The following is a 57,671-nucleotide window of genomic DNA, read 5'->3' on the forward strand; positions in this document are numbered from 1 at the left end:
CCGGTGGGTGGGGGCGGTGCGGCGGCCGGACGGGACGAGGAGCGTGGTGGCCACGGCTGCGGTGGAGATCGCGGCGAGCAGGAGGAAGGCGGAGGTGTAGCCGGATTCGCGGGGGAGGCCGGTGGGCTGCGGGGCGGCGGTGACGATGCTGCCCACGATGGCCGTCCCGATCGCGCCGCCGATGGTGCGGACGTTGGCGTTCATGCCGCTGGCGGCGCCGGTCTGGCCGGCGGGGACGCTGGTGACGATCAGGTTGCTCATCGACGACAGGGCCAGGCCGAGGCCCGCGCCGAACAGCGCGGCGGCCGTGGCGATCTGCCATTGCGCGGAGTGGGTGAGGGCGAGCGCGGCGAAGGCCGCCAGGCTGAGCGCCGAGCCGGCGGCCAGCTGGAGTCTGGAGCTGACGACCGGCTCGATGGGACCGCTGACCACCCCGGCCACGAACATGGTGACGAGCATCGGCAGCAGAAGCAGACCCGCCTCGGTGACGGTGGAACCGAATCCGTAGCCCGCGCCGGCCGGGGTCTGGACGAACTGCGGCAGAAAGGCGAACAGCGCGAACTGGCCCGCGCCGAACAGCAGCGCTACCAGGTTGGTCGTCCAGACCGCGGTCAGCCGCATCATGCGCATGTCGATCAGCGGATGCGCCGACCGTAGCTCCGCGATGATCCATGCGGCCAGGATCGCCGCGGCGGCGATGAGCAGGCCGAGGACGGCGGGTGAGGTCCAGCCCCATTCGGGGCCCTTGCTGACGGCCAGCAGCAGGCCGACCAGCCATGCCGACAGCAGGAGCGCAGCCGACCAGCTGAAATGAGCGGCCCGCGACGTCGTCGAGGAGGACGGAAGGAGCAGGTACGCGGCCGGCGCGGCCAGCCCGGCGATGATCATCGGGATCCAGAACAGCCAGGCGTAGCCCAGGGTCTCGACGATCGGGCCGGCGAGCACGATGCCGACACCGCCGCCGGCGGCGATGACGGCGGAGATGCCGCCGACGCCGACGGCGACGCGCTCGGCCGGGAACCGGTCGCGGATGATCCCGTAGGACAGAGGGAAGACCGCGCCGGCCGCGCCCTGCACGGCGCGGGCGGCGAGCAGGACGCCGATGTTGGGCGCGAGCGCGGCCAGCAGGCACCCGGCGGCCAGCGCGACCAGGACGGCGACGAGGGCGCGCCGCTTGCCGAAGGCGTCGCCGACCCGGCCCAGGATCGGTGTGAAGACCGCGGCCGACAGCAGGTTGGCGGTCATCACCCAGGTGACCGTGCTCTGTGACGTGTTCAGCTCTGCCTGGATCGTCGGCAGGACCGGAGTGACCAGGGACTGCAGCATCGCGAAGGCGCCGCTGCCCGCGGCCAGGACCAGGAAGGTCGCGCGGGGGCTCGTCGTTCTCATGGCCGTCCTCGAGTTCGGGCGCGGTCGAGGGGACGGTGCCGGACCGTCCCCCCGACCGGCGGCTCACGTGGTCGTCGAACCTTCGCCGGGGACGCCGCTGCCCTGGTAGGAGCCGAGGTCCTGGACGAGATCGAGCAGTTCGGGGTGATCGGCGAAGCGGTCGCTGTGCACCTTGGCGATCTTGTCGGCGATCTCGGGGTCGGGATCGTCGGTCAGGTCCTGGGAGATCATGTTGGCGACCAGCGGCAGGCCGAACGCGTCGATCTCGCGGTGCAGCGGCGCGTACATGTAGGCGCGGTAGGCGTCGACGTCCTTGAGCGCGTACATGGCGCCGTAGTGGAAGTCGCCGCCGACGTCGCGGCCGACCAGGAAGAACTCGATGACGTCCAGCTCGCGTCCCATCCTGCGCAGCAGCTCGAGCGCGTGCTCGACCTTGTCGGCGGGGGCGTCGGGCTTCATGGCGATCCGGATCTGGTGATAGATCATGGCGGTTCTCCTCAGTGGATACCTTGATGCGACTCCTAGTTGCGTTAAGAACTATAGGCGACTCTCCGGCTAAACGCAACACCTTGACGCTTTTGCGCGGTTCTTAACGCGCCGCCGGGTTGCGTCAAGGGTCGGCGGGGCTCTAACCTGCCTGGATGCCCGGAGATCCGCTCAACGACGTCCAGCATCTGCATGCCGACGCGGCCAAGACCCGGCCGGGCGGCCGGACGGCGCGCGTGCGCGAGGCGGTCATCGACGCGACCATCGCCGAACTCGGCGAGGTCGGCTACGCCGCGCTGCGCATCGACGCGGTGGCCGAACGCGCCGGCGTCAACAAGAGCACCATCTACCGCCGCTGGGGCACCAAGACCGGCCTGGTGTCAACCGCCCTCATCGAGCGCCGCGGCGACCTCGTGCCACCGGCCGATACCGGCAGCCTGCGCGGAGACCTCATCGAACTGCTCAAGGGGATCAGGGTCGGGCTCCACACCCCCTGGATCGCGGCGCTGGTCCGCGAGACCGGGCTGCGCACCACCGACAACGCCGACCTGTACGAACTCCTCGACAAGTTCTGGCCGGCGCGCTTCCGGACGTCCGGAGCGATCTTCGAGCGCGCCATCGAGCGCGGCGAACTGCCCGCCGGCAGCGACCCCGGCTTCCTGCTGGAGATGCTCTCCGGGCCGCTCTACTTCCACCTGCTCATGCTCGGTCGGCCGCTGGACGACGAATTCCTCGAAAGAACGGCCGACTTCATCCTCACCGGCGCCCAAGCCCGTAGCTCGCCCAACAGTCCGTAATGAATCCTTGGGGCCTCATGGGTAGTAGGCCCGCGTCACTCCGCCGTCGGCGGGAACGAAACAGCGGAACACGAACCGGCCGCTCCGCTCGCCGAGAGGATGCTGCGATGGGGATCGTTTCGCCCGGCTTCCACGGCCGGCGGCGGGACTCCGCCGTCGAACTGCCGCCGGGGCAATACCTGACGGACGACTTCCCGGTCCTGTCCGCGGGCCCGACTCCGCGGATCCCCGCGGACGAATGGGAGTTCACCGTCACCACGGAATCCGGACGGGAGCACCGCTGGACGTGGCGTGAATTCCTGGACCTGCCGTCCGAGACGCCGCAGGCGGACATCCACTGCGTCACCAAGTGGTCCAAGCTGGGCACGGAATGGGAGGGCGTGTCGCTGGACGTCCTGCTCGCCGATGTCGAAACCGAAGCCGACTACGTGCTCGCACACTCCTACGGCGGCTACACCACCAACCTGCCTCTTGAGGACGTCCTGGACGGGCAGGCGTGGATCGTCCACCGCTATGACGGCGAGGAGCTGGCACCCGAACACGGCGGCCCGGCGCGGCTGCTGGTGCCGCACCTGTACTTCTGGAAGTCGGCGAAATGGGTACGCGGAATCAAGCTGCTCACTGAGGACGAGCCGGGTTTCTGGGAGAGCGCCGGCTACCACGACTACGGGGATCCATGGCGCGAACAGCGGTACCAGGGCGACTAGCCTGGCGCGTGGCGCGATTGGCCGAAGCGCGGCAGGAGACCGAAACGGCCCGCACAATGCTCTTCGACGTGCCGGATTGGCCCGGGCATCTGGCCGGTCAGCACGTCGACGTTCGGCTCACGGCCGATGACGGCTACACCGCGCAGCGGAGCTATTCGCTTTCCGCTCCCGACCGGGTGGAACTGGCCGTCCAGCGGATAGCGGACGGCGAGGTGTCCCCCTATCTGACCGACGTCATCGGCGTCGGCGATCCGGTGGAACTGCGCGGCCCGGTCGGCGGCTGGTTCGTCTGGCGGCCGGGGACGGGACGCGCCGTCCTGCTCGTCGCGGGCGGTTCCGGAATCGCGCCGCTGATGGCCATGATCCGCGCCCGCCGCCTGTCCGGGGACGGGACGCCGTTCACGCTGCTCTATTCCGTCCGCACGCCGTCCGAGGTGTATTTCGCCGATGAACTGCGGCGTCCCGACCCCGGCCTGGACGTGACCCACATCTACACCCGCGGCGCCCCGGACGGCTGGCCGCGCCCGCCCGGACGGCTGACCGCGGCCGACCTCGACCCGGCGGACGCCGACCGCGACTGCTTCGTCTGCGGCCCGACCGGATTCGTGGAGGCGGCCGCCGACCTGCTGCTCGCCCACGGCCACGACCCGCGGCGGATCAAGACCGAACGCTTCGGCTGAGCGGAGGCTGATCGACATGACCCTGCGCCATCGACATGACCCCGATGGCCATGTGGACGGCAACGCGCTCGCCGGCCCGCTGAGCGAGCTGTTCGCCGTGGACGTCACCGCGGCCGAGGGCCGCTGCGTCAACTGCGGGCTCACCGGCGCGATCGCCACGCTGATGGTCTACGACCGCGCGCCGGGGATGGTCGCCCGGTGTCCTGGATGCGACAACGTCGTCCTGCGGCTGATCCGCACTCCGGACGCGGCCTGGCTCGACCTCACCGGCATGACGTGGCTGCACGTCCGGCTCCCTCTTGCGGGGGAGACGTTTGCCTCTGCGGCGGGAGGTGACGATGCCGGACGGTGAACAGGATGGTCACCATGATCGCTGCCGCGTCCGCCACCGTCCGGCCTGAATCCACTGCCCCCGCTGTCGCTCCGGTGCCTCGGTGGGCGCGGCGGGCGGCGCACCTGGCCGCCTTGGTCGCGTTGCCGTCGAGCCTGTGGCGGATCGGTCTGGCGTTGGACGCCCTTGCTGCTGTGGTGGGCCACGCCGCACGACGACATGACCGACCTCGGGCACACGCTGGTGGGATCGCTGTACCTGCCGCTGGTGGCGTGGGCCCCACTCCTGGCCGCGGTCACTCTGTCCTACCAGCGCCGCCGACCAAGCCCATCACGCTGAGCGATCAGTGGCGGGGGTGACCAGGCCGGTCTCGTAGGCGAACGTCACCACCTGGGCGCGGCTGGAGAGTTCGAGCTTGGCCATGGCGCGGTTCAGGTGCGTCTTCACCGTGGCCTCGCTGAGGTGCATGCGGCGGGCGATGTCGGCGTTCGAGCCCCCCTTGCCCACCCGTTCGATGACCTGCCTCTCGCGAGGGGTGAGCACATCGAGTTCGGGTGGCGGAGGCTGGGCGGCGGTCCGGTCGCCGGTGGAGGAGCCGACGAGGTGGCGGGTGAAGGCCGGTTCGTAGACGTGGTCCCCGGCCGCGATGCAGTGGAGCGCGGACAGCAGCCGTCGCGGGCCGGCGTCCTTGAGAAGGACGCCGGAGGCCCGCCCCCGCAGCATGGCGGCGATGCGCGCGTCGTCCTCGGTGGCGGCCAGGAAGACGACGCGCGGCGCGTACGGCGCCGAAAGGAGGTGGTCCACGGCGGACGGGCCGTCCAGGCCGGGCAGGTGCAGGTCCATGAGGAGCAGGTCGGGCTTGGTTCGCGCCGCCTGCGCCACCGCCGCGTCGCAGTCGGCCGCTTCCGCCGCGACCCGCAGGTCCGGGGCCGACCGGATGGCGGCGACGAGCCATGCTCGGACCGAGGGGTGGGCGTCGGCGACGAGGATCCGTGCCTCGCCGGCCGCGAGCGGGTCGGGCGGCGCGGACGGACGGTGGCGCGCGGTGCAGAGACGCGTTCGTCCGCGTGTGCTGGTCAGGCCGCTCCGGTGCCCCCGAGGAACGGCTGGTGTCATCGGTTTGCCCCTTTCTGTCCCGGCTCGTCCGGACGAGCCCGTATGAACTGAAGTGTGAGGGGCCGGGAGCGTCGTGTCATGACCGACATTCGGGGGTCATGATCAGCAAAAATCAGGCATACTACGTGTTTTCGGAGAGCGACGGACTGGACACGGGGCGATGGCCTTCCCGCGGCTCAGGGTGCACCGGTCTCGGGCGGGCCCGGCGGAGCTGGCCGTGCATCTGCCGGTCGGCCGGTTCGTCGTCGCGCTGCGGTGCGGCGGCGTCGCGGTCGCCGGGCTCGCGGCCGCGCTGAACGACGACCCCGGGGTGTCCCGCGGCTGGCAGGCCGCGGTCTTCGGTGTCCTGGCCGCGTGGGCGGCGTTCTTCTCCCTGGTGGCGCTGCGGCGCGAGCTGACGTTTCCGCTGGTGGCCGGGGACGCCCTGGTCGTGGGAGCCGCGCTGGCCCTGCAGGACCGGCTGATCTCGCGCGAGGCGGTGCTGGACGAGACCACCTGGGGCGTCATGCTGGCCGGGACGGCGCTGTTCGTGGTGCAGACCACGATGCGTCCCGCGGCCGGGGTGCCGCTCGTGGTCCTGATCATCGCCGCCTACGTGGCCGGAGCGCCGGCGGTGACCAGCTTCGTCCGGGCGCTGATCGCCGAGGCGCTGGTGATCGGCGCGGTCATGGCGCTGCTGCGGCGCGGCGGGCGGCGGGCCGACGAGGCCATCCGGGAACGGGACCGGGACCGGCTGCGCGCCATGGTCGAGGCCGCGCGCCGGGCGGACGAGCGGCACCAGCGGGTCCAGCTGCACGACTCGGTCTTGGCCGTCCTCACCATGGTCGGCTCGGGCGCCGTGCGGACCGACACTCCCGGGCTGCGGCGGGCCGCCGCGCGGGCGCTGGACGTGCTGACGGACTCCGCCGGACCTCCTCCCGCCTCCGGACGGGACGTCGACCTGATGGCCGCGCTGGCGGAGCTGGCCGCGACGATGGCGCCGGACCTGGAGGTCGACCTCGACCTGGACGGCGAGCCCCCCGTCGAGCTTCCCGAGCCGGTCGGCCTCGCCATCGTGGGGGCTGCGAGGGAGGCGCTGCGCAACGTCCGGCGGCATGCGAACGTCACCCGCGCGGCGGTGCGCGTGCACCACCGCGACGGGACGGTCTCGGTGGAGATCACCGATCGGGGCGCCGGGTTCGACATGGCGCGGGTGCCCGGAACCCGGCTGGGGATCCGCCGGTCGATCGTGGAACGCATGGGACTCGTCGGCGGCGCCGCCGAAGTCACCTCGCGGCCGTCGGCGGGGACGAAGGTCGCATTGCGGTGGCCCGATGGTTGAGTCGCCGGCCGCGTTCGGGGCGGCCCCCTTCGCGGCCCAGTTCAACCGCGCCTACCACGTGGCCGTGGTCGTCACGGTCGCGGGCTGGCAGGTCATCGCGGCGGGCACCGCGCTGGTCGCCCACTTCGACCGATTCCGCTCGCCGGGCGCGGCGGTCGCCGTGTGGGCGCTGCAGCTGCTGCTCATCGCGGCGGGCGGCGTCCTCCTGTTGCGCGGCAGGCGGGACGCCCGGACGGCTTGGCCGCTGGTCGCCGCGGACCTGGCGACCGGGGCGGCGATGGCGGCGAACTGCCCGGCCGGGCTGCAGCTGAACATCAACTGGGCGTGGACCACGGTCGGGCTGATCGCCGTGCTGCTGCTCCTCCGGCGTCCGATCCTCGAGCTGGCGGCGGTGCTCGCGCTCAGCGCGCTCATCGTCCTCACCGCCCTGGTGCTCACCGGCGACGGGGACCGGCACAACGCCGCGGGGTTCGTGGCGCTGCTGTTCGGGACGGCCAGCGCCCCGTTCGCCATCATGGGCGGGGCGTGGCTCTGCCGGCGGAGCGGCGGCATGATGGCCGAGGCGGCGGCCGAGCAGTGGGAGATCGCGACCCGCGAGACGGTCATCGCGGAGACCGCGGCGCTGCGCGCCGAGCGGTACCGGGAGGTGCGGGAGCACGTCGAGACGATCCTGCGGGGGCTGGCCGACGGCACCGCCGATCCGGCCGATCCGGCGCTGTGGCACCGCTGCGCCATCGCCGAGGCCACGCTGCGGCGGCTGCTGAGCGAGCGCGAGGACGTCCCGTACCCGCTGATGAGCGCCCTGCAGCCCGGCATCGACGCGGCGGTGCGCCGGGGCGTCGTCGTCGACCTCGCGCCGGTGGGCGGGCTGCCGCGGCTGACCGAGGAGGCCGGGGCCGCGCTGGCGGAGATCCCGCTCGCGGCGCTGGCCTCGGCGCGCCGGTACGCCCGTGTCACCGTGGTGTCCGTCGGACGGGGAAGCGTCAGCGTGTCCGTGCTCGCTGACGGCGACCCGGCCCTCCCCGCGAACAAAGCGGACGGCGTCGTCGTCAGCACCGATCGGGACGGGGACATGCTCTGGTTGGAGGTGCGATGGGACGGACCGTGACGATCGCCGTCATCGACGACCAGGACGTCGTGCTGTCGGGCGTCCGCGGATGGATCGCGGAGGACCCGCGCGGGATCGAGATCGTGCACACCGCGTCCGGTCCCGACGGGCTGGAGGACGGCCCGGGGACGGACGCCGACGTGCTGGTCGTCGACCTGCGCATAGCGGGCGAGCTCATCTTCGACCGCATCGCCGAGCTGTCGGCGGCGGGGCACCGCATCGTGGTGTTCTCCCAGCACGCGGAGCCCGACCTCGTGCGCCGCGCCGAGCAGGCCGGTGCGCGCGCCTTCATCACCAAGGAGTCGAACGAGGGGCGGCGGCATCTCATCGAGGCCGTCCTCGCCGTGCACGCGGGCGAGACCTACACCACGCCCTCGCAGGCCGGCGTGATGCTCGCCGAGGCCGAAGAGCAGCGTCCGAAGTTCTCCGAACAGGAACTGCGCACGATGCGCCTGTGGCTCGGCGGGCTGACCCGCGCGGCGGTCGCCCGGCAGATGGGGATCAGCGAGTACACCGTCAAGCAGTATCTGGAGCGCGCGAGGGAGAAGTACTCCCGGGCCGGCCGGGAGGCTCCGACCAGGGTGGACCTCTACCGGGAGGCCCGGCGGGACGGCATCGTGCTTGAATGATCGGGTTGCCGCGGCCGTTTCGATCACCTCTCCCACTGCCGCAGAAGTTTCACGCGATCTCAACTCGCTGCGGTATGTGCCTGAACTCCTCGGCCCCTACAGTCCTCAGTGTGGAACGTCCACACCACGGGGGAAACATGAAGCCGGTCCGCACGGCGCGGGCTCCCGCGATAGCCGGGTAAAGACGGACCGGTAAGTGTGGCCGGTGGTGTCAACGGGGTGACGCCACCGGCACGGGTGCACGGGGGAACGGTGTATTTATTGATGCGTGAGCAAGAACAGCTGAAGAATTTCGTAAAGCAATCCCGCCACGAGATCCTGTGCATGGCCCCTGCCTGGCCGGGCGTATTGCGCAGCCTTTATCAAAGCCTCGGCGGTTGCCCGCGTCCTCGGGTCCGTGTCATCGTTCCGGGCTCGAGCCGGAGCTGGATACTCCGTCCGGTCATGGACAGGGTGGAAAGAGGCGAGGTCCGCTCGGACGACGGGCCTTTCTCGTTCCTCCTGCTGACGGACCGCACGAACGCGCTGGTCTGGAACGAGGACAAGGGCGCCCTGGACGTCCGCGCCACCAACCGCGCCGAGTTCGACGGCATGCTCGAGACCTTCGAGGAGCGATGGGACCGGGCGCGGCCCGCCGATCCGGAGGAGCTGTATCTGATCAACGATCTCCAGTCCGACATCTTCCGCAAGCTGGCCATGGGCATGACGACCGAGGCCACGGCGCGGGCCCTGAACATTTCCCCCCGCACCGTTCAGCGCCACGTCAGCAACGTCATGCAGGAGTTGGGCGCGCGCAGCCGCCTGGAACTCGGCATGCGCCTGGCAGCCGCCGATCTAGTCTGACGAAACTTCGCTCCGGACCTTTAGAATTCGCTCCCCATCCGGCCGTCGAGCATTTCGGTGAAACGTGCCCGGTCGTTCTGGTGCGGGAATGGCTCGTCGGGGACGGGGACGTCCAGGAACCGGCACAGCGGCTCCCAACCCTCCGCGACATCGAAGACCAGCAGGCGGCCGGCGGGGATCTCCCGCCGGACGGCCGCGTTATGGCGGGTGAAGACGGCCTTGGCGTAGTCGGCGTCCTCGAACCGGCCGCCGAACAGGCCGTTCCAGACGACCGCCTTCGCCATACGCCGCAGCTGCGCCAGGACGGGGTCGGAGCCGTCGTCCTCCGCCATGGCGACGCGGTAGATGCTGTCCCGGGCGCTCTCGTACCAGCGGTCCGGGTCGCGCTCGGTGAGGATCATCTTCGCGTCCGGATAATGCCGGGTGAGCTCGCGCCAGAACCGCGCGCCCGGCCAGTCCACCGTGCTCCGGTAGCCGCGGTAGATCTCGTCCCACACGGGCCGGCCGTTGGCGGCGTCCTCCCAGCCGTCCAGCTCCGACGGCCGTTCGAGCATGCCGAGCATGTGGTGGCAGGGGCCGAAGTCCAGCCGTTCCAGCGCGGTCTTGAGGGAAAGCGTTCCGGTGCGCCCGAATCCGGCGCCAATGATCTGGATCATGGTTTCCTTTCGGTGTTCGAGGACCGCCATGACAATGCTGCACCCCCATGTAAAATGCACACCGGCTGCCTGGTGAAGGGTCGGCGGGATGGGCGGGAAACGCGAGGTCGACTCGGCGGCGGAGAAATACGTCCTCGGCGGTCTCTGGCGATTCGCCGCCGTCCGACTGCTCCTGGGCATCCTCCTGCTGATGGTCGGCGACTTCGCCTTCAGCGCCACGGTGGACGAGATGAAGGCCACCTGGCGGGCCGAGAGAGGTGACGGCGCCCGGGGTGTGTTCACCGCGGAATCGTTGTCGTGCTCGCGAGAAGTATGTTTCTGGTACGGCATGTTCCGGCCCGGCGGCGACCCGCATGAGAAAGCCGTCACGGTCGAACTGCGGGGCGTGGACGAGGACTCCCTGTCCACTGGGGATTCGGTTCCCGCCCTGGACGTCGGTTCACCGGACTTCGTCCACATGGCCGGCGGATCACCGGACTGGGGCGGGCCGGTCGTCGCGGGTTTCGTCGTCGTCTTCACCGGGGGCATGGGGACGGGTGCGATCGGCTGGGTGCTCTGGCGGGTGCATCGTACGCGGCCTTCTCGCGCATCGCGCAGGCGGGAACTGAAAGGGTACGGCAGTTCGGCGGTGCGGGATTTCCTCAACCGGGACAGGTGGGGCTGGTCGGCCTGGCCTGGCCGGTCCACGGTCCGGGGAAAGATGGCGAGGTCCTGGGGGAGGACCGCGGCCGCGGTGTTCATCTTGATCCCGCTGGGTGCGGTGACGGCCTCTCAATGCGCCGTCTGGTTCGCGGGCCGGGACGAGGCCTCGTCGGTCGAGTCGGTCGTCGGTTCGTGGCCGCTGGTCCTCATGGCCGTCATGGCCACCGTCGCGATCCAGGTGCTCCGGCTGGTTCTGGTGCGACCGCGAATGTGGGTGGCCGATGACGAGATCGTCATCTGGGACGGGCTGCTGCTGTGGAAAGCGCTTCGGATTCCGCGTACCGGCATCGCGGCGGTGCGACAGGGCAGTGGGCCAGGTCGACGTCAAAACGAGGAGGCGGCTTATCTGACGCCGTTCGGGGACGAGGTGAACCTCGTCCTGCGGATGCGGGACGCCGTTCCTCTCCCCGCGCGGCGCCTGCGGTGGGGGAATTGGTTCTGGGTCATGCTGTCGTCGAGCGGCGACGAGTCGCGGCCGACGATTCCGCAGCGAGGACGTCCGGTCCGCGAGCTGTGGCTCCGGGTCAAGGCGCCGCGCAGGGTGGCCATCGACCTCGACCGCTGGCTGGCGGACGAGGAGACGTCCCCGCCGCCGCGGTTCGCACCGGACGATCACGCCTATCACGGCCGGGTTCGCACGCACCACGGTGTCGGCAGCACGCGCCTCAAGATCAAAGGACGGCTCGCCCAGCCGGTGCTCGCCGAGTTCGTCAACGACGGCTCCGGCACGCTGACTGCCTCCCTGCGGCGTGCCGAGTTCGGCCGTGGCATCCCGGTGGTGTCGTGCGGTCCCGGTGCTCCGCCCGCCGCCATCGTCTTGGACGACCGCTGGGTCACGGACGAGGCCCTCACCAACCGGTTCCTGCACGTCGAAGCCGAAGGGCCCTGGACCGTCACGATCGGCGGTCCGGAGCGGGCACGCCCGTTCACCCGCTCGGCCACGGGTCACGGGCCCGAAGTGCTCACATACGAGGGGCCACCTGGCATCGCCGTGCTGACGTCTCCGGACGGGGAGTCTCACGAGGTCCATCTGCGCGGACCCGACCTGGCCGGGCTCTACGGCCGCAAGCCGGTGGCGTCCGCGGGTGGGCTCGGGCGAGGGCCGGCGGGCGGGTCCTCGGTGCCGAGCTTGAGCACGTTCGCCGTGCCGTCAGGGTCGGTGCTCCAGATCAGGGCCGACAGAACCGAGTGGCGGATCGACGTGACGCCACTGGATCAAGCCGATGTGGATTCCCTGCGGCGTTCCGGGCCCGAGGACGAGATGACCGTGCCGCCCACCGGCCATGTCAGGCCGTTCGAGGGATCCATCGCGGGCGATCGCGCCGCGGTCGTCCGCTACCTGGGGCCGCCGGGGCGCGTCCTGTTCCGAGGCGAGGGCGGCTTCGGCCTTGTGCGCCTCGACGCCACGCTCGTCCCCTTGCGGACGCTCGCGCCCCCGGCCGGAGAGCAGGCGGTGGAGCTCCGGTCCCACTCGCTCGTCCAGGTCACCGGAGGCCCCGGCACCTGGTCCATGCAAGAAGCCCACACCGCGACCGTGTCTCGTCCTTCTAAGGGAGACGAGTTGCAACACGCACCAAGCAGGACCTGATCATCGCCGCCGCCGAGTCGCGGGTGGGGCCGCCGACCGTCCCCGACCTGGGCGATTTCCGGGCCGAGTTGCGGATGGTGCTCGAATCCCGCGCCCGCGCCTACCGGCGCCGGGGGTCGACCGGCTGCTGGCGGGTGTGATCGGGTCGGCGGCGGAGGCGGGGGCCGCGCGCGGCTCGACTCCGGTGCGGTCCTGATCCTCGCCCACGAATCGCGGTCGCGGAGGTGGAGGCCGCGGCCCGGGAGGCGGGCGGCGGCGCCACCGGCAAGATCCTCAAGCGCGAGATCGCCGCGCCCGCGCGGGACGCGGAGGAGGCGAAGGCGTGACGGTGTGAGCGGCCCCGAGGCCGGGACCGCCTGACCGGCCGTGCCGCGTCCCTCAGCCTCGGACGCGGTGGACGGTGAAGTTCGGCACCCCCGCGCCCGCGATGCCGTGCGTCAGCGCGGACGGGGTCAGCACGGCGAACCCGCCGCCGACGTCCATCGGCCTGCCAGGGAGATCGTCGACGATCTGGCGTCCCTCCCCGTCGAGCAGCAGGAACCGCTCGGGCCGTCCTTCCGCGGCCGGGCGGATCGCGGTGAACAGGTTCCCGGCCGCCCCGTAGCGAGTGAGCGCCCCGGTCTCCAGCAGATCGCGGATGGTCGTCGCGCCGCCCTGAGTCTGGACGATCACGGCCCGCCCGCTCGGATCGCTCCCCGAACCGCCACGCGACCCCGCCCGGCAGACGATCAGCACATCCCCGTCTCCGTCGCCGTCGCATTGGACGAGCGGCGCGTACGTCCCGGCCAGTGCGCGGCCCGTCGCCCGGTCGAGGACGACGCCGCCCTCCGCCGTCCCGACGACGATCGTCCTGCCGCCCCCGTCGTGCAGCAGTTCCGGGTCCCGGTACCGCGTGCCGAGCCGCCATCGCTCCTTGCCGTCCGACGTCCCGTACGCGATGAGGTCGCGGGGTTCCCGCCTCCCGTTCTCGCCATCGGCGAACCGGGCGGCGAGGACGAGCCCGCCGCCGGCGCCGACCGGGCTGACTCCGCGCTTGCGCCACAGCTCGTGGCGCGTCCCGGTCGCGAACACGACCGTCTCGTCGCGCCCGTCTTCGGGGCCGTCGTAGCTCGTCACCTCGACCGCGAAGGCCGAGCGGTCGGCCGCCTTCAGCGTCAGGAACGCGTTCCCGGACGTGACCCGCTTCGTCCAGCGGGTTCGGCCGTCCTTCAGGGAGAGCGCGGCGACGCCCTCCGCGTCCCCGTCCTCGTACCGGACGAGCACCAGCCCTTCCCCGTCCACGATGTGCGGGACGGAGACGAACCCCGCCTTGGCCCCGCCGCCGAGCGACGCGCCCTCCCGGACGGACCACCGCACCTTCCCGGTCGCGGCGTCGGCCACGACGAGCCTGTCGAGATCATCGTCCGCGCGGTCCCGGCCCGTGTAGACGACCGCGTCCCCGGCGAGGTCGATGCTGATCAACGACTCCAGCCCGGTGTCCTTGGCGGGCGGGGGCACGGGGGCCTCGCCGGCCCCGGCCGTCCAGAGCGGCGCCGCGTCGATCCGCGGCGGCCGTGCCGTCGCGGGGCCGGGCCGGGACGGTTCGGACGGCGGCTTCGCGCCCACGGCCGCCGCGTGCACGGCGAGACCGTCCGGCCTGGACGAGATCGACCCCGCCCGCGTCACCCGGAACGCCGCGACGTGCTCCGAGAGCGCGGTCGCCTCGCCGGGCGGCGGCGTCCCGAGCCGGTTCGCCGCCCGGTCCACGATGGCGTACCGGGCGGGCCGCCCCTCGACGGCGGATCCCATGACGAGGATCCGGTCCTGCCGGACGATCCCGACCCGCGCCATCGTCTCTTCGCCGAACGGCCGTTTCGCCGAGACGACCGGCTCCCCGTGACGGCCGGGCCGGATCGTGACGAGCCGTCCGTCGGAGCCCGAGCAGGCGATCAGCGTCCGTCCGTCGTCGGCGCAGCCGTAAAAGGTGAGGGGCTCGGACGTCCCGTCGCCGTCCGCCTTCGGCGAGTGCTTCGTCGGACGGCCGGTGGCGATGTCGATGAGCATCGTCCGGTCACGGCTGTATGTGCGTCCGGGAGGCGTCTCGTTCACCTTGATGACGGCCGTCCCGTTCGCGGCGGCCATCAGATGGGAACTCTCAACCGTGTCGCCCAGGTCCCATCGCTTCTTGCCGCTGGTCACGTCCAGGGCGAAGACGTCGGTGTCCTTGCGCCGTTCTCCCCAGATGTGCGTCGGAGGGGCCTCGGCGCCGTGCGTCTCCCCGAGCACCACGTCACCGGCGATCCGGAAGGCCCAGCCGTCCGCGTTGCGCCACAGCTCGCGGCCGGTCGCCGGGTCGAGCGCGACGGTCTCCGGGTCGAGGCCCTGCCGCGACTCCAGACTCGTCAGGATGACCCGCGTGTCCGCGCCGAGCAGCCGCATGCGCTGCTCGCGGTCGTCGCCGCTCTTGTCCCCGCCGCGCGGCCGGATGAGCGGACGCTTCCACCGGACGGCGCCGTCCTTGCCGGAAAGCGCGGCGACCCCCAGCTCGCTCTCGCGCCGCTCACCGCCTACGCCGTACTGGACGAGAACGGTCCAATCGTCCCCGTCCCCGTAGATGAGGGGCTTGCCGTCGGCGCCCCGCAGATGCTCCGCCTGGTACCCGGAATCGTGATGGGCGACCGCGCCGCCACCGCCCCGGAGCGGATGGCCGCTGTCGAGGACCCAGCGGGGCGTCCCCGTCCTGGCGTCGACGGCGGCGAGCCGGGCGCCGTCGAGGCCGACGTCTCCGGCGACGACTGCGGTGTCACCGCGCAGCTCGATCCCGGCGACCCTCGACATGCCGAGCTTGCGCTCGTCCCACAACGGCTTCCCGCCGAACGAGACCGGGGCCGGCCGCTTCTCCCCGTGCGGCAGGTCGGCGACGTCCTGGCCGCCGCACGCCCGCACCCCGCCGAGAACCAGAAGCAGCAGGACGGCCAGCAGGCCGCCGCCCCACCACAGCGCGCGTGTTCGAGTCATCGTCGGCCGCATGGCCCGCCTCTCGTCCGTCCTGCCCGGCGGACGACGGTTCGTCCTGCCACCGAGTGCGGGGGATGCGTGCAGACGCCGAGGCCGCCACCCGGAGCGGCCGACCTCGCGAACCGCACGATAGTGGGTCGGACGCGACCGCCGATTGTGAGCCCGGTCACACTCTCTGCAGACATCCGCACACCCGGTGCCGTGCGAAACCATGACGACCAGCACCACGGGAGTCGCCCACATGGCACCGTTCTGCCGCCTTCCGTCCGGACGGCCGGACTCGGCCATCACCCATCCCCTCCCTGCCGGCGAACGAAGCACATTTCCGGCAACCATGTCGTCAGGGCAGGGAGAGGGTTCGATGGACGGGGACATCAGGCTCAGGCAGCGGCTGGCGGCGGGAGACGACGCGGCGCTGCAGGACACCTACGACCGCTGTTCGTCGATGGTGTACCGGCTGGCCTTACGGGTGACACGGAGCCGTGAGGCCGCCGAGGAGATAACGCAGGACGTGTTCGTCCACCTGTGGGAGCACCCTTACGCGTTCGACCCCGGCCGCGGGAGCCTGCGGACGTGGCTGGCGCTGCTCGCCCACCGGCGCGCGGTCGACTGGGTCCGCAGGGAGGAGCGCCGGCGGCGACTGCTGGACGCGGTCGGGAACCCCGAACCGGCCGCGCCCATCATCGACGTGATCATCGCCGACGAGACGGGGGCGCGGGTGCGGCACGCGGTGGCGGCCCTCCCGCTGCGCCTGCGCGAGGCGATCGAGCTCGCCTACTACCACGGACGGACCTACCGGCAGGCCGCCGCCGAGCTGGGGTTACCGGAGGGCACCGTCAAATCGCGGATCCGCACCGGGCTGCGCAGCATCGCCGACACCCTGGCCGAGGAAGGGAGCACCCCATGACCGAGCCTCCGCTGGACCTGCGCGGGCGCACGCTCCGAGCCGCACTGTCCCGCCGTCCGCCCGCGCGCCGGTCGCCCGGCTTCGCCCGGCCCTACGCCGCGACGGTCGCCATGCTCGACGCCCTGCTGGCCGATCTGCGCGAGGCGGAGTGGGCGGCGGTCGCGGCCGGCGACTGGGACGTGCGCGACCTGGTCGTGCACCTGTCCGCGTCCGACGGGCTGCTCGGCGAGGCGATCGAGGGGCGGGTGTCGTCCGCCGCCGACGTCTTGGACCGTACCCGCGAGGCGATCAGCCGCTGCCCTCCTCCGCGGGACGCGCGCCGGGCGTGGCGGCAGCGGGCCGACGCGCTGTGCGACGGCGTGGGCGAGGCGGACGCCGACCGCCGGGTCGAGGTGGGCGGCCAGCGGCTGCGGCTCACCGATCACTTCACGGGACGCGCCTTCGAGACCTGGATCCACGCCGACGACATCGCCCGGGGGACGGGCCGCACCCTGCTGCCGCCGCCCGCCGAGCACGTGCATCCGATCGCCGACCTGGGCGTCCGGAGCCTGCCCAAGGCGCTCGCGCTGACCGGCCGCGACCATCCCGACCGCATGCTGCGGCTGATCCTGGACGGTCCGGGCGGCGGGCGGTGGACGATCCCGCTGGGGAGGGCGGCCTCCGGTGGGGACCCGTGCGCGCAGCTTCGGATGGACGTCGTCGAGTTCTGCTTTCTGGCCGGAGGACGCCGCGACCCCGCGAGCGTCCAGGCGGAGACCAGCGGCGATCCGGCCGTCGCGCACGACGTGCTGGCGGCCGCCTCAGCCTTCTCCGGCCCGTAGCCCTTTCCACGGCGCTGCTCCCTCGGCCCGGGCGGGACGGTGCCGGTGCCGCCGCGTATCGACGTTGCCGGAGAGGGTCGTGAGGATGCCGGGCAGGTCGGCGGCCGTCTCGGCGGGAAGCCCCGCCACGGTCTCCTCCGCCAGCGCGCACCACAGCTCCTTGACCTGCTCGGTCAGTGCCCGGCCGCGGTCGGTGAGCTCGACGACGCTGGCGCGCTTGTCGGACGGCGCCGGCGCGCGCCGCACATGACCCGTGGCTTCGAGCTTGCGGGTCATGAGCGTGACGCTCGGCGGCTCGCAGCCGAGCGCCTCGCTGAGCTGGGCCTGGATCATCGGGCCCGACCGGTCGAGTTCGAGCAGGAGCGCCTCCTGCCCGGGATGCAGGCCGAGCGGGGCCAGCAGCGCCGCGGCCCTGGCCCGGTGCCGCAGGCTCAGGATGCGGATGGCCTGGTTGAGGGCGTCGGCGTACGCGAAGTCCACGGCGTCTCCTCATCCTCTCCTTGACGCGATAGTTATCCGCATAACATTATGCGGATAACTAATTCTATCGGATGTCGAGGAGCCCGCATGACCGTGAAGGTCACAGCGACCCGCCGAGCCCGGCCTGACGCCGGGCGCGCCTGGATGATCATGGCGCTGGCCTGCGCCGCCCAGTTCATGGTGATCCTGGACGCGTCCATCGTGAACGTCGCCCTGCCCGCGATCGGCGGGGATCTCGGGTTCACCGCCACCGGCCTCGCCTGGGTGGTGAACGGCTACCTGCTCACGTTCGGCGGCTTCATGCTGCTGGGCGGCCGGGCCGCCGACCTGTTCGGACCCCGCCGGATGCTGGTCGCCGGTCTCTTCCTGTTCGCCACCGCAAGCCTGGCCGCCGGTCTGGCCGCCGTCCCGGAGGTCCTGGTGGCGGCGCGCGTCGTGCAGGGCGTCGGCGCCGCGATGCTGGCCCCGGCGACGCTGGTGGTGATCAACACCTGCTTCACCGAGGAGCACGCGCGTGCCAGGGCGTTCGGGGCCTGGTCCGCCGCGGGCGGCGTGGGCGGGATGGCGGGCGCGGTCGCGGGCGGCGCCATCACGACCGGCCTGTCCTGGCGGTGGGTCTTCCTGATCAACGTGCCGATCGGCGCGGTCCTGATCGTCCTGGCCCTGGCGGCGCTCGCGTCCGCGCGGACCGGACGCCGCGAACCGCTCGACCTCACCGGCGCGGTCACCGGGACGGCGGGCCTGGCCGCGCTGATCTACGGGGTCATGCGGACCGCCGACCACGGCTGGACGTCCGCGCCGGTCGCCGGGCCGGCCGTCGCGGGCCTGCTCCTGCTCGCCGCCTTCATCGCCGTGGAGGCGCGCTTCGCCGCCCGCCCGATGATGCCCCTGCGGCTGTTCAGGATCCGGGGCGCGGCCGTCGGCAGCGGCATGCTGTTCCTGTTCGGAGGGATCGTCATCGCGATGTGGTACTTCACGTCGCTCTTCCTGCAGAACGTGCTCGGATACAGCGCGCTCGAAGCCGGGCTTGGGCAAACACCTGCGGCGGTGGTGTTCGTGGTGGTCGCGCGATGGGCGTCCGCTGTGCTGCCGCGAACCGGTGTGCGCTCACTGGTGCTGGTCGGCTCCGGCTTCTTCCTGGCCGGTTTCGGGTGGCTCGCCCGGGCGGACGAGGGCAGCGGCTACGTCACCGGCGTGCTCGGGCCCACGCTGCTCGTCGCGGTCGGCATCGGGTCGACCTTCCCCACCCTCATGGCCGCGGCGACCGCCGGCGTGCCCGAGGGCGACGCGGGGATCATCGGCGGCCTGGCCCAGACCACTAGCCAGGTGGGTGCGTCGGTGGGCCTGGCGGTGCTCGCGACGGCCGCCGGAGCGAAGGCTGCGGCGGACACCGACGCTTCCGGCTACAGCCTGGTCTTCCTCATCGCGGCCGGACTCGGCATCGCCATCGCAGCGACCGCCTTGCTGCTGCCCCGGCGCGCATGAGGTCTCACGTCGCCTCGGCCTCGGCCTCGGGCCGGATGACGGATGCGGACCAACGGTCCCAGTCCATCTGCGGGCGCACCCGCCGGGCGTGCGCGAGCGCCTCGTCGACCGCCTTGCAGACGTCGGCGTCCCGCACCGTCGTGCCCGCAAGCTCGCCGACCTTGCCCAGCAGGGCCGGAAGGAGCACCGGCCGGTGCTCCAGGGGCGCGGCGCCCGTGCAGGAGAGCAGCGTCGCCGGGTGGTCCAGGCTGCGGCGCAGCGCGGCCGTGTGCTCCTCGTTGCCGCCGTCCCGGCAGGTCAGGACGATCAGGAAGGCGCGCAAGCCGCGTCCGTCCGGGTGGCGGAGGGCGCCGAGGTCGATGCCGCCGACGAGCGTCCGGGACACGCCGCGCCCATTCGCGACGCTGCAATGGTCGTCGAGGACGACCACATGCGCGGAGCGCAGGTCGTCCAGCCTGCGCTGCAGGCTGTCGTCCACGCACAGCCGGACGTAGAGGCCGGGGTAGTCGCCGGCGACCGCCTCAAGCCGCCTGGCGATCCCGTTGGACCGCCGCCGGGTGATCAGCACGGCCCCGAGCTTGGGCTGCGGTTCGAGCTCGAACCTGGCCGCGGAGGGGAGGGGAGCCGCCGCCCGCAGCGCCTCCCGTGTGGCGCTCTCGGTGAACGCGACCATGCGGTGGACGGTCGACCCGTCCGGCCGGATCTCGCATTCGATGAGGAGCTCGGCGTCCGCCATGCGGTCCGGCGGGGGCGGCTCGGCGGGGGACAGCAGGTGATCGGCGGCGGCGGTGACGGCCCCGAGGACGAGCGTGCACGCGGCGACCACCGCCCACGCGATCCCGCTCGCGTTGTTCTCGGTCGCGACGTTGACCGCGACCCCGGCGGCCGACGTGGCGGTCGCGACCGTGAGGCCGCTGACGAGGGGACGGGTGCGATGCCTCATCGGCGGCGCCCCTGCGCCTGCGCTTGCGAGAGGCCGTCGTGGGCCCGGGCGAGAACCGCGTCCGCGTCGCCCGCGCCGTCGCCGTCCGTCAGGACTTGCTGGAAATGCTCCTGGGCCGCTGCCGCATCCCCCTCGGCGAGCTGCAGGAATCCCAGATTGGTGCGGGCCTGCAAGGTCGCGGGATGCGCGGTGCCGAATGCCTTGGTCCGCCGGTCGACGACGTCCCGCAGCAGCTTCGCGCCTTCCCGGCGGTCTCCGGTGTCGTGCAGGACGGCGGCGAGGCTGGCCTGGATCGTCAAGGTCTGCGGGTGGTGCCGTCCGAGCACGCGCCTGGCGTCCTTGAGCGTGCCCTGGAGCAGTTCCACCGCCTCGGCGGTGTGCCCGAGGTCGCGACGGACGGCGGCCAGATTGGCCCGCGCCCGCAACGCCGCCGGGGACCGGTCGCCGCCCTCGTCCACCGCGTCGCGCAGCGCGATGGAGGCATGCCTCTCGGCCTCGTCCAGGCGACCCGCGTCGTGCAGGGCCACGGACAGGTTGCTCCGCACCGGGACGGTCCGCGCACCGGAATCGGTAAGCGCCTCGGACGCCGCCAGGGCCTCTTCCAACTGCTCGACGGCGTCCGGAAAGCCCGCCTCATGCCGGACGGCGGCCAGGCTGGCCTCGAGCCTGCGCTTAACGACCAGGTCGGTGGTCTCCTCCTCCCGGCTCCCGGCCCGCAGAGATTCGCTGAGCAGCCGCTCGGCTTCCGAGTGCCGCCCGAGTCCTTGCAGCGCCACCGCCAGGTTCCCGTAAACCTCGGCTGGGACTGCCCATCCGGTCCGGATCGAGTTCGTCAGGACGGTCTCCGCCTTGGCGTACCGGCCCCGCGCGATGAGATCACGTGCCCGTCCGACGTCGTCGCCCGGTGGCGCGAGCGCTCGCCGCAACCGCAGCCACCGCACCGCTCGGCGCACCACGACGAAAGCCGCAACGGACACCGCCGCCGCCCCGACCACGAGCCCGGCGACCACTCCCGCGACCTCGACATGCGCCGCCTCCGGCTGGACGACCAGGAGCAGCACCGAGGCGGCGACCAGCAGCGCGGCAGGCACCGTGAGCCCTCGCGGCCAGGGCACAATCCGACCCATCCTTGCGTGAGCGGTGCCTGGAAACGGCGGGGCGGCGCCGTCCGACATTGCGGGCCGCGCATCCAGGTCCGCTGGTGCGGCGTGCAGCTTCCTGTCGAGCGAGGGCCCTATGAGCAGAATCCTCATCAGGTCGGCGGTCGAGGGACGGCGGGACGGATCTTTGGCCAGGCAGGAAGCCAGCACGTCGCGCAGCCGACCAGGGGCGAGGCCCGCCAGGTCCGGCTCGTCATGCAGGGTGCTCTGGAGGACGGCCTCCGTCGTCCCCGTCCCGCCGAACAGGCGGCGTCCGGTGGCGGCGAACACCATCGTCACCGCCCAGGCGAAGACGTCCGCGGCCGGACTCTGCACGCCCCCTCGGAACAGTTCGGGGGCCATGTAGCCGAGGGTGCCGAAGAGGGTGCCGGGCTCCTCGTCCGCCGGAGAGATGCCGTAGTCGACCACGCGGGGGCCGTCCCGCCCCAGGATCACGTTCCCGGGCTTGAGGTTGCGGTGGATTACCCCGGCCCGGTGCAGCGCCGTGAGCGCGGTGGCCGTCCCGGCGGCGAGCCGTTCGAGCTGACCGCCCGACAGCGGCCCGCGGCGCTCGACGTAGTCCTGGAGGGAGAGGCCGTCGACGAACTCGTTGACGAGGTACGTCCGTCCCTCGAACACGCCGGTGTCGAGCACCCGCGCGAGGCCGGAGCCTTGCACGTTCCGGGCGTCGGGGTGGAGCCGCCAGTCGGTGTCGCGTCGCGACAGCCGCAAGGCGACGTCGCGGTCATCGCGGTCGCGCGCCTTGTAGACGACTCCCGTTCCGCCCTGGCCCAGACGGCCGACGAGCGTGTAAGGGCCGATCTCGGTCGCGTCCTCCGCCGCCAGCGGAGCGACGGTGGCACGCGGTGTGGGGAAGGGCGGACTCAAGGTAGAAGAGCTGATCGCTTCGTACAGCATCGACAGCGCGTCACCGGCGCTCGGCCGCTGAGCGGGATCGCGTTCGAGTAGTTCCTCCAGGACGCGCGCCAGCGGCCCGGCATTGCGAGGCGGAGGCACAGGCTCCGTCATCACGGCGGCAAGCGTGCCCATCACGCTCTGCCGCTCAAAGGGCGAACGTCCCTCGACCGCCATGTAAAGCGTTGCGCCCAGCGACCACAGGTCGGAGGCCGGGCCCGCCCATGCACCCTGCATCACCTCGGGCGGGAGGAAACCCGGCGAGCCGACGAGCAGCCCAGGCTGTGCGGTCATCTGGGTGCGTTCGATCTGCCCGATCCCGAAGTCGGTCAGCACGGCCCGGCCCATATCGCTGAGCAGGACGTTGCCGGGCTTGATGTCGCGATGCGTGACCCCGGCCTCATGAGCGTGCTGCAGCGCTTCGAGCAACTGGCGCCCGAACTCGGCCACCTGCGAGGGCGGCAGCGGCCCGCGCTCGCTCAGGACGTCCTGTAGCGAACGTCCTTCGATCAACTGCGAGACGATCCAGGTCCGGCCGGACTCCGCAAGGACGTCGTGGACGATGGCGATCCCGGGGTGGCTCAGCTGCCACGAGGCCTGCGCCTCCCGGCGCAGGACGTGCCGCTCGATGTCGCTGAACCCCGACGGGTCCGCGACCTCCTTGATCGCGACGTCGCGTCCGAGCACGACGTCGTGCGCGCGCCACACCGTGCCCGTCCCGCCGCGTCCGAGGAGCTCGTCGAGCCGGTAGCGGTCGGCGAGCAGACGCCCCTGGTTCATAGAGGCATCGTCCCTCGCGGCCGGGGCCGTCGCTATGCCCTCGTCCAGATCGGCAGTTGATGTACAATCGTACATGTACATCCGTACATTAAGAGACGGGGAGAATGCCGGAGAAGAGCGCAGCGCCGGGGCGGCCGCGGAGCCGGCGCGATCCCGAGGGGCGGCGGCGGGCGATCGTCGAGGCCGCGGCCGAGCTGATCACCGAGGTGGGCACGGGCGGGCTGACGCACCGGCTGGTCGCGGGGCGGGCGGGGGTGCCGCTGGGGTCCACCACGCAGTACTTCGCGACCCTGGACGATCTTCGTGAGGCGGCGCTGCAGCACCTCGCGGACGAGATCGACGAGGCGCTCGCGGTCGTCCGCGAGGCCATGCGGGACGTGCGCACGGCGCCCGCCGCACTCGCGTCCGCGCTCCACGAGTACTTGCGGGACGTGCGTCTCGTCCATGCGGACAACGCGCTGGCCTGGGCCGCGATGCAGGACCCCCAGCTGCGTTCGCTGTCGCTGCGCTGGTTCGACGAGCTGGTCGCCATCCTGTCCGCGTACATCGGCGCCGCGCGGGCGACGGCGGTGGCGGTGTTCGCGGACGGCGCCACCCTGCACGCCGCGCTCCACGAGGAGCCCCTCGACCTGCCGCTCCTGACCGACGCCATCACGGCCCTGTTCACGGAGAAGCGATGAGCGTCGCGATGCACAAGCCCGAGGCCGCCTCGGCGCGGAGGCGCTGGGCGTCGGTCGTCGTCCTGTCGGCGAGCCTGCTGGTCATCACGATGGACCTGACGGTCCTCAACATCGCCATTCCCGACATGTCGGCGGACCTGCAACCGACGTCGAACCAGCTGCTCTGGATCGTGGACGCGTACTCGCTCGTCCTCGCGGGCCTGCTGGTGTCGGCGAGCGCGATCGGCGACCGGTGGGGGCGCAAGCGGCTGCTGCTGGCCGGCTACGCCGTCTTCGGCGGCGCGTCCGCGCTCGTGCTGCTCGCCGGGTCGGCGGAGGCGGTGATCGCGCTGCGCGCCGTCCTCGGCGTCGGCGGCGCGATGATCATGCCGACCACGCTGTCCATGATCCGCACCGTGTTCACCGACCCGGCCGAGCGCGCGACGGCGCTCGGGATCTGGGCCGCGGTGTCGGGGATCGGCGCGGCGGTCGGCCCGGTCGTCGGCGGGCTCCTCCTGGAGTACTTCTCCTGGCACGCCGCGTTCCTCGTGAACGTGCCGCTCATGGTGGCCGCGCTGATCGCCGGCGCGCTCATCCTGCCCGAGTCGCGCAGCCTGCGCCCCGGCCGCTGGGACGGGATCGGCGCCGCGCTGTCGCTGGTCGGCATGGTCCTGCTCGTGTGGTCGCTCAAGCGCTTCGCGAAGGAGGAGAGCCTCGCCGTCCTGTCCGGCTGGGCCGCGCTGATCGCCGCGATCGCGACGCTGACCTGGTTCGTCCTGCGCAGCCTGCGCCGCCGGGACCCGCTCCTGGAGATGCGCCTGTTCACCAGCCGCCGCTTCACGGCGGGCGTCGTCGCGGCGCTCGGCTCGACGTTCGCGCTGGCCGCCGCGCTGCTGCTGCTCGCCCAGTGGATGCAGCTCGTCGAAGGGTACGGCCCGATCGAGACCGGCGTCCGGCTGCTCCCGGTCGCCGCGACCGCCACTCTCGCGTCACTGCTCGCGCCGTGGCTGGCCCAGAGGACGGGCGCCAGAAGCGTGCTCGCCGGCGGACTGGCCATCGCAGGCGCCGGAATGCTCGTGCTGTTCTTCGTCCCAGGCGATCTCGCCTACACGCACGTCCTGGTCGCCCTCAGCCTGGTCGGGGCCGGGATCGGGTCGCTCGCCATCGGCTCCGCGATGATCATGTCGGGCAGCCCGGGGGACAAGGCCGGGAACGCCGCGGCGATCGAGGAGACCAGCTACGACCTGGGCAACGTCCTCGGCGTGGCCGTCCTCGGCAGCGTCGCGGGCCTCCTCTATCGCACCGGCCTGGACGGCGACCTCGGCGCGCTCGGATCCCCGGCCGCCGGGGCGGCGCGCGAGTCCCTCGGCTCCGCGGTCGCGATCGCCGACCGGCAGGGCCTGCCCGACCTCGCGGCCAGGGCGGGCGCCGCGTTCACCGACTCCATGCAGACGACGTCGCTGCTCGGCGGCCTCATGATGATCGCCGTCGCGGCGGCCGTCTTCGCGATCGTCCCGAAGGGCACCGACATCACCGAGCAGAAGTGAGCGTGGCCAAGGCGCGCTCCGGCTCCCAGTGGGCGCGCAGGGACGTGATGAGCCCGTCCTCGTCCACCGTGTAGACGAGGACGCAGTCGATCGTCATCGTGGCGCCGTCGTCCGTCGTCGTGGTGATCGTCGCGACGTTGGCGCAGCAGGGGCCGTTGGCGAAGGAGTCGGCGACGGCGAAGTCGAAGCTCGCGATGGTGGAGATGAACCCGTCCCAGAACGCCTCGATGCCCTCGCGCCCCCGATGCCCCTGCCCGTCGGGATCGAGAAACGACGGCCCGACCGGGTCCTCGATCAGGGCGTCCGGCCCGAAAAGCCGCAGCCATTCGTCCTTGCGCCCCGCCATGACAGCGCCCATGGAGGCCCGCGCCGCCCGCCGCGCCGGATGCTCCTCGTCTATAACGTGTTCTCGTTTCATGCCCGGCCGATGACCTTCTCCGCGTACCGCTCCAGGTGCTCGATCTTCGTATGCAGAGGCTCCCGGTCAGGCCCCTTTTCGTAGGGCATCCGGAAACCGACGATGACATCCGTGACGCCCTTGTCCTCCAGCCGCTTGACCCCGTCGGCCGAGTAGGCGTCCGGCGAGATCACGTGGACCTCGAACGGTTCTCGACTCTTTCCCTCGGCCTCACGAAGCCGGTTCAGCCTGGTCAGCAACTGGTCCAGGTCGCCGCCCCCCGCGTGCATCCACCCGTCTCCCCGCACCACCGCGCGCCGCAGCGCCGCCTCGCTGTGCCCGCCGACCAGGATCGGGAACGGCCTCGCCGGCGTCATCTTGATCGCCGGAATGTCGAAGAACTCGCCGTGGAACTCGAAGTACTCCCCGCCGCTCAGCCCCCGCACGACGTCGATGGCCTCGTCCATCCGCCGCCCGCGCCGCTCCCACGGCACGCCCATGACCTCGAAGTCCTCCCGCCACGGGCTGATCCCCACCCCGAGCCCGAGCCGCCCCCCGGTCAGGCAGGCCGTCGACGTCGCCTGCTTGGCGACCAGCACCGGCGGACGGACGGGCAGCTTCAGCACGAACGGCGTGAACCGGATCGTGCTGGTCACCGCCCCCATCGCCGCGATCAGCGTGAACGTCTCGATGAACGGCTTGTCCTCAAGGAACTCCCTGCTCCCGTCCGCGGTGTAGGGATACACCGAGTCCGATTCCCGGGGATAGACGAGCGAGTCAGCGACCGACATGCTCGTGTACCCCGCCGCCTCCGCGGCCCTGGCCAGCGGCAGATAGAAAGACGGATCCGTCATGGCCTCGGCATAGGTGAACCTCATCCCCGAATACTAGAACCTGTTCCACTATCCCACCAGGGATCGTCCTGACCCATGCCCCGGACCCACAAAAGGGGCAGGGCGTGCGGTGGGGGCGCACGCCCTGCCTTGGGGTGGGATTCTTGTCAGGTCAGCGGCGGAGGCCGCCTACTGAGGTTGACCTTGGGCTGTCCTGGGTCAGGACGTAGGACTTGCCTCCGAAGGTGAGGACGAAGTTGGACGGTGTGGCTATCGGTAGCTGGTAGCTCAGGGCGATGGTGGCCGAGCCGCCGTTCGGGATGCTCGTGTAGCTCGGCACTGTGAGGGTGGCTTTCTGGAAGTCGCCCTTCAGGCCGCCGACGTTGTTGCCGGTGTGGCCTGCCTGGACGGAGAGCGTCCAGCCCGTCTGCTGGGTCATCGACGCCGGCGCGGACGTGCCGTAGTCGAACTTGAAGGTCGCGCCGCCCGGGATGGTCTGGCCCGAGTTGTTGGTGATGCGCATCTTCGGGGTGATGGGGTAGTTGGCGTCGCCCACCGGGAAGTTGACCAGGTCGACCTTCACGTCGAGGACGTCGGTGGGCATCGTCGTGCTGGACTTGAGGTTCCCGTACGGGGCGGCGTTCTTGAGGCCGTCGTGGATCACGTTGATCAACGTCTTGCCCATGAAGTACTCGCCCTTGCCGTCATTGCGGGCCGGGTCCCAGGCGTAGTCGCCGGACAGTTCCCAGATCATGATGCCGCCGATGCCCTTGTCGGCCACGTACTTGGCCTTGGCCGCGAGCGACTCCTCGTCCTCGGTGGACAGGAAGACCTTCTCGGTGGCGTTCCACAGCCACGGCGTCTTCATGGTGCTGTTGTAGTTGCGGGTGTAGGTGCCGACGAGACGGTCGTCGGGGTCGTTGGCGGGGTCGAGCCCGTAGTCGCCGATGTAGGTGCCCTGGAGTCCCTTTTCGAGGTTCTTGGCATGCCACATCGGGTTGCTGCCCGACGCCATTTCCTTGCCGTTCTCGAGATCGTGCCAGATGTTGTCGATGCCGATTCCGCCGTCGCCGCACGGCGTCGTGGAGCCGACATCGCCTGCGGTGCCCTTGGGGCACTGCTTCTGGTCGGGCAAGGCGGACTTGCCCCACAACCCGTTCGTGCCGCCCTGGACGTTCTTCCAGCCGCGGGTGTAGAAGGGCACGCCGATGTTGATACGGCCCGCCTGCATCGAGCCTCGGAAGTAGTGGTAGGCCCAGTCGGTGTTCAGGTACCCCATTCCGTAGGCGTTGTAGACGCCGCCCTCCTGCTGCTCGTTGTCCTTGCCGTCGTCGTACAGGGCGGCGTTGGGGCCGACGAAGTGGTTCCAGGTCCCGTGCAGGTCGTAGGACATGATGTTGGCGTAGTCCAGGTACGGGACGACTTGGTAGCTGTCGTGCCCGCGCAGGATCCAGCCGGACGCCGAGACGGCGGCGGTCAGCAGGTAGTGCTTGCCGTCGGCCGCGCCCGCCGCGTCCAGCTTCTCGCGCAGCGTCTTCATGAGGGCCACATATCCGGCCATCAGCTTGGCGCGCCGCGGGTTGGAGAAGGTGAAGTCGTCCGGGTGCCCGGCGTACTGCATCGAGGTGGCGTACTCGTAGTCGATGTCCGCGCCGTTGAATCCGTACTTGCGCAGGAACTCGACGACGGAGTCGGCGAACGTGTTGATCTTCGCCTGGGTGTCGGTCATCGTGTAGAACCCGCCGGAGGCGACGCGGTTGCCGTTGTCGTCGATGTAGCCGCCGGATTCCGCCCAGCCGCCGATCGAGATCAGCGTCTTCACGTTCGGGTGCTGCTTCTTGTACTTGTTCAGCAGGTTGAAGTGGCCCTTGTACGGCAGGCTCGGGTCCATTTCCGCGCCCGGAACCTCAGGCCATTCCATCCCGATCGCCGGGTTGGTGGGCTTGTCGCCGCCGACCGAGACCTTGTTCTGCTCGTCGACGTGCGCGAAGGCGTAGTTGAGGTGGGTGACCTTGTCCCACGGGATGTCGTTGGCGAGGTAGCGGGGCTTCTTGTCCTTGCCCGTCCGCCAGCTGGTGAAGTAGCCGATGGCGCGGCGCGGGTGGCCGTCGCCCATCTTCTCGCGGCCGTCCTGGTCATAGACCTCGCAGTACGCGGGGGTGACGCCCGGCGTCTGGTAGAGGCCGTCGGGGCGGCAGCCTCCGGTGCCGGCACCGACGGTGGCGGTCACCTCGTTGCTCAGCTCGGAGAACTGGCCGATGGAGTCCTTGGCGCGCACGGCGAAGCGGTAGCTTCCCGGGCGGAGGCCGGAGACGGAGGCGGTGGTGCCGGTGACCGACTGGGCGACCGACCCGTTCTGCAGCACGTCGTAGCCGGCCACGCCGTTGTCGTCGGTGGCGGCGTTCCAGGCGAGCTTGACGGTGTCGCCCTCGGTCGAGGAGACGCGCAGCTCGGCGGGCTTGGACGGCGGCGCGTCCTCCCCCGAGCCGGGGGTGGTGACGGTGACCGGGGCGCCGACCTCGGAGAGCTGGTCGGAGGTGTCGCGGGCGCGGACGGTGAAGGTGTAGCGGGTGTTGGCCGTCAGGCCGCTGACGGTGGCGGTGGTGCCGGTGGCGGTGGCCGCGACGGCGCTGCCGTTCAGCACGTCGTAGTTCTTGACGCCCTGGTCGTCGGACGCGGCGTCCCACGCCAGGGAGACCGAGGTGGGAGTGACCTCGGTGGTGCGCAGGTTGGCGGGAGCGCTCGGCGGGGCGTCGGAGGGGCCGCCGTCGCAGGGCTGGCCGTCGAGCTTGCAGTTCTCCGGGCCGCTCAGCGTTCCGGTGAAGGACACCAGGAAGCCGAAGGAGGCGGTGCCGCCCGGGCTGATCGTGCCGTTGTAGTTGCGGTTGGTGAACGTGTGGTGGGTGCCCGAACTGGTGAGGGAGGCGTCCCAGTACGAGCCCATCCGGACGTTGGAGCCGAGGTCGAACTCCAGCTTCCAGCCCGACGTGGCGCCGGTGCCGCTGTTGGTGATCGTGCAGGTGTACTGGGCGCCGCCGCCCCATTCCTGGACGGTGCGGCAGGCGGCGGTCGGGCCCGCCGCGTGGGCGGGCGTGGTGATGGCCACGGAGAGGCCGAACATCAGGAGCAGCGCGGTGACTCCGGCGAAGATCCTCCGGAGGGGGGGTCTGGTGCGCACGGCTATCTCAGTTCCCTTCAATAATTAGGAAACTATACTAATTGTGAGGAACATAACCGCACTTCAAGCGGCATGCAAGGACCAAATTTCAAGGGTGACATTCAGTGGAAACCGGTCCAGCATGCGGACCAGACCAGTGCGGGCGACGCTCCGGAACCGGCGTGCGGAGCCGAATCGGGCGGCTCGCGACGTGGCCGTTCAGCGGCCCATCAGCGCATAGAAACGGCCGCCGCGGTCGTGTCCGCGGCGGCCGTGAGGGCGCTTCGACTATCCGTGGTCGCCGGTGTTGGAGACCCGGACGATCGTGTGCTGGTCGAGGTCGGAGCCGGAAAGGCGGGCGGCGACCTCGCCGCGGTAGAAGACCAGGACGCTGTGGCACAGTTCGGCCAGCTCTTCCAGGTCGGTCGAGGCGAGCAGGACCACGGCCCCGTCGGCGGCGGCCTTGCGGATCAGGTCGTGGATCTCGGCCTTGGCGCCGACGTCCACGCCCCGGGTCGGGTCGTCGAGCAGCAGGACCGCGGGTGACGCGTCCAGCCATTTCGCCATGACGACCTTCTGCTGGTTGCCGCCGGAGAGCAGGCCGACACGCTGGTCCACGTCCCGGCACCGGATGCGCATCCGGTCCACGTGGCTGCGGGCCCGGCCGCGCAGCGCGGACTTGCGGACGACCAGGCCGTCGCGGCTCAGGCCGATGGAGCGGACCTGGCCGATGTTCTGCCAGACCGGCTGGTCGAGCATCAGCCCGCGGCCGCGCCGGTCGCCCGAGACCACCGCGACGCCCGCGCCGATCGCGCGGCGCAGGCCGCGGGGGACCGGGCGGTCGCCGGGCAGCCGGACGGTCCCGCGGGACGGCCGCCGGAGCCCCGCGACCAGTTCCAGGACGGCGAGGTGCCCCGCCCCGGCCAGCCCCGTCACGCCGACGATCTCGCCCGCCTGCACGCGGAGGTCGACGTCGGTCATCACGTCGTCCACCGACACCTTGTCGAGCCGCAGTTCGCGGCCGTTCCCGGCCTGCGGCGGGACGGGCGGCGGCGCCGCCTCCCGCTCGGGCCGGGGGCCGAGCATCGCCGAGACGATGTCGTCGATGCGCAGGTCGGCGCGGTCGGCGCCGCTGAGCACCGTGTCGCCGTCCCGCAGCACCGTGATCGTGTCGCAGAGCTGCATGACCTCTTCGAGGATGTGCGACACGAAGACGACGCCGACCTGCCGCTCCCGCATCACCTCCAGGATGCCGAGGAGGCGGTCCGAGCCGTCCCGGTCCAGGGCCGAGGTGGGCTCGTCCAGGATGAGGACGCGCGGCTCGGTCAGCAGCGCGCGGGCGATCTCGACCAGCTGGCGCTGCCCGAGGGACAGCTCGCGGACGAGGGTGCGCAGGTCGACGTCCAGACCGAGCCTGGTGAGGATCGGCCGGGCGGCGTCGGCCATCGCGCGGCGGTTCAGGAACGGGCCCCGCTTGGGCTCGCGGAGCGGGAAGAGGTTGGCGAGGATGTCGAGGTCCGGAAAGAGGTTCAGTTCCTGCGACACGACCGCGACGCCGTGGCGGACCGCGTCCGCCGTGCTGTGGAAGGCGACGGGCCGGCCGTCCATGGTGAGGGTGCCCGAGTCGGGACGGATCGTCCCGGCGAGCACCTTCACCATGGTCGACTTCCCGGCCCCGTTCTCGCCCAGAAGAGCATGCACCGACCCCGGCTCGACGTTCATCGCGCCGTCGGCGAGCGCGGTGACGCCGCCGTAGGTCTTGGTGATGTTCTGCGCGCGGAGCACCGTCATGTCAGTTGGCCTGGTTCAGCGGCTTGAGGTACTGGCCGGGGTTGCCGACCTGCTTCTCGGCGAGGGCCTTGAAGTAGGCGTTGCGGCTCTGCTCGTTGGCCTGGCGCTTCATGACCTCGTCGATGTTGCCGGAGTTGACGACGAGGGTGCCGGGGTTCCACCAGCCCTCGGGCAGCTTCTTGCCCTCGCGCTTGCTCTGGATCAGCAGCGCGATCGACACGTAGCCCTTCAGCCAGTGCTCGGGCGAGGACAGGGCGAACAGGGACCCGTCCTTGACGGCCTTCAACGCGGCCGGGTCGAGGTCGCAGGAGCCGGCGAGGAACTTGCGCCCGGTCTGCTTCTGGATGAGCGGCAGCGAGACGCCGTCCTGGGCGCCGACCCCGAGGTAGGCGATCGCCTTCGGGTTCGCCTTGACGATCGAGTTCCAGGCGTTGTAATTGTCCGTCGGCTCGGACTTGGAGTCGAACGGGCCCTTGATCGTCAGCTCGGGACGTTCCTTCTTGATGACGGCGGTGAGACCCTCGACGCGCTGTTCGAGCAGCCGCAGGCCGGGAATCGCGAGGCCGATGACGACCTCGCCCTTGGTGCCCGCCGGGACGTTCTTGACGAACTCCTCGCCGAGCGCGCGCCCGACCTCGGTGTTGCTGTTGCCGACGAACAGGTTCGTCTTCGTTCCGGGCGGCGCGGCGGCGTCCACGGCGACGGTCTGGATGTCGCTGTCGGCGGCCTGGACGAGGGGGCGGTTGAACAGGTCGGGGGCGAGGGCCTGCAGGGCGATGCCGTCGGGCGAGCTGCGGATCGCGGAGCGGAACAGCTGGACCTGGACCGGCCCGTTCACGCCGGTCGGCGCGGACGCGTTGAGCGTCACATTGCCGTCCGCGTTAGCGGCCGCTTTCGCTCCGTAAGCCATTTCCTGGAACGGGTTCTGCGTAGTGGTCGCGTAAATGAATCCAAGCTTAAGCTTTCCTGACTTCTTCTCCCCCGAGCCGCCCGACCCGGAACCGCATCCGGCCAGGGCGACCGTGCCTATCAGCACTGTGGCCAGGGTCAAAGACCTGATCTTCACTTGTTCTCCTTGGGGTGCGGGGTGTCATAGACCGAGCTTGGCGTCTTCGCGCCGCCTGCGGCGGCGTACCAGGCTGTCCAGCGCGACGGCGGCGAGAATGACTCCGCCGGTCGCGAACGCGCTCCAGTTGGCGGGAATGTTGAAGTACTGCAGACCACTGGTGACCACACTGAGGAGCACGGCGCCGAGGCAGGCGCCGATGACGGTGGCGCTGCCGCCGCGCAGGGGCGTTCCGCCGATGATGGCGGCGGCGATCGCCTGGAGTTCGAACCCGGTGCCGATGTTGGGGTCGCCGGAGGTGAAGAACGCCAGGCCGAGCACGCCCGAGAGCCCGGCGAGCAGGCCGATCAGGACGAGGGCCTGCATGCGGACCTTCGCGATGGAGATGCCGGAGAACGTCGCCGCGTCCGGGTTGGACCCGATGGAGCGCACCCGGTAGCCGAACGGGGTGAACCGCAGCACCAGGGTGAGCGCGATGGCGACCACGATCAGGACCCACACGCTCGTCGGGACCCCGAGCGTCTTGCCGCCCAGCAGGGTGAAGAAGGAGCTCTCCAGCGGCAGGCCGGTGACCTGCTTGCCGTCGCTCAAAGCGAGCGTCAGGCCGCGGAAGACCGACAGCGTGGCGAGGGTGGCCACGATCGCCGGGATGCCCACGAACTGCACGATCAGTGCGTTGATGAGACCGAGAAAGCCGCCGAGCACGATGCCGAGGACCGCGGCCGGCCACGCCGGCAGCCCCTCGTTCATCATCAGGCCGGTCGCGATCACGGTCAGCCCGAAGGTCGACCCGACCGACAGGTCGATCTCGCGCATCGACAGCAGATACGCCATGCCACAGGCGAGGAGCCCCACGTAGACGGCCGACTGGAGGGTGTCCAGCAGCTGGCCGACGCGCAGGAACTCCGGATGCAGGATGCTGATGAACGCGACCAGGCCCAGGGTCGCGACCAGAACGCTCGTGGCCTCCCCGCGCCCGGCCCGTACGGCGAGCGAGGGAAGCTTCGTCTGGGTCAGCGCTGCGGCCTGGCCCCAGCTCCCAGGCGCCGGATCGACCTTTTCGCCGGTATCGGACTGCCGGTGGGCGGTCACTGGCGGCTCCCTTCTTCCTCCCCGATGGACGGTCCGGAAAGTCCACCGCCTTCTTCGCCGGTGCTCTTGGCTCTGGCGGAACAGTCCTTGTCTTTGGCGGCATGGCCTGCGATTTCCGGAATCCTACACAAATCCCCCCGAAGTACGCTCCGTTCTCGTCAGTACCGTGCGTTTCGCCCCGCATTCGACCCTGGAGGCCCTTGGATGAGCGGTGAAAGTCGGCGCCGGGCCGAGGTGATCGTGGTCGGTGCCGGATCCGCGGGGTCGGTCGTCGCGCGGCGGCTGGCGGACGCGGGACGGGACGTGCTGGTCGTCGAGGCGGGCCCGCACCGGGACGAGCCCGCGGTGGACGATCCGTCCCGCATGCACGAACTCTGGGATTCGCCTCTCGACTGGGCTTTCCGCACCGTTCCGCAGGATGGGGCGCAGGACCGGAGGCTGCATCTGCCGCGCGGACGCGTCGTCGGCGGCTCGCATGCGCTGAACGCCATGATCTGGGTGCGCGGCAACCCCTCCGACTACGACCATTGGGCCTCCCTCGGCAATAAGGGCTGGTCATGGCGGGACGTCCGGCCCGTCTTCGCGCGGATCGACGGGCTCGGCGCCGAGGCGCCCGGAACCCTCGACGTCCTCACCGGATACGAGCCCGACCCGGTGCAGCGTTCGATCGTGGCGGCGGCGCGGGAGGCCGGGCTGCTGTTCAATCCGGACTACAACGGCGTCCGGCAGGACGGCGTGTCCTTCATGCAGTTCACCATTCGCGACAAGCGGCGCCTCACGACGGCGCGCGCGTATTTGACGCCCGTTTTGGGGCGCGGCGTCACAATTGTCCCGAATGCAAGCGTCCGGCGGCTGCTCATGGAAGGGCGGCGGTGCGTGGGCGTCGAATGGGAGCGCGGCGGGGTCGCGGAACGCGCCCATGCCGACGAAGTGGTGGTGTGCGCCGGTGCCATCGGGTCGCCCGTCCTGCTCATGCGGTCCGGGATCGGGGACGCGGACGCGCTCGGCGACACCGTCGCCCACGTGCCCGGCGTCGGCCGCAACCTGCAGGACCACTGGCTCGTGCCGGTGATCGCCTCCATCGGCCGGACGCCCGCCTTCTCACCCGGCCTCCCCTTCACGCAGAGCCATCTGTTCTGGCGGAGCCGTCCGGACCTGCCGGTGCCCGACCTGCAGCCCATCCATTTCGGCGTGCCGCTCTACGAATCGTGGATGGACGGGCCGCCGGACGGCGTCTCCCTCATGGCGGGGCTGGTGCGCCCGGCGTCCCGCGGCGAGATCCGCCTCGCCGCCGACCCGTGGGACGCGCCGCTGATCGACCCGCGCGTGCTGTCGGACGACGCCGACCTGGAGGCGCTCGCCGCCGCCGTCCGGCTGTGCCAGGAGATCGTGGACGCGCCCGAGCTGCGCGGCGCCTGGGGAGCGCGGGAGCTGTACCCCGGCCCCCTCGCGGAGACCACAGACGGCCTGCACTCCTATATCCGCAGGTCGGTCGTCACGTATCACCACCAGGCGGGCACCTGCGCGATGGGCGTGGACGATCACGCGGTCGTCGACCCGGAGCTGCGCGTCCACGGCGTCGAGGGCCTGCGGGTCGCGGACGCGTCGGTCATGCCCGCGGTCCCGACCGGCAACACCAACGCCCCCGCGATCATGATCGCGGAAAAAGCCGCCGACCTCCTCACACCGTCCTCCAGCCCCCACCCACCACCATTCAACGGACGAGCTCCGCTCGACGCCCCGGGCACGGCATCCGCAGGATCGGCTTGACGACCTCCCCGGCGTAGGAACGATCCAGAGCCGTCTGGACGTCGGCGAAGTCGAAGTACTCCACGAGCCGGTCGAACGGGAACCGGCCCTGCGCGTACAGGCTCATGACGGCGGTGATCAGCTCCTGGCTGCGCCCGCCGCCGCCCAGCACCCCGACGATCCGCTTGCCCCACAGGGTGGACAGATGGTCGAGCGCGAACTCCGCGTCCGCCGGGGCGCCGCCGATGAGGAGGCAGGTGCCCAGCATGCCGACCGAGTCGGCGGCCTGCCGGACGACGTCGAGCACCCCGGTGCATTCGAGCGCGTAGTCGGCGGGCCCACCGCACAGGTCGTGGACGGCGCCGACGACGTCGTCCTTCCCGGCGTCGATCGTGTCGGTCGCCCCGAGTTCCCGCGCGAGGTCCAGCCGGGACGCGTGCCGGTCGACGGCGATGATCCGGGTGGCGGCCGAGTTCCGCGCGGCCATGATCGCGGCCAGCCCGACCGTCCCCACCCCGAAGATCACGAGCTGCGCGCCCGCCTGCGGCCGGACGGTGTTGAACACCGCGCCCGCGCCGGTGGACACCCCGCAGGCCAGCGGCCCCATCAGCTCAAGGGGCAGGTCCCGGGGCACGGGCACCAGCGCGGCGGCGGTGGTCAGCGAATGCGTCGCGAACGACGACTGGCCGAAGAAATGGCTGGACACGGGGTCGCCGTTGAGACGGCGCAGGGCCGTCCCGCCGCCGCCGAGTCTGCCGCCGCCGCACAGCGCCTCCGCGAGCCGCAGGCAGTACCTGGGCTCACCGGCCCGGCAGTTGCGACACGTCCCGCACGACGGCCAGCCGATGACGACCGGGTCGCCCTCCGCGAAGCCGGTGACGCCGGGGCCGACCGCCGCGACGGTGCCCGCGCCCTCGTGGCCGAGCACGCCGGGCAGCGGGAACGGCAGGTCGCCGTGCCGGGCCAGCCCGTCGGTATGGCAGATGCCGGTGGCGGTCAGCCGGACGAGGACCTCGCCGGGGCCGGGGTCGTCCAGCTCCAGCTCCGTGAGGGTGAACGGGCCGTCCCGCTCTTCGACGAGCGCCGCTGTGATCTGCAAGGCGACTCCTCCGGTCTGCCTGTGGGCCTATAGGGTCTGGGGGCGTGAGCCAACCGTACGTCCCCCCGCATTCACCGCCACCGGCCCGGCCCGCCGGACGGCCGTCCGGTGCCAAGGACCTGTTCAACGGCGTCGGTTACCTGCTGCGCGGCATCGCGTGGATGGCGCGGCATCCGGCTCAGTGGCTGTTCGGGCTGATCCCGGCGCTGATCGTGCTCGCCGTGTACGTGACGGCCCTGGTCTTCCTGGCGTTCCAGATCGACGACCTCGCCGGATGGGTGACGGGATTCGCCGACGACTGGTCGGACGCGGCGCGGACGTCGGCCCGGGTCGTCGCCGGGATCGCGATCTACGGGGCGTCGCTGTTCCTCGCCGTGCTCACCTTCACCGCCGTGACGCTGCTGGTCGGGGACCCGTTCTACGAGGCCATCGCCGTCCGCGTCGAGGAGTCGCAGGGCGGCGCGCCGCCGGAGCCGGACGTCCCGCTGCTCGTCCAGATCGGACGGGCGATCAAGGACGCGGTCCTGCTCGGCGCCATCGCGCTGACGTTCGCCGTCGTGTTCTTCGTGTGCGGATTCCTGCCCGTGCTGGGGCAGACTGTCGTGCCCGTGGTCGCGGCGCTGGTGTCCGGCTACTTCCTCGCGGGCGAGCTGACGTCGGTCGCGCTGGAGCGGCGCGGGATCCGGCGCACCGAGCGGTTCGCGCGGCTGAAGACGAACCGCCCGCTGGTGATCGGGTTCGGCGTCGCGACGTTCCTGGTCTTCATCGTCCCGCTGGGCGCCGTGCTGGCGATGCCGGGCGCGGTCGCGGGCGCGACGCTGCTGGCCAGGGAGCGCCTCGCCGACGGGCCGCCGCCGAAGGAAGCGCTGGTCACACCGGGTGACGGCGGTTCGTCCTGGAACGGCTGAGGCGTTGGGAAGATGTGTCCTGAGCGTGATTCCCGGCCGGGACCGCGCCGCTGATCTTCGCGTAACGTGTCCCGCATGTCCGATCAGGGGGAGCGCGGCGTGCGCTGGACCGACATGAGCGAGAGCGAGCCCGGCCCGGTGGGCCGCACCGAGTTCTCGGACGACCCTCCCCAGGCGCACGACGTCTGGGGCAAGGTCGAGGAGCGGCCCGAGGAGGCGTGGGCCGAGGACGGCGAGGACGTCAAGGTCGCGCCTGTCCGGGAGGACGACCCGCCCCACTGGGAAGGGTCGATCTTCGACGAGGGCGACGGCGAGGGCGCCGGCGACGAGCGGTACACGCCGGCCGTCCCCACGGGTATGGGCGAGCCGGCCAAGCCCGGCAAGCCGAGCAGCGGCAACTGGCAGATGCCCGACTGGATGGCGGACGAGGCCGCGGCCGACGCCAAGCTCGGTGCGTCGGAGCGGCCGCGGCGCGACGTCCTGGACGACGACGGAGGCCGGTCCCGCATCGTGCTGTTCGGCGGCGTGGGTCTGCTGGTGGTCGCGCTGGTCGCGGCCGGAGCCGTCTACCTCATGAGGGGCGGCGACGACGCGCCCGCGGAGTCGGACTCGGGCGCCAACGCGGGCCGGACGGCGACCGCGGAGCAGTCGGAGGCGGCGCAGGTCGAGCTGCCGCCGGACAAGCGGCTCAAGGCGTTCCCCGGCAGCCCGAGCAGGACGCTGGGACGGGTCGCGGACGCCCACTCGGGCCTGTCTTACCCCCGGCTGGCCGCGCCGTGGAAGGTTCCCACGAAGCAGAACAAGCTGGGCACCCCGGGGTGGTCCGGGCAGCAGATCCTGGTGACGGAGAAGAACGGCGGGCAGCTCTGGTACGGCCAGCTCCTCACGGGCACGCTGCTGCCGAGCCTCCAGGGCGCCTACCAGGGCCCGGATAGCATCAAGAACGTCGCCGGTCTCGTCGCGAAGGGGTTCGAGGCGCAGTACTACGGCTTCCCGCACAGGTCGGCGCCGCTGGCGTCGCAGCCGCTGAACGTGGACGGACGCCAGGGCTGGATGATCGCGTCGTACCTCACCTACAAGCGGGACGGGGTGCGGGCGACCGGCGAGATCTACGCCACGGCGGTGATCGACACCGGACGGAAGGCGCCCGCCGTGGTGTTCGCGTCCATGCCGAACACGCACAAGAAGATGTATCCGGACGTCAACGCGTTCTTCACCGGGTTGAAGCTCGCCTCCTGAGGACGATCGCGTCCTGACAGTCGAATGACGTTCTAATAGGCTTTCCCCACCTTGAGGAGAGGTGGGGCGCATGGCGATCGGGCTGACCGAGGAACACGAGGCGCTGGCGGCGTCCGTGCGCGGGTTCGCCGAGCGGAACATCACGTCGCAGGCCGTCCGGGACGCGGACACCGGCTTCTGGCCCGCGCTCGCCGCGCAGGGACTGCCCGGCCTGCACCTGCCCGAAGACGTGGGCGGGCAGGGCTTCGGTCTCCTGGAACAGGCCGTCGCACTGGAGGAGCTCGGCCGTGCGCTGGCGCCTGGGCCGTACACGCCGACCGTCCTGGCGTCCGCGATCCTGCACGCCTGCGGTACTGAAAACCTCCTGCCGGGCCTCGCGGACGGTTCTCGCAAGGCGGCGGTGGGTTTGTCTGGCAGCCTCGACGTGAACGGCTCCACAGTCACCGGGACGGTGCAGCCCGTACTGGGCGCGCCGCTGGCAGACCTGTTCCTGCTTCCGGCCGGTGACGGTTGGGTCTTCCTGGAGCGGGGCGACGTCACCGTGGAGCCGCTGGAGTCTCTCGACATCACCCGTCCGGTGGGGGCGGTCACGGTCGACGGCGCAACGGTTAAGGAAGAACGTCTCCTCAGCGTGGACGCGCATGCCTTCGCCGTCGTCCTGCTAGGGGCCGAAGCATGTGGCGTTGCAGGACGCGCCCTGGACGACGCCGTGGCGTACGCGAAGCTTCGCGAGCAATTCGGCCGTCCGATCGGGCAATTCCAAGGCGTCAAGCACAAATGCGCCCGGATGCTCATCGCCGCGGAACGCGCCAGGGCAGCCGTCTGGGACGCTGCACGCGCCTTGGACGAGCCAGCAGACCAACGCGCCTACGCCGTCGGAGTCGCCGCGACCCTAGCCGCGGACGCCGCCGTCCTATGCGCGGAAGGCAACATCCAAGTCCACGGTGGAATCGGCTACACCTACGAACACGACGCCCACCTCCTCTACCGAAGAGCACTGACGCTGCGTGCGCTGCTGGGGCGGGCTGGCAAGCACAGAGCGGATGTGGCCGCGCTCGCCGTCGCGGGCGTCCGGCGTCCCATGAGCGTCGAACTCGCCGAGGACGCCGAGCCGCTGCGCGCGGAGATCCGCGCCCGCGTCGCCGAACTGGCCGCGATGGAGCCCCTCGAACAGCGGGCGGCGATGGCGGACGGCGGCTGGGTCACCCCGCACCTGCCGAAACCGTGGGGACGCGACGCCGGGCCACTCGAGCAGATCGTCATCCAGCAGGAGCTGAAGGCGGCCGGAGTGCGCCCGGTGCCGCTGATGATCGCGGCGTGGGTCGTCCCGTCGCTGGTCCAGTACGGCACTCCTGAGCAGCAGGAACGGTTCCTGCCGCCGACGCTGCGCGGCGAGCTCGTCTGGTGCCAGCTGTTCTCCGAGCCGGGCGCGGGCTCCGACCTCGCCGGGCTCAGGACGCGCGCCGAACGCGCCGAAGGCGGCTGGACGATCACCGGCCAGAAGATCTGGACGTCCCTCGCCCGCGACGCGCACTGGGGCATCTGCATCGCCCGCACCGACCCCGACCGCCCCAAGCACGACGGCATCACCTATTTCCTCGTCGACATGAAATCGGCGGGCATCGAGATCCGTCCGCTCCGCGAATGCACCGGCGACGCCGTCTTCAACGAGGTGTTCCTGGACGGCGTGTTCGTCCCCGACGACCTCGTCGTCGGCCCCGTCGACGCGGGCTGGCGCGTCGCCCGCAACACCCTCGCCAACGAGCGCGTCGGGCTGACCAGCACGTTCCAGCTCGGCGGCGACCTGCCGAAGCTCCTCGACCTCGCCGCCGAGCTGGGCCTGGACGGCGATCCGGTCGTCCGCGACGGCCTCGGGCGCCTCGCCTGCGACGAGCACGCCTTCGCGCTCCTCGGCCTCCGCGCCACGCTCAAGCAGCTGTCCGGGACCGACCCGGGCGCGACGGCGAACGTCCGGAAACTGGTGGCGATGGAGCACGGCCAGCAGGTCACCGAGTTCGGGTTCACGCTGCTCGGCGAGGACGGCGCGCTCACCGGCGCCTGGACGGACCCGCTGCGCGCCCGCTGGACCAGGTACCTCCTGGCGTCCCGCGCCATGACGATCGGCGGCGGCACCACCGAGGTCAACCTGAACGTCATCGGCGAGCGCATCCTCGGCCTGCCTCGTGACCCGGAGCCGGTGAGATAGCGTCCACGCGCACATGGCGGCGGAGCGGACGCGGCACCTCGTTGCCGCAGTGACCGGGCTGGGGCTCGGGCTGACGGCGCTTGGGCCGGGGCTCGCGCCCGGGTTCGTGCTGTCCTACGACATGGTGTTCGTCCCTGATCCCGCTTTCACCCGGATGACGTTCGGGCTGACGGGGACCGTGTCGCGGCACGTCCCGAGCGACGCGTTCGCGACCGCGCTCGGTACGGTCCTCCCAGCGGACCTCGCGCAGAAGCTCATCCTGCTGGCGATCTTCGTGATGGCGTGCACGGCGGCGGCCTCGCTGGTGCCGTCCGAGCGGCTCCTGCCGCGCCTGGCCGCCGGTGTCTGCTACGCCTGGAACCCGTTCGTCGCCGAGCGGCTGCTGCTCGGGCAGTGGGCGCTCCTCCTCGGCTACGCGGCCCTTCCCTGGGTGGTCGCCGCCTCGTCCCGGCTGGACGAGCCGCACGGCGGGCGACGCCTCGTCAGGGCCCTGATCCCGGCCGCCATCGGCGGTTTCGCCGCCCTGGCCGTCTCCGCCCTGACGGCCCTGACCATCGCTCTGATCGGACGCGCTCGCGCCCGCGCCGCCGCCAAGGTGATCGCTGCCGTCGCGGTCCTGAGCCTTCCGTGGCTGGTGCCGGGCCTGCTGCGTCCGGCCGGGCTGCCGGAGGACGGTACGGCCGTCGACCTGTTCGCCGCCCGCGCGGACACGCCGTTCGGCACGCTCGGGAGCCTGCTCGCGCTCGGCGGCGTGTGGAACGGCGAGACCGTGCCGAGCGGGTACGGCGCTCCCGTGACCGCGACGATCTGGCAGGTCGTCGTGGTCGGCGCGCTCGCCGCCTACTGGAAATGGTGCCGCGAGCCCGTGTGGCGGGGAGGCGCGGTGGTGGCGGCGGTTGCGGGGTTCGCGGTGGCGGGGCTGGGCGTGGTGGCCGCGCCGGTCCTGGAGGGGGCCATCGGTCTGTGGCCCGGGTTCGCCGTTTTCCGGGACGGCCAGCAGTTCGTGGCGCCGCTCGCCGTCGTGGTCGCGGTGGGCCTCGGCGTGGCCGCCGACCGCGCGGCGGAGGCGCGGTGGCCGGGGGCGGCCGCCGGAGCGATGGCCGCGCCGGTGATCCTGCTGCCGACGCTGGCGTGGGGCGCGGCGGGCGATCTGCGGGCCGTCGGCTATCCGGACGACTGGGCGCGGGCGCGGCGGATCATCCACGGCGACCCGGTGGAGGGGGACGTGCTGGTGCTGCCGTGGGCGTCCTACCGGAGCTATCCGTGGAATCACGGCCGCCGCGTCCTCGATCCGCTGCCCCGGTATCTGCACCGGCGGGTCGTCGTGAACGACGCCGTCACCGTGGACGGGACGACCGTCCCGCCCGAAGACCCGAGAGCCGTCAGGCTGACCCCCCACGCCAGAGCGGGCACACCACTGGCAGCCACGCTGCGTAACGAAGGAATACGGTACGTCGTCGTGGACGCCGAGATCGCCGCGAACCGTCCTTCGGGCGCGGTCGTCGAGGTGCTGCGAGGCCATGACCTGGCCGTCTACCGCATCGACGGGAGCGGCGAGGCGGTCGGGGACGGGATTCCGGTCGTTCCGGTGGCGGCCGCCTGGATTGTCATGAGTGCGGTTGTTATCTGGTCAATCGTTCCCTCCGGTATTACTCTGAGCACTCCGTTACTCGGGAGTATCCACCCCCGCGGTTCAAGACGAAGGACCCCCTGATGCGCATCGCCATCGCAGCGCTGGTCGGCGTCCTGCTGGCCGCCGGAGCATCGTTCGGCACGGTCCAGCTCGTGAACGCCTCCCAGGACGATCCCGTCATCAAGCCGCTGTACAACTACGGCGCCCGCTGACGTGTAGGCCCTGATGGGGACCTGGCGCGGCGGCCCCGCCGTCCTGGAGATCGTCGTTCCCGCCTTCAACGAGGCGGGCCGGCTCCCGGCGGGCCTCGACCTGCTCTGCGGCAAGCTCGCCGGGCTCCCGGCGCGCGCGGAGGTCATCGTCGTCGACAACGCCAGCACCGACGGCACGGACGCCATCGTCCGGTCCTGGGACGGCGGGACCGTTCCAGTCCGGCTGATGCGCTGCGAGCGGCGGGGCAAGGGAGCCGCGGTCCGGGCCGGGCTGCTGGCGACGCGCGCCCCGTACGTGGGCTTCATGGACGCCGATATGGCAACAGACCTCGCGGCCTTGGACGAAGCCATCGTCCTGCTGCGCGAGGGCCGCCCGGTCGTGGTCGGGTCAAGGCGCCACGGTCGGTCGGTCGTCCAGGGGTACTCGCTGCCGGTCAGGCGGCTCGGCGCGATCACGTTCAACCGGATCGTCCGCGACCTGGCCGGCGGCATCGCCGACACGCAATGCGGGTTCAAGTTCTTCGACGGGCCCCTGGCGCGGGCCGCCGCGGCCGACCTGCGCACGGCGGGGTTCTCGTTCGACGTCGAACTCCTCGCCCATTGCGTGCGGCGGGGAGCGTCCGTGACGGACATTCCGGTGGTGTGGCGCGACCGTCCCGGCTCGACGTTCTCCGTGCGGCGGCATTCGCTGCAGTGCCTCCTCGATCTGGCCCGCATCCGCGCCCGCGTCAGGCGCACGCCCGTCATCTCCTCCTTGCCTCCGGTGCCGATCGTCGACGTGATCTCCCCGCCCGCGCCCTCGACCGTCAAACCGGGATGAGCACGGGTCCCGCGGACGCCGGTGGAGATCCCGTGAACCTTCGGCTGGCCGTCGTCAACTGGCGGGACCCTTGGCACCCCGCCGCGGGCGGGGCCGAACGCTACGCCTGGGAGATCGCGCGCAGATTCGCCGGTGAAGGGGCCCGCGTCCAGTACGTGACGTGCAGGGCGCGCGGGCAGAAACGCAGAGAGCGGGTCGAGGACGTCGATTTCGTGCGCCTCGGCGGACGGTTCACCGTGTATCCGCTCGTCCTGCTGTGGATGCTGGCCCGCCGCTTTCGGCGGGGCGGTTCGTTCGACGCGGTCATCGACTGCCAGAACGGCATCCCGTTCTTCACACCGTGGGTGCTGCCTCGCCGCGTGCCGGTGCTCTGCGTCGTCCACCATGTGCACGACGCTCAATTCGACTTGTACTTCCCGACGTGGCTGGCCCGGATCGGACGGATCCTCGAAGGCCCGGTGAGCCTTTGGACGTACCGGCGTCATGCGTTCGTTGTCGTCTCGCCGTCCACGCTGTGCGCTGTAAGGGAAAGGCTGTCCTGGACTGGGCCTACCTATGTCGTGCCCAACGGCGCACTGGTCGCCGAACCCATCGGCGTGGTCTCGGAGCCCGCCGGTGATCCGGATCTGGTCTGCGTGACACGGCTCGTCCCGCACAAGCGCCTGGACCTTCTGCTGGACGTCGCGCAACGGCTTGCGCAGAGCCGTCCCGGGCTCAAGCTTCACGTCATCGGTGAAGGGCCAGAGGCTCCCGCGCTGAAAACCGGGATCGCCGAAAGCGGCCTGGACGGCGTCGTCATCGCGCACGGATATGTGGACGAGAAGACCAAGGCGGCCCTGGTCGCCCGCGCCGACCTGCATCTGAGCACGTCCCAGGGCGAGGGCTGGGGGCTCAGCGTGATCGAGGCCGCCGCGCTCGGCGTCCCGACCGTGGCCTGCGACGTGGACGGCCTGCGCGACGCCGTCCGCGACGAGATCACCGGATGGCTCGCCCACCCGGACGACCACTACGCGGACGTCGTCGAACGGGCGCTCAAAGAACTGGACGACCCCGGCCGCCGCGGCGAGGTCGCCGCCGCCTGCCGCGCCTGGGCCGGGGAGTTCGACTGGGCGCGCTCGGCCGCCCGCATGCGCGACCTCGTCGCCGCCGCCGTCCGGGACCGCCGCGGGCCCGGGTGAAGGGGAGCATGGCGGACGGACCGGACGCGGACGCCGGCGAGCGGCTGCACCAGCAATTGCGGGAACGGCTGCGCGTCGTCGCGTGCTGCCTGACGCTGACCGCGCTCGCGTTCGGCACGAGTCCCGGCGCGATCCTCGCCGACACCAAGATCGACATGGCGGTGAACCCGCTCGGGTTCCTCGGCCGGGCGCTGCACCTGTGGGACCCCGAGCAGTTCGGCCAGCTCCAGAACCAGGCGGTCGGCTACCTGTTCCCGATGGGGCCGTTCTTCGCGCTCGGCGACCTGATCGGGATGCCCGCCTGGATCACGCAGCGGTTCTGGCTCTCGCTGCTGATGTGCCTGGCGTTCACCGGCATGCGGCGGCTGGCCGGACGGCTCGGCGTCGGCCGCCCCTGGACGCGGCTGTTCGCGGCGATGGCGTACGCGCTCGCCCCGAGCGGGCTGGCGACGCTCGGGCAGATCTCGTCGGAGTACCTGCCGGTCGCGATGCTGCCGTGGATCGTCCTGCCGCTGGTCAGCGCGGTGGCGGGGGAGTGCGGACGGGTCCGGGCGGCGGCGCGCTCCGGGCTGGCGATCGCCTGCTGCGGCGGCATCAACGCGACCGCGACCGTCGCCGTCCTGGTCGTCCCGGTCCTGTACGTCGTGACGCGGCCGCGCGGGCGGTCGTTCCGGGTGCGGACGCTCGCGTGGTGGTCGGCGGCGGCGGGCGCGGCGGCGGCATGGTGGCTGGTCCCGCTGCTGCTCACCGGCACGTACGGGTTCTCGTGGCTGACCTACACCGAGAAGGCGGAGACGACGACCGGGCCGACCGGCCTGATCAACGTCCTGCGCGGCGCGGAGCGCTGGGTCAACTACCTGATCGTGGACGGCCAGGTGTGGTGGCCGGTCGGGCACGGCCTCTCCGTCAGTCCTGTGCCGATCGTCTGCACGGGCGTCGTCGCCGCGCTCGGCCTCGCGGGCCTGCTCGGACGGCGGCCCGGCGAGCCGCTCCCAGAGCGGACGTTCCTGCTGGTCACGCTGCTGGCCGGGCTGGCGATCCTGTCCATGGGGCATGTCAGCGACATCCCGGGCCCGTTCGCGGGGCAGCTCCGCGACCTGCTGAACGGCCCGCTCGCGCCGATGCGCAACCTGCACAAGTTCGACGCGGTCGTCCGGCTGCCGCTCGCGCTCGGCCTGGCCCGGCTGCTCGCCACGGCCCGGCGTCCGGCGTTCGGCGGCTCGCTGAAAGCGCTGGTCAGCCTGCCCGTGGCCGCCGCCGTCGCGATCGGCGGCGTCGGCGTCACCGCCGCCTCGCACGGGCTCACCGGGCCGGGCGAGTTCAAGGAGGTGCCCGGCTACTGGCGGGACGCGGCGTCGTGGCTCAACGCGCGGGCCGGACGGCAGGGGGTGCTCGCCGTCCCGGGCGCGCCGTTCGGCGAGTACCTGTGGGGCCGTCCGATGGACGACATCGTCCAGCCGCTGCTGACGGCGCGGTGGGGCGTCCGGCAGCTCGTCCCGGCCGGGTCGCCCGGCTACACGCGGGCGCTGGACGCGATCGACCAGCAGGTCAGGTCGGGTCAGGGATCGCCGGGGCTGAGCGCTTTCCTCGGCCGGATGGGCGTCCGGTACGTGCTGGTCCGCAACGATCTGCGGCGGGAGACGCTGCGGGGCGCCTGGCCCGCCCGCCTTCACATGGCACTGGACGCTTCCCCCGGCCTGCACCAGGTCGCCTCGTTCGGCGGGCCGGTGGGCGGCGACGCGGACGACGCCGTGTCGTCCGTCGACCAGAGGTATCCGGCGCTGGAGGTGTACGAGGTCGAGGACGCGGCGGACGTCGCGACCCTCGCGGACGCGACAGCCCCCGTCCGCGTGTACGGCGGACCGGAATCGCTGCTGGCCATGGCCGACGACGACGCCCTGCCCGCCGGACCCGTCCTCCTGGACGACGACGCCCCCGGCCTCAAGGGCGCCCCCGTCGTGACCGACTCGCCCCGGCTGCTCCGCCGCAACTTCGGCGAACTGCACCAGACGTCGCCGACGCTGACTGCCGCGCACCGAGGCAAGGCCGCCGACGTCCTGGATGACGGCTGGAAGCGGTACGCCACTCACGTCGCCTACGGCGGAGGCGTCCGCGACGTCACGGCGTCCACCTCGGCGGCCGGGGACGAGGTGCTCCCGCTGCTGCGCGAGCCGGGCGCGACGCCGTTCGCCGCGTTCGACGGCAACCCGTTCACCGCCTGGGAGACGGGCGGCTGGAAGGGGCCGGTCGGGCAGTGGCTGCGCGTCGACTTCGACGGTCCCCGGGACGTGCGGGGACTCACCGCCGCGTTCGTCCCGGACGTGTCGAACGGGCCGCCCGTCTCGCGTGTCGCGGTCGAGACCGAGAAGGGGAGAGTCGAACAGAGCGTCCAGCGGACGGGCGGCGCCCAAGCGCTCCGCGCCCCGGCGGGCCCGACCCGCTGGCTGCGGCTGCGCATCACCGGCCTCGCGTCCCAGCCCGTCTTCCCGGTCTTCGCGAAGGCCGCGGTGGCGGAGGTATCCATCGCCGGGGTGAAACCGACGCGCACGTACACGCTCCCCGCGCCCGCCGGTATCAACGGCCCGGCCACCTACGTCATGAGCAGAACCCCTGGCGCGATGGCCGAATGCATGAAGGGCAGTCGGCGCTGGGTGTGCTGGCCGTCCCTCGGCTCCATGGACGAGGAAGGCCCGGGATTCGACCGCACGTTCACGTCCGCGTCGTCCGCCAAGGCGCCCGTGACGGGGACGGCGACCCTGACCAGTCGCCCCTTGATCGAGCGATTCACGACTGTGAAGGGCCAACCGTCCGTCACCGCGAGTTCGGTCCTCTCGGGCCATCCGGCGAACCAGGCGAGGTCGGGTTTCGACGGCGACCCGGCGACGTCCTGGATCGCGGGGCAGGACGACCTCTCGCCGAAATTCAACGTGCGATGGAAGGGGCGTAAGCGGCTGTCGGCGATCACGGTGGGGCGTCCGGCCGGAGCGGCGGGCCCGGTCCGGATCCGGGTCACGGGCGCCGGCGGCGAGACGCGCGAGGGCCTGTCGGACGACCGGGGCAGGCTGTCATTCGCTCCCATGACCACCGACCGGCTGACGCTCACGTTCTTCCGGGGAAGCCGTCCCCAGCCGATCCAGGTGTCCGACCTCACCATCCCCGGCGTGAAACCGATGCCCGACGTGCGGACGCTTCCCCTGCGCCTGGCCTGCGGCTTCGGCCCGAAGGTACGGATCGGGACGACCGACGTCCCGACGAAGGCCCAGGGCACGTTCGGCGACCTGCTCGCGGGCCGTCCGCTCCGCTTCACCTCCTGCACGCAGGCGACGCTGGCGCCCGGCCCGAACCGTCTCACGGCCGCGCCGTTCGACCCGTACCGCATCGACACGGTGACGGTCGGAACCAAACCGGTCACCCGGGACGCCGCCACCGCACCGCAGCCGGTGAAGGTGACCAGCTGGGGCGCGAGTTCCCGCAGCCTGAAGGTGGACGCCGCGACGACCTCGTTCCTCACCGTGAACGAGAACTTCAACACCGGCTGGCGCGCCACCGTAAGCGGCACCGACCTGCGGCCCGTCCGCCTGGACGGGTGGAAGCAGGGCTGGATCGTCCCGGCCGGGACCAGCGGTGTCGTGAAGCTGGCCTACGAACCCGACAAGGCGCAGCGCGTCGCCGTCGTCGCAGGTCTCAGCCTGCTACTCGTCCTGCTCCTGTTCGCCGTCCGGCCCCGAAGACCGGGAAAGCGGGAAGAACTGCGCGAGCCCGCGACTGGAAAGGGCTGGCCCGCATGGGCGGCCATCGGGCTGGCCGCCGCGCTCGGCGGCTGGATCGCCGGTGCGCCGGGCTTCGCCGTCACCGCCGCGGTCGCGGCGGGCTGCGGCTGGGCGCGCACCCGCCCCGCCCCCTCGGCCGCCGCCCGCGCCATCGCCTCACCCTGGACGGCCGCCGCCGCGATGCTCGCCGGGACGGCCTGCCTCGCCGCCGGAGCGTGGCTGGACGCGATCGGCAACCCGTCCGCCCCGTCCGGGCTCCTGGGCGACATCGCTCCGCAGCTCCTCGGGCTCGCCGTCGCCGGACGCGTCGCGGCCGAGCTGTGGCGGCCCGGACCGTCCGGCGGCGACTCCGGCGGACGGATCGCGCTCAGCTGGACCGCGCCGGGGCCGGGACCGGACGGGAACGGCCGCCGCGCCGCCGAGCCACCGCCTGAAACGGACGTTCCACCAGGTAGTAGCTCAGGGTCGCCGCTGCGATGGTCGCCGCCGCCATCAGCGGCAGATCCGTCGCGACGTTCCCCCGGAAGTCCCGGTCCATAGCGTCGTACCAGCCGACGATGATCAGCGACTGCCACAGGAACAGGCCGTAGGAGATCCGGCCGAGGAACCGCATCACCCGGTTCCCGAGCGCCGCGCCGAGCACCGGGTGGTCCGGCGGGGCCAGCGCCACCGGGGCGACCAGCGCCGTCGCGCACAGCCCGTGCACGATCATGTGGAGCGCGGACGTCCAGAACGTGTCCGAGTGCTGGAGCCCGATCGGGCCCGTCGCGGGCGTGGCCGACACCACGTACAGCATCGCCGCCGCGACCCAGCACGCCGCCCACGAGTCCGACACGGCCCGGCACATCGCCGCGACGGGACGGCGCTCGTCCAGCCGCGCCCACACCGTCACCACCGCGAGGGCCATCCCGACCGCGAACCAGACGAAGAACCGCGGCAGCCACACCCCCATCTGCGCGTGCCATTCCGGGACGAACATGGCCACCGTGTAGACGAGCGACAAGGCCGCATACGCCCCGATCCCGGCGAGCAGCCGCTTGGCCCGCACCCCGACGTCGTCGCCGCCCGCCCGCCGCGCCCACCAGGCCAGGACCGCCGCGGTGAACGGCAGCGTGACGTACCAGCCGACCTCGACCACCAGGCTCCACAACTGCCCGAGATGCGCGGGGCCCAGGTTGCCGTTCCACCACGGGTCGGGCAGGTACGTCTGCGTGAGCGTGAGCAGTGAGCCCCAGGTGAGCGGGTCGTCGATGTGGTCCCGTCCGGCCGTGAGCATGAAGAACACGACCACGACCCACAGCGCGGGCATGATGCGGAAGAAGCGCTTCCACAGGTATTCGCCGACGCGCGGGGCGGGCCGCCGTCCGTCCAGCACGGCCGCCGCCCACGGCCGGTAGAGCAGCAGCCCCGACAGGACGAAGAAGACGGGCACGCCGACCTGGCCGCCGTTGAACAGCCACCGCGCGCCGGCCGGGTTGGTGATGGAACCGGCGGAGCTCGCCACATGGAACACCAGGACGCCCAGCGCGGCGACCGCCCGGACCCCGTCCAGCGTGTCCTGGCGCCCGGAGATCTGCGGCGCCGCGGACATGGCCACCTCGCAGTCGGCTCGCGGTTCGGGACGGGTGCCGCGGAGCTTACCGGCCAGTATCCGAAACGGTAAGGTGCCGGGCACGGTCCCCCCGGTCGGCGGGGTCCGGACGGTCGGCGGGCCCCGGAGGTGTTCATGCGGCGACAGGTCGGCCTGATCCTGATCGGCCTGGGAGCCTTCTTCCTCACGCTCGCGCCGCTGGTCCGCTTCTACGTGGCCGACCGGGTCGTGGTGGCGCCGCTGAACCGCTACGAGGTGACGCGGCTGGAGTCGAAGAACTCCACGTACTTCGACGAGGCCCAGCTCAAGCTCAAGACCGGCGTCACGCTCCTGGCCAAGAACACCGTGCGCGGCGACGTCCGGGCGAACACGGACGACGACCTCGCGGTCTGGGACTCCACCACCAACATCTACGACACCGCCGACCCGGACAAGCCCATCCAGATCCAGGGCTTCCGGATCGCCTTCGACCGCCGGACGGCCCGGCTGGTCAACTGCTGCGGCGCCCACGTCGACGGCAACGGCGGCGTCCGGATGTCGGGGTACGGGCTGCTGTTCCCCATCGCGAACGTCGAGAAGCGCGACTACGACTTCTACGACATGACGACGAAGCAGACGGCGCCGATGCGGTTCAACGCCGTCGAAGAGGTTCAGGGCCTCAGCGCGTACCGCTACACGCAGGCCGTCCCCCTGACGAAGACCTCCGCCCTCGACGTCAAGCTGCCCGCGCGGATGCTGGGCCTCCCGGCGAAGGCCGGAGACCAGAAGGTCGACCGGTACGCCGAGGCGTACAACACCGTCTGGGTGGACCCGCGCACCGGCATCCCCGTCAAGCACCGCAAGAACATCCGCAACACCCTCCGGACCCCGGACGGCAAGGGCTCGATGATCGTCGCGCAGGCCGACCTCGTCACCATCGGCAAGGACCAGCGGAGCCTGGTCGACATGGCCAACGGCAAGGCCCTGCAGATCAACAGCGTCCGCGTCTACGTCCCGGGCGCCGCGATCCTCATCGGCCTGACCCTCCTGGCCTTCGGCGCCTACGTGACCTTCACCCGCCGCGAACCCCCGCGGCCCGCGGCCCCGCGCCGTCCTGACGGCAAGTTCGGCGACACGCCCCCGTCCGCCGAACCGACCCAGGACCCTCACTGATACCTGTTCTAGACAGACCTCTAACCCAGCACAACCATGCTTTTCGCAACTAGAACCTGTTGCAGTTTTGGAGATCCGGGCCTAGGGTCGGGGATGTGCGGACACGAGTCACCGAACTATTCGGCATCGAGTACCCGATCTTCGCGTTCAGTCATTGCCGCGACGTCGTCGCGGCGGTGAGCCGCGCCGGCGGCATGGGCGTCCTCGGCGCCCTGCACTTCACCCCCGAGGAACTCGAACTCGAACTCAAGTGGATCGACGAGCACGTCGGCGGCAAGCCCTATGGCGTGGACGTGGTCATGCCCGCCAAGTACGAGGGCGCCGACATGGGCGACGCCGAGGAACTGCTCGGCAAGCTCCAGGGCATGATCCCCGCCGAGCACAAGGCGTTTCTGGAAGACCTCCTGGCCGAGCACGGCGTCGAGCCGCCCACCGAGCAGGCGGGCAAGGCCCTCCTCGGCTGGACGGACGTCACCGCCCGCCCCCAGGTCGAGGTCGCCCTCAAGCACCCGATCGCGCTGCTCGCCAACGCGCTCGGCCCGCCCCCGGCGGACGTCGTCGAGGAGGCGCACCGGCACGGCGTCAAGGTCGCGGGCCTCGCGTCCAACGCGCGGCACGCCCGCAAGCAGGTGGACGTCGGCGTCGACATCATCGTCGCGCAGGGCACCGAGGCGGGCGGCCACACCGGCGACGTCGCCACGATGGTCCTCATCCCCGAGGTCGTGGACGCCGTCGGCGACGACACGATCGTCCTGGCCGCGGGCGGCATCGGACGCGGCCGCCAGATGGCCGCGGGCATGGCCCTCGGCGCAGACGGCGTCTGGACGGGCTCCATCTGGCTGACCGTCGACGAGGCCGACACCCCCGAACGCGCGCTCCCCAAACTGCTGGACGCCACGTCCCGCGACACCGTCCGCTCCCGCGCCTGGACGGGCAAACCGGCCCGCTTCCTCAAGACGGCCTGGACGGACGCGTGGGAGAGCGAGAACTCCCCGGGCTACCTCCCGATGCCCATGCAGTTCATGCTGATCGCGGACGCCCTGCCCCGCATAGCCCGCTCCGGCGACGGCGAACTCGTCACCTTCCCGGTGGGCCAGATCGTCGGCTCCATGAACCAGGTCAAACCGGCCGCCCAGGTCGTCTACGACCTGATCGAGGAATACGTCGAGGCGATCGAGCGCCTCAACGCCATCACCGGCGCCTGACCCGCCCGTCGCCGCCCGGCACGGTCACAGGTCGGCGACCGCCTGCTCGGGGGCGAGGTCACGGCCCGCCTGGAACGCGCCCGTGAACGCCGCGTCCCCGAGCACGGCGCGCACCGCCGCGAGGATCTGTCCGTTCGGGTCATCGCCGACCGGCGCGGCGGGCCGGACGGTCGCCGCCGCCCCGAGCAGCCGGGCCGCGTGGTCGCCGCGCCCGGCCAGCACCTGGGCGCCGGCGAGCCCCTCCAGCGCGGCGGCGATCCCCGGGGCGTCGCCCGCGTCCCGCGCGGCGGCCAGGGCGGACAGGTGCTGCGCCGTGGCGGCCGCGGCGAGGTCGGCGCCGAGCGAGAGCCGGGCGTGCCCGGCCCGGCCGCGTTCGATCCAGTACCAGGCCAGCGCCGCCGTCAGCCGCAGCGCGAGGGCGTCGTCGCCGCGGCGTCCCGCGCTCTCCAGGACCCGGCGCAGGTTGGCGGCGTCGGCGTCCAGCCGGGCCAGCCAGCGCAGCCGGGCGGGCCCGGTGCGGTACTCCGCGGCGCACTCGGCGAGCACGGTGTAGTACGCGTCGCGGCGCCGCTCGGCGCGGTCGTGCTCGCCCGCCTCGTCCAGCCGCTCCAGGGCGTAGGCCGCGACCGACTCCAGCAAGCGGTAGCGGACCCCGCCGGGCCCGTCCGCCGCCATGACCAGCGACCGGTCCACCAGCCCGACCATCACGTCCATGATCTCGGCGGCGTCCACGCCGTCGCCGGAGCACGTCTTCTCGGCGGCCTCCAGGGTGCAGCCGCCCGGATGCAGGGCCAGTCGGCGCAGCACGGCCCGCTCGGCCTCGCCGAGCGGCTCCCAGCTCCACTCCATCGCCGCGCGCAGCGTGCGCTGGCGCCAGGGCGCGTCCCGCCGCTGCGACCGCAGCAGCCGGAACCGGTCGTCCAGGCGGGCGGCGAGCGTCTCGGCGCCGAGCGCGCGGACGCGGGCCGCCGCGAGCTCCAGCGCGAGCGGGAGGCCGTCCAGGCGGCGGCAGATGTCGGCGACCGCCGCCGCGTTGCCGGGGCCGAGCGCGAACCCGGGCGCGGCGGCCGCCGCGCGGGCCGTGAACAGCCGCACCGACGCGGCCTCGGCCAGCGCGGCGGGGTCGGTCTCGTCCGGGCCCGGCACGGCGAGCGGCGGCACGGCGTACAGCCGCTCGCCGGGGACGCCGAGCGGCTCCCGTCCGGTGGCGAGGATCCGCGGCCCCGGTCCCGATCTCAGCAGCAGCCCGGCGAGCTCGGCGACCGGCTCGGCCACGTGCTCGCAGTTGTCCAGGACGAGCAGGAGCCGGCGGTCGCCGAGCGAGGCGAGCCGCTCGGTCGCGGTGGCGGTGGCGTCCTCGCGCAGCGCGAGCGCCTCGGCCAGGACCTCCGCGACCTTGTCCGGCGAGACGGTCCCGCGCGGCAGCTCGGCCAGCTCGGCGAGGAACACCCCGTGCGGGACGGAGCCGCCCAGCCGCCGCGCCGCCTCCAGGGCCAGCGTGGTCTTGCCCACGCCGCCGGGGCCGGTGAGCGTCACCAGCCTCGCCTCGCCGGCGAGGGAGACGACGTCGCCGACCGCCGCGGAGCGTCCGATCAGCTCGGTGAGGGGAGCGGGCACGTTCGAGCGCGGGACCGGCGCGACCGCGGGCGCCCGGAGCCGCGGGTCCTGCCGCAGGATCGCCTGGTACAGGTCCGCCAGTTCCGGGCCGGGGTCGAGGCCCATCTCGTCGCGGAGCCGGTCGCGCAGGCGCAGGTGGCACTCCAGCGCCTCGTGCTGCCGTCCGGACCGGTAGAGGGCCAGCATGAGCGCGGCGGTGAGGCGCTCCCGCAGCGGATGCCGGGCGACGAGGTCGTTCAGCTCGGCGGCGAGCGCGTGATGCTCGCCCAGTTCGAGCCGTGCCCCGGCCAGCTCCTCCAGCGCGGTCAGCCGCTGCTCCTCCAGCCGGGCGGCGGCCCCGAGGGCGAAGTCCTCCGCGCGGAAGTCGGCGAAGGGGACCCCGCGCCAGAGGGCGAGCGCGTCGGTGAGCAGCGACGCCTTCGCGGCCGGGTCGGCGACGCCGTGCGCGCGGGCGAGGGCGGTCTGGAAGTCCCGCGCGTCGACCCGGTCGGCCGCGAGCAGGTAGCCGGGCGCCCGCGCCCGCACCAGCGCGCGGCCGCCGTCCTCGGCGTCCGCCAGCGCGCGGCGCAGCTGCGAGATCTTCACCCGCAGCGCGTCGGCGGGCCGCCCGGGGGGCGCGTCGCCCCAGACGTCGCCGATCAGCCGTTCGGACGACACCGGCCGCCCGCCCGCGGCAAGCAGCGACGACAGCAGGAGACGGACCTTCCGTTCGGGGATCGGGACCGCGCGTCCCTCGTCGGTCTGGACCTCCAGCGGCCCCAGTACCCCAAAGCGCATGACTCCAAGGTAGCCCGGCCGTAACGCCATCCGAAGCGGGCCATAACGCGGCCATAACGCTCCGGGCCGACTGTGAACAGACCTTGCGGATATCCGGAGAGAGGTCTTCACCATGACAACCACCGTTACGGCAAGAGCCGGGGCACGGGAATGGGCGGGCCTGGCGGTGCTCGCCCTTGCCACCCTGCTGCTCGCCCTGGACGCCACCGCGCTGTTCCTCGCCCTCCCGCACCTCACCGCGGACCTGCGCCCCGGCCCCACCGAAATGCTCTGGATCATGGACGCCTACGGCTTCATGATCGCGGGCTTCCTGGTCACGATGGGCGCGCTCGGCGACCGGATCGGCCGCCGGCGGCTGCTGATGATCGGGGCGGTGGCGTTCGGCGGCGCGTCCGTGCTGGCCGCCTACTCCGCCAGCCCGGGCATGCTGATCGCCGCCCGGGTGCTGCTGGGCGTCACCGGCGCGTCCCTCATGCCCTCCGCGCTCGCCCTGATCACCGTCATGTTCCGCAACGCGCGGCAGCGCGCGATGGCGATCGGGGTGTTCACCGCCTGCTTCATGGGCGGCGGCACGCTCGGCCCGGTCATCAGCGGCGCGCTGCTGGAGCGCTTCTGGTGGGGCTCGCTGTTCCTCATCGGCGTGCCCGTCATGGTCGTCCTGCTCGTCGCCGCGCCGCTGCTGCTGCCCGAGTCCCGCGGCACCGAGTCGGGACGGCTCGACCTTCCCAGCGTGCCGCTGTTCCTGGCCACCGCCCTGCCCGCCGTCTACGCCCTCAAAGAGGTGGCGAAGGACCCCGCGCGCCCGTGGGCGTACGGCGCGGCGGCGGTCGCGGTCGCGTTCGGGGTCCTGTTCGTCCGGCGCCAGCGCGCCCTGGCCGACCCGCTGCTGGACCTGCGCCTGCTGCGCAGCCGGACGTTCAGCGCCGCACTGGTGATCCTGCTGGCGGGAATGGTCATCCAGGGCGGGCTCTACCTGTTCATCAGCCAGTACCTGCAGATGATCGAGGGACTGTCGCCGCTGCGTGCGGGGCTGTGGCTCGCCGTGCCCGCGCTGGCGCTGGTCGTGGGCTCGCTCCTGTCCCCGATCGTCGCCCGCCGCGTGCGGCCCGGCACGATCATCGCGGCGGGGCTGGTGCCGGCGGCGGGCGGGTTCCTGACGGCCGCCTGGGCCGGCGACACCCTCGTCCTGATGATCGGGGTCACGGTCGGCTTCCTCGGCATGTCCCCGCTCGGGGCCCTCGGCATCTCGCTCGTCGCCGGGTCCGCCCCGCCGGAGCGGGCCGGGGCCGCGTCCGCGATGGCCGAGACGTCCGGCGAGTTCGGCATCGCCTTCGGGGTGGCCTCCCTCGGCAGCCTCGGCACCGCCGTGTTCAGCGCCGCGATCTCGGTGCCGGAGGGCGTCCCGCCGTCCGCGCGGGACTCGATCGGCGACGCCGCCACCGCCGCCGGGGAGCTTCCGCCCGCCGCCGCGGCCGCCTTCCTGGAGAGCGCGCGCGACGCGTTCCTCACCGGCTTCGGCGTCGTCGGGACGGTCAGCGCGGTCCTGCTCGTCGGCCTCGCCGTGCTGTCCGCGTGGCTGCTGCGCGGGCTGCCGCCCATCGGCGCCGAAGCCGAGCCTCCGGCGGAGGCCGAGGTCATTCGCCCCGGTAAACGGGCGGCCGCTTCTCCTTGAAGGCGCGGGAGCCCTCCTTGGCGTCCGCGGAGCCGATGACCGGCCAGCCGATCTCGTCGGAGATCTTGAAGGCGTCCTCCTCGGACAGGTGCTCGGTCTCGCGGTAGGTGCGCAGGATGCCCTGGACGGCGAGCGGCCCGCACGCGGCGACCTGGTCGGCCAGCGCGCGGGCCGCGGCGAGCGCCGTGCCGTCCGGGACGACCTTGTTGATCAGCCCCATGGCGAGGGCCTCCCGCGGGGTCACCGAGCGGGCGGTGAGCAGGATGTCCATCGCGTTGGCGTAGCCGATCTGGCGGGGGAGCCGGATCGCGGAGCCGCCCATCGGGAACAGGCCGCGCATCGCCTCGTACAGGCCGAGCGTCGCGCCCTCGGCGACGACCCGCAGGTCGGTGCCGACGAGAAGCTCGGTTCCTCCGGCGACCGCGTAGCCCTCGATCGCGCAGATCAGGGGCTTGGTCGGACGCCCCTCGCGGAGCAACCCCTTCCAGTGGAAGTTGGGAATCTGCGCCATGCGTTCCTGAACGCGCGGGTCGGACGGCTGCTGACCCATCGCCTTGAGGTCGGCGCCGGCGCAGAAGGTGCCTTCGGCCCCGGTGAGGATGCCGACCCGGACGTCCGGGGTCTCCGACATGTAGGCCCAGGCGTCGGCGAGGCCCACCAGCATGGCGGAGCTGAGCGCGTTGCGCGCCTCGGGACGGTTCATCGTGACGGTGACGACATGGCCGTCGCGCTCGATGACGCAGTGCTCGGTGCTGATCGGCAGCCGTTCCGCCACGGTCCCTCCAGAGTCCAGGAAATAAGAACAGATTCTAGTTAAGGCGTCGCCTTGCTGGTAGGGCTTGATATGGAAAACGAGAACGTGATCTACTTTGGCTCCGGACGGCGGAGGGAGAGCCGATGGGGTCGTTGGGCTTTTGGCGGCTGGCGCAGGCCGATCCCGAGTGGGTCGCGGCCGTCGACCCGGACGGGACGGAGCACACCGCGGGCGATCTGCTGGCCCGCGCGAACCGGCTCGTCCACGGGCTTCGCGCGCTCGGGCTGGAGAAGGGCGACGGGATCTGCGGGCTCGTCCCGAACGGGTCCGAAGGTCTCGTGCTGTATCTGGCGGCGCTGCAGGCCGGGTGGTACTACACGCCGGTCAACTGGCACCTGACCGGTCCGGAGATCGGTTACATCGTCGCCGACAGCGAGGCGAAGGCGTTCTTCGTCCACGAGCGGTACGCGGCCGAGGGCGCGCGGGCCGGTGAGGAGATCGAGGCGCGGCGGCGGTTCGCGTTCGGGCGCGTCTACGGGTTCCGCGCGTTCGAGGAACTGGTCGAGGGTCGGCCGGACACGCTGCCGGACGATCGGAGCAACGGCGCGACGATGCACTACACGTCCGGGACGACCGGGCGGCCGAAGGGCGTCAAGCGGGCGCTGATGGGCATCGACCCCGACGACAGCGCCGAGCTGATGACGTTCCTGCTCGGCATGTTCGGCAT

Annotated in this window: 44 protein-coding genes and 1 pseudogene (1 of these 45 running past the window's edge); 27 read left to right on the forward strand and 18 right to left on the reverse strand. The window is 71.9% G+C overall.

The features are described 5' to 3' along the window. Both E1287_RS10465 and E1287_RS10470 read right to left on the reverse strand, forming a co-directional pair. On the reverse strand, positions 1-1,389 hold a 1,389-nt coding region (locus tag E1287_RS10465), incomplete at its 3' end, for an MFS transporter (RefSeq protein ID WP_131964678.1). A 63-nt stretch (positions 1,390-1,452) separates the two neighbouring features. Further along, entirely contained in the window at positions 1,453-1,875 is a 423-nt protein-coding gene (locus tag E1287_RS10470) for a Dabb family protein (protein ID WP_131964679.1), read from the reverse strand. Between the two features lie 155 nt (positions 1,876-2,030). Here E1287_RS10470 and E1287_RS10475 point away from each other — a divergent pair, with 155 nt between their 5' ends. The 4 genes from E1287_RS10475 to E1287_RS10490 all read left to right on the forward strand — a co-directional run bounded on the left by E1287_RS10475 (position 2,031) and on the right by E1287_RS10490 (position 4,411). Beyond that, entirely contained in the window at positions 2,031-2,672 is a 642-nt protein-coding gene (locus E1287_RS10475) for a TetR/AcrR family transcriptional regulator (protein WP_131964680.1), read from the forward strand. 107 nt (positions 2,673-2,779) lie between these two features. Beyond that, positions 2,780-3,379, forward strand: a complete 600-nt coding sequence (locus E1287_RS10480; RefSeq protein ID WP_131964681.1) for a sulfite oxidase-like oxidoreductase — start codon at positions 2,780-2,782, stop codon at positions 3,377-3,379. After that, entirely contained in the window at positions 3,349-4,059 is a 711-nt protein-coding gene (locus E1287_RS10485) for a ferredoxin reductase (protein WP_131964682.1), read from the forward strand. The genes E1287_RS10480 and E1287_RS10485 overlap by 31 nt, the downstream gene beginning before the upstream one ends. A gap of 16 nt (positions 4,060-4,075) precedes the next feature. Next, complete coding sequence (locus E1287_RS10490) at positions 4,076-4,411, forward strand: DUF6510 family protein (RefSeq protein WP_131964683.1); 336 nt, start codon at positions 4,076-4,078, stop codon at positions 4,409-4,411. A 309-nt stretch (positions 4,412-4,720) separates the two neighbouring features. Here the strand turns inward: E1287_RS10490 and E1287_RS10500 are convergent, their stop codons facing one another. Next, on the reverse strand, positions 4,721-5,506 hold the full coding sequence (locus E1287_RS10500; RefSeq protein WP_131964684.1) for a response regulator transcription factor: 786 nt from the start codon (positions 5,504-5,506) through the stop codon (positions 4,721-4,723). 217 nt (positions 5,507-5,723) lie between these two features. Between E1287_RS10500 and E1287_RS10505 the strand changes: the two genes are divergently transcribed. From E1287_RS10505 to E1287_RS10520, 4 genes are all read left to right on the forward strand, one after another. Beyond that, complete coding sequence (locus E1287_RS10505) at positions 5,724-6,827, forward strand: ATP-binding protein (RefSeq protein ID WP_131964685.1); 1,104 nt, start codon at positions 5,724-5,726, stop codon at positions 6,825-6,827. Next, positions 6,820-7,935, forward strand: coding sequence for a hypothetical protein (locus E1287_RS10510; protein WP_131964686.1), 1,116 nt, complete (start codon positions 6,820-6,822; stop codon positions 7,933-7,935). Before E1287_RS10505 ends, E1287_RS10510 begins: the two co-directional genes overlap by 8 nt. Next, entirely contained in the window at positions 7,920-8,564 is a 645-nt protein-coding gene (locus E1287_RS10515; protein WP_131964687.1) for a response regulator transcription factor, read from the forward strand. Before E1287_RS10510 ends, E1287_RS10515 begins: the two co-directional genes overlap by 16 nt. Before the next feature lie 264 nt (positions 8,565-8,828). Beyond that, complete coding sequence (locus E1287_RS10520; protein WP_131964688.1) at positions 8,829-9,407, forward strand: helix-turn-helix transcriptional regulator; 579 nt, start codon at positions 8,829-8,831, stop codon at positions 9,405-9,407. A gap of 20 nt (positions 9,408-9,427) precedes the next feature. Here the strand turns inward: E1287_RS10520 and E1287_RS10525 are convergent, their stop codons facing one another. Then, positions 9,428-10,063, reverse strand: coding sequence for a sulfotransferase family protein (locus E1287_RS10525; protein WP_131964689.1), 636 nt, complete (start codon positions 10,061-10,063; stop codon positions 9,428-9,430). A gap of 88 nt (positions 10,064-10,151) precedes the next feature. On the opposite strand from E1287_RS10525, the gene E1287_RS10530 reads away from it, so the two are divergent. Then, the gene (locus E1287_RS10530) at positions 10,152-12,353 is read left to right on the forward strand and encodes a hypothetical protein (RefSeq protein WP_131964690.1); all 2,202 of its coding nucleotides are present in this window, start codon (positions 10,152-10,154) and stop codon (positions 12,351-12,353) included. A 378-nt stretch (positions 12,354-12,731) separates the two neighbouring features. On the opposite strand, the gene E1287_RS10540 is transcribed toward E1287_RS10530, so the two are convergent. After that, on the reverse strand, positions 12,732-15,350 hold the full coding sequence (locus E1287_RS10540; RefSeq protein ID WP_165968952.1) for a PQQ-binding-like beta-propeller repeat protein: 2,619 nt from the start codon (positions 15,348-15,350) through the stop codon (positions 12,732-12,734). Positions 15,351-15,711: 361 nt separating this feature from the next. On the opposite strand from E1287_RS10540, the gene E1287_RS10545 reads away from it, so the two are divergent. Together E1287_RS10545 and E1287_RS10550 are read left to right on the forward strand one after the other, a co-directional pair. Beyond that, positions 15,712-16,257 (forward strand): sigma-70 family RNA polymerase sigma factor, encoded by a 546-nt coding sequence (locus E1287_RS10545; protein WP_207934125.1) that lies wholly within the window; start codon positions 15,712-15,714, stop codon positions 16,255-16,257. Next, positions 16,254-17,078: a maleylpyruvate isomerase family mycothiol-dependent enzyme gene (locus tag E1287_RS10550; protein ID WP_131964693.1), complete on the forward strand. Its 825-nt coding sequence runs from the start codon at positions 16,254-16,256 to the stop codon at positions 17,076-17,078. The genes E1287_RS10545 and E1287_RS10550 overlap by 4 nt, the downstream gene beginning before the upstream one ends. Here E1287_RS10550 and E1287_RS10555 read toward each other — a convergent pair. Then, entirely contained in the window at positions 17,058-17,558 is a 501-nt protein-coding gene (locus tag E1287_RS10555; protein ID WP_131964694.1) for a MarR family transcriptional regulator, read from the reverse strand. The genes E1287_RS10550 and E1287_RS10555 overlap by 21 nt on opposite strands. An 87-nt stretch (positions 17,559-17,645) precedes the next feature. On the opposite strand from E1287_RS10555, the gene E1287_RS10560 reads away from it, so the two are divergent. Continuing rightward, a complete protein-coding gene (locus E1287_RS10560) occupies positions 17,646-19,043 on the forward strand; it encodes an MFS transporter (RefSeq protein ID WP_131964695.1) in 1,398 nt (465 codons plus the stop codon). Between the two features lie 4 nt (positions 19,044-19,047). Here the strand turns inward: E1287_RS10560 and E1287_RS10565 are convergent, their stop codons facing one another. Both E1287_RS10565 and E1287_RS10570 read right to left on the reverse strand, forming a co-directional pair. Next, on the reverse strand, positions 19,048-19,986 hold the full coding sequence (locus E1287_RS10565; RefSeq protein WP_131964696.1) for a hypothetical protein: 939 nt from the start codon (positions 19,984-19,986) through the stop codon (positions 19,048-19,050). Then, on the reverse strand, positions 19,983-22,820 hold the full coding sequence (locus tag E1287_RS10570) for a serine/threonine-protein kinase (RefSeq protein WP_131964697.1): 2,838 nt from the start codon (positions 22,818-22,820) through the stop codon (positions 19,983-19,985). Before E1287_RS10570 ends, E1287_RS10565 begins: the two co-directional genes overlap by 4 nt. Positions 22,821-22,924: 104 nt before the next feature. Between E1287_RS10570 and E1287_RS10575 the strand changes: the two genes are divergently transcribed. Continuing rightward, positions 22,925-23,500 (forward strand): TetR family transcriptional regulator, encoded by a 576-nt coding sequence (locus E1287_RS10575; protein ID WP_131964698.1) that lies wholly within the window; start codon positions 22,925-22,927, stop codon positions 23,498-23,500. Then, a complete protein-coding gene (locus E1287_RS10580; protein ID WP_131964699.1) occupies positions 23,497-25,026 on the forward strand; it encodes an MFS transporter in 1,530 nt (509 codons plus the stop codon). Before E1287_RS10575 ends, E1287_RS10580 begins: the two co-directional genes overlap by 4 nt. On the opposite strand, the gene E1287_RS10585 is transcribed toward E1287_RS10580, so the two are convergent. From E1287_RS10585 to E1287_RS10610, 6 genes are all read right to left on the reverse strand, one after another. Continuing rightward, entirely contained in the window at positions 25,010-25,444 is a 435-nt protein-coding gene (locus E1287_RS10585; RefSeq protein WP_131964700.1) for a nuclear transport factor 2 family protein, read from the reverse strand. The two genes, E1287_RS10580 and E1287_RS10585, sit on opposite strands and share 17 nt — an antisense overlap. After that, the gene (locus tag E1287_RS10590) at positions 25,441-26,301 is read right to left on the reverse strand and encodes a TIGR03619 family F420-dependent LLM class oxidoreductase (protein WP_131964701.1); all 861 of its coding nucleotides are present in this window, start codon (positions 26,299-26,301) and stop codon (positions 25,441-25,443) included. Before E1287_RS10590 ends, E1287_RS10585 begins: the two co-directional genes overlap by 4 nt. A 127-nt stretch (positions 26,302-26,428) precedes the next feature. Beyond that, positions 26,429-29,434, reverse strand: coding sequence for a glycosyl hydrolase family 18 protein (locus E1287_RS46280; protein ID WP_279504079.1), 3,006 nt, complete (start codon positions 29,432-29,434; stop codon positions 26,429-26,431). A gap of 267 nt (positions 29,435-29,701) precedes the next feature. After that, positions 29,702-31,204, reverse strand: a complete 1,503-nt coding sequence (locus tag E1287_RS10600; protein ID WP_131964702.1) for a sugar ABC transporter ATP-binding protein — start codon at positions 31,202-31,204, stop codon at positions 29,702-29,704. 1 nt (position 31,205) lies between these two features. Then, positions 31,206-32,270, reverse strand: coding sequence for a substrate-binding domain-containing protein (locus tag E1287_RS10605; protein ID WP_347813963.1), 1,065 nt, complete (start codon positions 32,268-32,270; stop codon positions 31,206-31,208). 24 nt (positions 32,271-32,294) lie between these two features. After that, the gene (locus E1287_RS10610) at positions 32,295-33,362 is read right to left on the reverse strand and encodes an ABC transporter permease (RefSeq protein WP_207934126.1); all 1,068 of its coding nucleotides are present in this window, start codon (positions 33,360-33,362) and stop codon (positions 32,295-32,297) included. A gap of 204 nt (positions 33,363-33,566) precedes the next feature. Here E1287_RS10610 and E1287_RS10615 point away from each other — a divergent pair, with 204 nt between their 5' ends. Beyond that, positions 33,567-35,132, forward strand: a complete 1,566-nt coding sequence (locus E1287_RS10615; protein ID WP_131964704.1) for an FAD-dependent oxidoreductase — start codon at positions 33,567-33,569, stop codon at positions 35,130-35,132. On the opposite strand, the gene E1287_RS10620 is transcribed toward E1287_RS10615, so the two are convergent. Then, positions 35,077-36,210 carry an NAD(P)-dependent alcohol dehydrogenase gene (locus E1287_RS10620; RefSeq protein WP_131964705.1) on the reverse strand — a complete coding sequence of 378 codons (1,134 nt, stop codon included), beginning with the start codon at positions 36,208-36,210 and terminating at the stop codon, positions 35,077-35,079. The two genes, E1287_RS10615 and E1287_RS10620, sit on opposite strands and share 56 nt — an antisense overlap. Positions 36,211-36,254: 44 nt before the next feature. On the opposite strand from E1287_RS10620, the gene E1287_RS10625 reads away from it, so the two are divergent. The 8 genes and pseudogenes from E1287_RS10625 to E1287_RS45520 all read left to right on the forward strand — a co-directional run. After that, entirely contained in the window at positions 36,255-37,118 is an 864-nt protein-coding gene (locus tag E1287_RS10625; protein ID WP_243718824.1) for an EI24 domain-containing protein, read from the forward strand. A 75-nt stretch (positions 37,119-37,193) separates the two neighbouring features. Beyond that, positions 37,194-38,357, forward strand: coding sequence for a hypothetical protein (locus tag E1287_RS10630; RefSeq protein ID WP_131964706.1), 1,164 nt, complete (start codon positions 37,194-37,196; stop codon positions 38,355-38,357). 70 nt (positions 38,358-38,427) lie between these two features. Then, positions 38,428-40,563: an acyl-CoA dehydrogenase gene (locus E1287_RS10635; RefSeq protein WP_131964707.1), complete on the forward strand. Its 2,136-nt coding sequence runs from the start codon at positions 38,428-38,430 to the stop codon at positions 40,561-40,563. A gap of 13 nt (positions 40,564-40,576) precedes the next feature. Continuing rightward, entirely contained in the window at positions 40,577-42,277 is a 1,701-nt protein-coding gene (locus E1287_RS10640) for a hypothetical protein (RefSeq protein WP_131964708.1), read from the forward strand. Further along, positions 42,277-42,408 (forward strand): hypothetical protein, encoded by a 132-nt coding sequence (locus E1287_RS46285; protein WP_279504087.1) that lies wholly within the window; start codon positions 42,277-42,279, stop codon positions 42,406-42,408. Before E1287_RS10640 ends, E1287_RS46285 begins: the two co-directional genes overlap by 1 nt. A gap of 13 nt (positions 42,409-42,421) precedes the next feature. Next, complete coding sequence (locus E1287_RS10645; protein WP_131964709.1) at positions 42,422-43,228, forward strand: glycosyltransferase; 807 nt, start codon at positions 42,422-42,424, stop codon at positions 43,226-43,228. Positions 43,229-43,260: 32 nt separating this feature from the next. Next, positions 43,261-44,406, forward strand: a complete 1,146-nt coding sequence (locus E1287_RS10650; RefSeq protein ID WP_243718826.1) for a glycosyltransferase family 4 protein — start codon at positions 43,261-43,263, stop codon at positions 44,404-44,406. A gap of 8 nt (positions 44,407-44,414) precedes the next feature. Continuing rightward, positions 44,415-46,439: pseudogene (locus E1287_RS45520) on the forward strand (alpha-(1->3)-arabinofuranosyltransferase family protein); the annotation flags it as partial. Positions 46,440-48,543: 2,104 nt separating this feature from the next. On the opposite strand, the gene E1287_RS45525 reads toward E1287_RS45520, so the two are convergent. After that, positions 48,544-49,767: an acyltransferase gene (locus E1287_RS45525; RefSeq protein ID WP_131964712.1), complete on the reverse strand. Its 1,224-nt coding sequence runs from the start codon at positions 49,765-49,767 to the stop codon at positions 48,544-48,546. 135 nt (positions 49,768-49,902) lie between these two features. Here E1287_RS45525 and E1287_RS10665 point away from each other — a divergent pair, with 135 nt between their 5' ends. Both E1287_RS10665 and E1287_RS10670 read left to right on the forward strand, forming a co-directional pair. Next, positions 49,903-50,919 (forward strand): DUF3068 domain-containing protein, encoded by a 1,017-nt coding sequence (locus E1287_RS10665; protein WP_131964713.1) that lies wholly within the window; start codon positions 49,903-49,905, stop codon positions 50,917-50,919. Positions 50,920-51,014: 95 nt separating this feature from the next. Then, positions 51,015-52,124, forward strand: a complete 1,110-nt coding sequence (locus E1287_RS10670) for a nitronate monooxygenase (RefSeq protein ID WP_131964714.1) — start codon at positions 51,015-51,017, stop codon at positions 52,122-52,124. Positions 52,125-52,148: 24 nt separating this feature from the next. On the opposite strand, the gene E1287_RS10675 is transcribed toward E1287_RS10670, so the two are convergent. Next, positions 52,149-54,518 (reverse strand): BTAD domain-containing putative transcriptional regulator, encoded by a 2,370-nt coding sequence (locus E1287_RS10675; protein WP_131964715.1) that lies wholly within the window; start codon positions 54,516-54,518, stop codon positions 52,149-52,151. A 112-nt stretch (positions 54,519-54,630) separates the two neighbouring features. Here E1287_RS10675 and E1287_RS10680 point away from each other — a divergent pair, with 112 nt between their 5' ends. Further along, positions 54,631-56,190 carry an MFS transporter gene (locus tag E1287_RS10680; RefSeq protein WP_131964716.1) on the forward strand — a complete coding sequence of 520 codons (1,560 nt, stop codon included), beginning with the start codon at positions 54,631-54,633 and terminating at the stop codon, positions 56,188-56,190. Here the strand turns inward: E1287_RS10680 and E1287_RS10685 are convergent. Next, positions 56,153-56,965 (reverse strand): crotonase/enoyl-CoA hydratase family protein, encoded by an 813-nt coding sequence (locus E1287_RS10685; RefSeq protein WP_131964717.1) that lies wholly within the window; start codon positions 56,963-56,965, stop codon positions 56,153-56,155. The two genes, E1287_RS10680 and E1287_RS10685, sit on opposite strands and share 38 nt — an antisense overlap. A 122-nt stretch (positions 56,966-57,087) precedes the next feature. Between E1287_RS10685 and E1287_RS10690 the strand changes: the two genes are divergently transcribed. Continuing rightward, positions 57,088-57,671, forward strand: partial view of an acyl-CoA synthetase gene (locus E1287_RS10690; protein ID WP_131964718.1) — the start only. Its footprint extends 1,021 nt past the window's final position; the window shows 584 of its 1,605 coding nt (coding positions 1-584); its start codon is at positions 57,088-57,090; the stop codon falls past the right edge of the window.

Origin of the sequence: Actinomadura sp. KC06, from assembly GCF_004348735.1 — a bacterium.
Classification (GTDB): Bacteria; Actinomycetota; Actinomycetes; order Streptosporangiales; family Streptosporangiaceae; genus Spirillospora.

What these genes read in the sequence shown, in the direction of transcription:
- E1287_RS10540 (WP_165968952.1), bottom strand. Translation starts at nt 15,350, where the DNA reads ATGACTCGAACACGCGCGCTGTGGTGGGGCGGCGGCCTGCTGGCCGTC.
- E1287_RS10480 (WP_131964681.1), top strand. Translation starts at nt 2,780, where the DNA reads ATGGGGATCGTTTCGCCCGGCTTCCACGGCCGGCGGCGGGACTCCGCC.
- E1287_RS10565 (WP_131964696.1), bottom strand. Translation starts at nt 19,986, where the DNA reads ATGAGGCATCGCACCCGTCCCCTCGTCAGCGGCCTCACGGTCGCGACC.
- E1287_RS10585 (WP_131964700.1), bottom strand. Translation starts at nt 25,444, where the DNA reads ATGAAACGAGAACACGTTATAGACGAGGAGCATCCGGCGCGGCGGGCG.
- E1287_RS10575 (WP_131964698.1), top strand. Translation starts at nt 22,925, where the DNA reads ATGCCGGAGAAGAGCGCAGCGCCGGGGCGGCCGCGGAGCCGGCGCGAT.
- E1287_RS10470 (WP_131964679.1), bottom strand. Translation starts at nt 1,875, where the DNA reads ATGATCTATCACCAGATCCGGATCGCCATGAAGCCCGACGCCCCCGCC.
- E1287_RS10500 (WP_131964684.1), bottom strand. Translation starts at nt 5,506, where the DNA reads ATGACACCAGCCGTTCCTCGGGGGCACCGGAGCGGCCTGACCAGCACA.
- E1287_RS10490 (WP_131964683.1), top strand. Translation starts at nt 4,076, where the DNA reads ATGACCCTGCGCCATCGACATGACCCCGATGGCCATGTGGACGGCAAC.
- E1287_RS10485 (WP_131964682.1), top strand. Translation starts at nt 3,349, where the DNA reads ATGGCGCGAACAGCGGTACCAGGGCGACTAGCCTGGCGCGTGGCGCGA.
- E1287_RS10645 (WP_131964709.1), top strand. Translation starts at nt 42,422, where the DNA reads ATGGGGACCTGGCGCGGCGGCCCCGCCGTCCTGGAGATCGTCGTTCCC.
- E1287_RS10515 (WP_131964687.1), top strand. Translation starts at nt 7,920, where the DNA reads ATGGGACGGACCGTGACGATCGCCGTCATCGACGACCAGGACGTCGTG.
- E1287_RS10590 (WP_131964701.1), bottom strand. Translation starts at nt 26,301, where the DNA reads ATGAGGTTCACCTATGCCGAGGCCATGACGGATCCGTCTTTCTATCTG.
- E1287_RS10600 (WP_131964702.1), bottom strand. Translation starts at nt 31,204, where the DNA reads ATGACGGTGCTCCGCGCGCAGAACATCACCAAGACCTACGGCGGCGTC.
- E1287_RS10510 (WP_131964686.1), top strand. Translation starts at nt 6,820, where the DNA reads ATGGTTGAGTCGCCGGCCGCGTTCGGGGCGGCCCCCTTCGCGGCCCAG.
- E1287_RS10550 (WP_131964693.1), top strand. Translation starts at nt 16,254, where the DNA reads ATGACCGAGCCTCCGCTGGACCTGCGCGGGCGCACGCTCCGAGCCGCA.
- E1287_RS10530 (WP_131964690.1), top strand. Translation starts at nt 10,152, where the DNA reads ATGGGCGGGAAACGCGAGGTCGACTCGGCGGCGGAGAAATACGTCCTC.
- E1287_RS10630 (WP_131964706.1), top strand. Translation starts at nt 37,194, where the DNA reads ATGTCCGATCAGGGGGAGCGCGGCGTGCGCTGGACCGACATGAGCGAG.
- E1287_RS10570 (WP_131964697.1), bottom strand. Translation starts at nt 22,820, where the DNA reads ATGAACCAGGGGCGTCTGCTCGCCGACCGCTACCGGCTCGACGAGCTC.
- E1287_RS45525 (WP_131964712.1), bottom strand. Translation starts at nt 49,767, where the DNA reads ATGTCCGCGGCGCCGCAGATCTCCGGGCGCCAGGACACGCTGGACGGG.
- E1287_RS10545 (WP_207934125.1), top strand. Translation starts at nt 15,712, where the DNA reads ATGGACGGGGACATCAGGCTCAGGCAGCGGCTGGCGGCGGGAGACGAC.
- E1287_RS10635 (WP_131964707.1), top strand. Translation starts at nt 38,428, where the DNA reads ATGGCGATCGGGCTGACCGAGGAACACGAGGCGCTGGCGGCGTCCGTG.
- E1287_RS10520 (WP_131964688.1), top strand. Translation starts at nt 8,829, where the DNA reads ATGCGTGAGCAAGAACAGCTGAAGAATTTCGTAAAGCAATCCCGCCAC.
- E1287_RS10640 (WP_131964708.1), top strand. Translation starts at nt 40,577, where the DNA reads ATGGCGGCGGAGCGGACGCGGCACCTCGTTGCCGCAGTGACCGGGCTG.
- E1287_RS10475 (WP_131964680.1), top strand. Translation starts at nt 2,031, where the DNA reads ATGCCCGGAGATCCGCTCAACGACGTCCAGCATCTGCATGCCGACGCG.
- E1287_RS10665 (WP_131964713.1), top strand. Translation starts at nt 49,903, where the DNA reads ATGCGGCGACAGGTCGGCCTGATCCTGATCGGCCTGGGAGCCTTCTTC.
- E1287_RS10525 (WP_131964689.1), bottom strand. Translation starts at nt 10,063, where the DNA reads ATGATCCAGATCATTGGCGCCGGATTCGGGCGCACCGGAACGCTTTCC.
- E1287_RS10675 (WP_131964715.1), bottom strand. Translation starts at nt 54,518, where the DNA reads ATGCGCTTTGGGGTACTGGGGCCGCTGGAGGTCCAGACCGACGAGGGA.
- E1287_RS10680 (WP_131964716.1), top strand. Translation starts at nt 54,631, where the DNA reads ATGACAACCACCGTTACGGCAAGAGCCGGGGCACGGGAATGGGCGGGC.
- E1287_RS10580 (WP_131964699.1), top strand. Translation starts at nt 23,497, where the DNA reads ATGAGCGTCGCGATGCACAAGCCCGAGGCCGCCTCGGCGCGGAGGCGC.
- E1287_RS10560 (WP_131964695.1), top strand. Translation starts at nt 17,646, where the DNA reads ATGACCGTGAAGGTCACAGCGACCCGCCGAGCCCGGCCTGACGCCGGG.
- E1287_RS46285 (WP_279504087.1), top strand. Translation starts at nt 42,277, where the DNA reads ATGCGCATCGCCATCGCAGCGCTGGTCGGCGTCCTGCTGGCCGCCGGA.
- E1287_RS10615 (WP_131964704.1), top strand. Translation starts at nt 33,567, where the DNA reads ATGAGCGGTGAAAGTCGGCGCCGGGCCGAGGTGATCGTGGTCGGTGCC.